59 protein-coding genes and 1 tRNA gene (2 of these 60 only partly in view) are annotated in these 54,922 nt (G+C 71.5%); 37 read left to right on the top strand and 23 right to left on the bottom strand.

What is annotated here, in order from left to right; genetic code table 11:
• From JOD51_RS15975 to JOD51_RS15900, 17 genes are all read left to right on the top strand, one after another.
• Nucleotides 1-540, top strand: the 3' end of a protein-coding gene (locus JOD51_RS15975) for a PH domain-containing protein (RefSeq protein WP_204610271.1). Its footprint begins 1,257 nt before the window's first position; only the last 540 of its 1,797 coding nucleotides appear in the window; its start codon lies beyond the left edge, outside the window; the stop codon is at nt 538-540.
• On the top strand, nt 537-1,229 hold the full coding sequence (locus JOD51_RS15970) for a Rossmann-like and DUF2520 domain-containing protein (protein WP_259558399.1): 693 nt from the start codon (nt 537-539) through the stop codon (nt 1,227-1,229). Before JOD51_RS15975 ends, JOD51_RS15970 begins: the two co-directional genes overlap by 4 nt.
• A gap of 219 nt (nt 1,230-1,448) precedes the next feature.
• Nucleotides 1,449-2,981, top strand: a complete 1,533-nt coding sequence (lysS, locus tag JOD51_RS15965) for a lysine--tRNA ligase (RefSeq protein ID WP_204610263.1) — start codon at nt 1,449-1,451, stop codon at nt 2,979-2,981.
• A gap of 29 nt (nt 2,982-3,010) precedes the next feature.
• The gene (locus tag JOD51_RS15960) at nt 3,011-3,214 is read left to right on the top strand and encodes a hypothetical protein (protein ID WP_204610255.1); all 204 of its coding nucleotides are present in this window, start codon (nt 3,011-3,013) and stop codon (nt 3,212-3,214) included.
• 177 nt (nt 3,215-3,391) lie between these two features.
• Nucleotides 3,392-4,177, top strand: a complete 786-nt coding sequence (locus JOD51_RS15955) for a BtpA/SgcQ family protein (RefSeq protein WP_204610253.1) — start codon at nt 3,392-3,394, stop codon at nt 4,175-4,177.
• Nucleotides 4,174-5,352 carry an SIS domain-containing protein gene (locus JOD51_RS15950; RefSeq protein WP_204610251.1) on the top strand — a complete coding sequence of 393 codons (1,179 nt, stop codon included), beginning with the start codon at nt 4,174-4,176 and terminating at the stop codon, nt 5,350-5,352. Before JOD51_RS15955 ends, JOD51_RS15950 begins: the two co-directional genes overlap by 4 nt.
• A complete protein-coding gene (locus JOD51_RS15945; protein ID WP_204610249.1) occupies nt 5,345-6,238 on the top strand; it encodes a carbohydrate kinase family protein in 894 nt (297 codons plus the stop codon). The genes JOD51_RS15950 and JOD51_RS15945 overlap by 8 nt, the downstream gene beginning before the upstream one ends.
• Nucleotides 6,235-6,957 carry an aspartate/glutamate racemase family protein gene (locus tag JOD51_RS15940; protein WP_204610247.1) on the top strand — a complete coding sequence of 241 codons (723 nt, stop codon included), beginning with the start codon at nt 6,235-6,237 and terminating at the stop codon, nt 6,955-6,957. Before JOD51_RS15945 ends, JOD51_RS15940 begins: the two co-directional genes overlap by 4 nt.
• Complete coding sequence (locus JOD51_RS15935; RefSeq protein WP_204610238.1) at nt 6,954-8,561, top strand: amidohydrolase family protein; 1,608 nt, start codon at nt 6,954-6,956, stop codon at nt 8,559-8,561. The genes JOD51_RS15940 and JOD51_RS15935 overlap by 4 nt, the downstream gene beginning before the upstream one ends.
• Nucleotides 8,558-9,511: a polysaccharide deacetylase family protein gene (locus JOD51_RS15930; protein ID WP_204610230.1), complete on the top strand. Its 954-nt coding sequence runs from the start codon at nt 8,558-8,560 to the stop codon at nt 9,509-9,511. Before JOD51_RS15935 ends, JOD51_RS15930 begins: the two co-directional genes overlap by 4 nt.
• The gene (locus JOD51_RS15925) at nt 9,508-11,391 is read left to right on the top strand and encodes an oligopeptide/dipeptide ABC transporter ATP-binding protein (protein WP_204610228.1); all 1,884 of its coding nucleotides are present in this window, start codon (nt 9,508-9,510) and stop codon (nt 11,389-11,391) included. The genes JOD51_RS15930 and JOD51_RS15925 overlap by 4 nt, the downstream gene beginning before the upstream one ends.
• Nucleotides 11,388-12,242 carry an ABC transporter permease gene (locus tag JOD51_RS15920; protein WP_204610226.1) on the top strand — a complete coding sequence of 285 codons (855 nt, stop codon included), beginning with the start codon at nt 11,388-11,390 and terminating at the stop codon, nt 12,240-12,242. Before JOD51_RS15925 ends, JOD51_RS15920 begins: the two co-directional genes overlap by 4 nt.
• Nucleotides 12,243-12,246: 4 nt before the next feature.
• A complete protein-coding gene (locus tag JOD51_RS17620) occupies nt 12,247-13,173 on the top strand; it encodes an ABC transporter permease (RefSeq protein WP_204610225.1) in 927 nt (308 codons plus the stop codon).
• 53 nt (nt 13,174-13,226) lie between these two features.
• The gene (locus tag JOD51_RS15910) at nt 13,227-14,816 is read left to right on the top strand and encodes an ABC transporter substrate-binding protein (protein ID WP_204610223.1); all 1,590 of its coding nucleotides are present in this window, start codon (nt 13,227-13,229) and stop codon (nt 14,814-14,816) included.
• A gap of 90 nt (nt 14,817-14,906) precedes the next feature.
• Nucleotides 14,907-15,563 (top strand): GntR family transcriptional regulator, encoded by a 657-nt coding sequence (locus JOD51_RS15905; RefSeq protein WP_204610221.1) that lies wholly within the window; start codon nt 14,907-14,909, stop codon nt 15,561-15,563.
• Between the two features lie 116 nt (nt 15,564-15,679).
• Nucleotides 15,680-15,811: a hypothetical protein gene (locus JOD51_RS17435; protein ID WP_259558415.1), complete on the top strand. Its 132-nt coding sequence runs from the start codon at nt 15,680-15,682 to the stop codon at nt 15,809-15,811.
• 357 nt (nt 15,812-16,168) lie between these two features.
• Complete coding sequence (locus tag JOD51_RS15900) at nt 16,169-17,221, top strand: sigma-70 family RNA polymerase sigma factor (protein ID WP_204610219.1); 1,053 nt, start codon at nt 16,169-16,171, stop codon at nt 17,219-17,221.
• Between the two features lie 121 nt (nt 17,222-17,342).
• On the opposite strand, the gene JOD51_RS15895 is transcribed toward JOD51_RS15900, so the two are convergent.
• Entirely contained in the window at nt 17,343-18,275 is a 933-nt protein-coding gene (locus JOD51_RS15895; RefSeq protein ID WP_204610217.1) for an NAD(+)/NADH kinase, read from the bottom strand.
• A gap of 236 nt (nt 18,276-18,511) precedes the next feature.
• Between JOD51_RS15895 and JOD51_RS15890 the strand changes: the two genes are divergently transcribed.
• Complete coding sequence (locus tag JOD51_RS15890) at nt 18,512-21,031, top strand: ATP-dependent Clp protease ATP-binding subunit (protein ID WP_204610215.1); 2,520 nt, start codon at nt 18,512-18,514, stop codon at nt 21,029-21,031.
• A 160-nt stretch (nt 21,032-21,191) separates the two neighbouring features.
• Here JOD51_RS15890 and JOD51_RS15885 read toward each other — a convergent pair whose 3' ends face one another.
• The 3 genes from JOD51_RS15885 to JOD51_RS15875 form a co-directional block, all read right to left on the bottom strand.
• On the bottom strand, nt 21,192-21,617 hold the full coding sequence (locus JOD51_RS15885; RefSeq protein WP_204610214.1) for a PIN domain-containing protein: 426 nt from the start codon (nt 21,615-21,617) through the stop codon (nt 21,192-21,194).
• 31 nt (nt 21,618-21,648) lie between these two features.
• Entirely contained in the window at nt 21,649-22,776 is a 1,128-nt protein-coding gene (locus JOD51_RS15880) for a helix-turn-helix domain-containing protein (protein ID WP_204610212.1), read from the bottom strand.
• 226 nt (nt 22,777-23,002) lie between these two features.
• A complete protein-coding gene (locus JOD51_RS15875; protein WP_204610210.1) occupies nt 23,003-23,455 on the bottom strand; it encodes an SRPBCC family protein in 453 nt (150 codons plus the stop codon).
• 126 nt (nt 23,456-23,581) lie between these two features.
• Here JOD51_RS15875 and JOD51_RS15870 point away from each other — a divergent pair, with 126 nt between their 5' ends.
• Complete coding sequence (locus tag JOD51_RS15870) at nt 23,582-24,124, top strand: amino-acid N-acetyltransferase (RefSeq protein ID WP_181421642.1); 543 nt, start codon at nt 23,582-23,584, stop codon at nt 24,122-24,124.
• Nucleotides 24,125-24,188: 64 nt separating this feature from the next.
• Nucleotides 24,189-24,875 carry a hypothetical protein gene (locus JOD51_RS15865; protein ID WP_204610208.1) on the top strand — a complete coding sequence of 229 codons (687 nt, stop codon included), beginning with the start codon at nt 24,189-24,191 and terminating at the stop codon, nt 24,873-24,875.
• 143 nt (nt 24,876-25,018) lie between these two features.
• On the opposite strand, the gene cspE is transcribed toward JOD51_RS15865, so the two are convergent.
• Together cspE and JOD51_RS15855 are read right to left on the bottom strand one after the other, a co-directional pair.
• Nucleotides 25,019-25,225, bottom strand: a complete 207-nt coding sequence (gene cspE / locus JOD51_RS15860) for a transcription antiterminator/RNA stability regulator CspE (protein WP_065963953.1) — start codon at nt 25,223-25,225, stop codon at nt 25,019-25,021.
• A 122-nt stretch (nt 25,226-25,347) separates the two neighbouring features.
• The gene (locus tag JOD51_RS15855) at nt 25,348-25,677 is read right to left on the bottom strand and encodes a fatty acid desaturase (RefSeq protein ID WP_259558421.1); all 330 of its coding nucleotides are present in this window, start codon (nt 25,675-25,677) and stop codon (nt 25,348-25,350) included.
• 293 nt (nt 25,678-25,970) lie between these two features.
• On the opposite strand from JOD51_RS15855, the gene JOD51_RS15850 reads away from it, so the two are divergent.
• Together JOD51_RS15850 and JOD51_RS15845 are read left to right on the top strand one after the other, a co-directional pair.
• Nucleotides 25,971-26,258 (top strand): hypothetical protein, encoded by a 288-nt coding sequence (locus tag JOD51_RS15850; RefSeq protein WP_111194875.1) that lies wholly within the window; start codon nt 25,971-25,973, stop codon nt 26,256-26,258.
• A gap of 72 nt (nt 26,259-26,330) precedes the next feature.
• Nucleotides 26,331-26,714 (top strand): SseB family protein, encoded by a 384-nt coding sequence (locus JOD51_RS15845; RefSeq protein WP_111075220.1) that lies wholly within the window; start codon nt 26,331-26,333, stop codon nt 26,712-26,714.
• A gap of 131 nt (nt 26,715-26,845) precedes the next feature.
• On the opposite strand, the gene radA is transcribed toward JOD51_RS15845, so the two are convergent.
• Both radA and JOD51_RS15835 read right to left on the bottom strand, forming a co-directional pair.
• Complete coding sequence (radA, locus tag JOD51_RS15840; protein ID WP_204610204.1) at nt 26,846-28,207, bottom strand: DNA repair protein RadA; 1,362 nt, start codon at nt 28,205-28,207, stop codon at nt 26,846-26,848.
• Nucleotides 28,208-28,216: 9 nt separating this feature from the next.
• Nucleotides 28,217-29,185, bottom strand: coding sequence for an SGNH/GDSL hydrolase family protein (locus JOD51_RS15835; RefSeq protein ID WP_239539898.1), 969 nt, complete (start codon nt 29,183-29,185; stop codon nt 28,217-28,219).
• A gap of 141 nt (nt 29,186-29,326) precedes the next feature.
• Here JOD51_RS15835 and JOD51_RS15830 point away from each other — a divergent pair.
• From JOD51_RS15830 to JOD51_RS15810, 5 genes are all read left to right on the top strand, one after another.
• A tRNA-Ser gene (locus tag JOD51_RS15830) sits at nt 29,327-29,416 on the top strand.
• 273 nt (nt 29,417-29,689) lie between these two features.
• On the top strand, nt 29,690-31,465 hold the full coding sequence (locus JOD51_RS17430; protein ID WP_307839499.1) for an acid phosphatase: 1,776 nt from the start codon (nt 29,690-29,692) through the stop codon (nt 31,463-31,465).
• Between the two features lie 50 nt (nt 31,466-31,515).
• Nucleotides 31,516-31,887, top strand: a complete 372-nt coding sequence (locus JOD51_RS15820; protein ID WP_259558426.1) for an ArsR/SmtB family transcription factor — start codon at nt 31,516-31,518, stop codon at nt 31,885-31,887.
• A 39-nt stretch (nt 31,888-31,926) separates the two neighbouring features.
• On the top strand, nt 31,927-32,637 hold the full coding sequence (locus tag JOD51_RS15815; RefSeq protein WP_204610192.1) for an NAD(P)H-dependent oxidoreductase: 711 nt from the start codon (nt 31,927-31,929) through the stop codon (nt 32,635-32,637).
• A 36-nt stretch (nt 32,638-32,673) separates the two neighbouring features.
• Nucleotides 32,674-34,098 carry an MFS transporter gene (locus JOD51_RS15810; RefSeq protein ID WP_204610190.1) on the top strand — a complete coding sequence of 475 codons (1,425 nt, stop codon included), beginning with the start codon at nt 32,674-32,676 and terminating at the stop codon, nt 34,096-34,098.
• A gap of 163 nt (nt 34,099-34,261) precedes the next feature.
• On the opposite strand, the gene mtnN is transcribed toward JOD51_RS15810, so the two are convergent.
• Nucleotides 34,262-34,999 (bottom strand): 5'-methylthioadenosine/S-adenosylhomocysteine nucleosidase, encoded by a 738-nt coding sequence (gene mtnN, locus JOD51_RS15805; protein WP_259558438.1) that lies wholly within the window; start codon nt 34,997-34,999, stop codon nt 34,262-34,264.
• A gap of 122 nt (nt 35,000-35,121) precedes the next feature.
• Here mtnN and JOD51_RS15800 point away from each other — a divergent pair, with 122 nt between their 5' ends.
• Entirely contained in the window at nt 35,122-35,799 is a 678-nt protein-coding gene (locus JOD51_RS15800) for an AmiS/UreI family transporter (RefSeq protein ID WP_204610174.1), read from the top strand.
• 32 nt (nt 35,800-35,831) lie between these two features.
• Complete coding sequence (locus JOD51_RS15795) at nt 35,832-37,082, top strand: acyl-CoA dehydrogenase family protein (RefSeq protein ID WP_204610173.1); 1,251 nt, start codon at nt 35,832-35,834, stop codon at nt 37,080-37,082.
• On the opposite strand, the gene JOD51_RS15790 is transcribed toward JOD51_RS15795, so the two are convergent.
• The 5 genes from JOD51_RS15790 to msrA form a co-directional block, all read right to left on the bottom strand.
• Nucleotides 37,027-37,713 carry a signal peptidase I gene (locus JOD51_RS15790; RefSeq protein WP_204610172.1) on the bottom strand — a complete coding sequence of 229 codons (687 nt, stop codon included), beginning with the start codon at nt 37,711-37,713 and terminating at the stop codon, nt 37,027-37,029. The genes JOD51_RS15795 and JOD51_RS15790 overlap by 56 nt on opposite strands.
• Nucleotides 37,710-38,999 carry a fibronectin type III domain-containing protein gene (locus JOD51_RS15785; protein ID WP_204610171.1) on the bottom strand — a complete coding sequence of 430 codons (1,290 nt, stop codon included), beginning with the start codon at nt 38,997-38,999 and terminating at the stop codon, nt 37,710-37,712. Before JOD51_RS15785 ends, JOD51_RS15790 begins: the two co-directional genes overlap by 4 nt.
• Complete coding sequence (locus JOD51_RS15780) at nt 38,996-39,565, bottom strand: hypothetical protein (protein ID WP_204610170.1); 570 nt, start codon at nt 39,563-39,565, stop codon at nt 38,996-38,998. Before JOD51_RS15780 ends, JOD51_RS15785 begins: the two co-directional genes overlap by 4 nt.
• Nucleotides 39,566-39,588: 23 nt before the next feature.
• Entirely contained in the window at nt 39,589-40,158 is a 570-nt protein-coding gene (locus JOD51_RS15775) for an alternate-type signal peptide domain-containing protein (RefSeq protein ID WP_204610169.1), read from the bottom strand.
• Nucleotides 40,159-40,523: 365 nt separating this feature from the next.
• Nucleotides 40,524-41,045: a peptide-methionine (S)-S-oxide reductase MsrA gene (gene msrA / locus JOD51_RS15770; protein WP_111075207.1), complete on the bottom strand. Its 522-nt coding sequence runs from the start codon at nt 41,043-41,045 to the stop codon at nt 40,524-40,526.
• Between the two features lie 130 nt (nt 41,046-41,175).
• Between msrA and JOD51_RS15765 the strand changes: the two genes are divergently transcribed.
• Nucleotides 41,176-41,514: a hypothetical protein gene (locus tag JOD51_RS15765; protein ID WP_204610168.1), complete on the top strand. Its 339-nt coding sequence runs from the start codon at nt 41,176-41,178 to the stop codon at nt 41,512-41,514.
• A gap of 28 nt (nt 41,515-41,542) precedes the next feature.
• On the opposite strand, the gene JOD51_RS15760 is transcribed toward JOD51_RS15765, so the two are convergent.
• Nucleotides 41,543-42,535, bottom strand: a complete 993-nt coding sequence (locus JOD51_RS15760) for a helix-turn-helix transcriptional regulator (RefSeq protein WP_204610167.1) — start codon at nt 42,533-42,535, stop codon at nt 41,543-41,545.
• A gap of 156 nt (nt 42,536-42,691) precedes the next feature.
• Here JOD51_RS15760 and JOD51_RS15755 point away from each other — a divergent pair, with 156 nt between their 5' ends.
• The 3 genes from JOD51_RS15755 to JOD51_RS15745 all read left to right on the top strand — a co-directional run bounded on the left by JOD51_RS15755 (nt 42,692) and on the right by JOD51_RS15745 (nt 45,208).
• Entirely contained in the window at nt 42,692-44,419 is a 1,728-nt protein-coding gene (locus JOD51_RS15755; RefSeq protein WP_204610166.1) for an AMP-binding protein, read from the top strand.
• Nucleotides 44,420-44,454: 35 nt separating this feature from the next.
• Nucleotides 44,455-44,622 carry a hypothetical protein gene (locus tag JOD51_RS15750; RefSeq protein ID WP_204610165.1) on the top strand — a complete coding sequence of 56 codons (168 nt, stop codon included), beginning with the start codon at nt 44,455-44,457 and terminating at the stop codon, nt 44,620-44,622.
• A 124-nt stretch (nt 44,623-44,746) separates the two neighbouring features.
• Complete coding sequence (locus JOD51_RS15745) at nt 44,747-45,208, top strand: BLUF domain-containing protein (RefSeq protein WP_204610164.1); 462 nt, start codon at nt 44,747-44,749, stop codon at nt 45,206-45,208.
• An 84-nt stretch (nt 45,209-45,292) separates the two neighbouring features.
• On the opposite strand, the gene JOD51_RS15740 is transcribed toward JOD51_RS15745, so the two are convergent.
• The 3 genes from JOD51_RS15740 to JOD51_RS15730 form a co-directional block, all read right to left on the bottom strand.
• Nucleotides 45,293-46,504, bottom strand: a complete 1,212-nt coding sequence (locus tag JOD51_RS15740) for an FAD-dependent oxidoreductase (RefSeq protein WP_204610163.1) — start codon at nt 46,502-46,504, stop codon at nt 45,293-45,295.
• Between the two features lie 175 nt (nt 46,505-46,679).
• Nucleotides 46,680-47,096, bottom strand: coding sequence for a GNAT family N-acetyltransferase (locus JOD51_RS15735; protein WP_204610162.1), 417 nt, complete (start codon nt 47,094-47,096; stop codon nt 46,680-46,682).
• A gap of 33 nt (nt 47,097-47,129) precedes the next feature.
• Nucleotides 47,130-47,429, bottom strand: coding sequence for a Dabb family protein (locus JOD51_RS15730; protein ID WP_204610161.1), 300 nt, complete (start codon nt 47,427-47,429; stop codon nt 47,130-47,132).
• A gap of 153 nt (nt 47,430-47,582) precedes the next feature.
• Between JOD51_RS15730 and JOD51_RS15725 the strand changes: the two genes are divergently transcribed.
• On the top strand, nt 47,583-47,939 hold the full coding sequence (locus JOD51_RS15725; RefSeq protein ID WP_204610160.1) for a VOC family protein: 357 nt from the start codon (nt 47,583-47,585) through the stop codon (nt 47,937-47,939).
• 115 nt (nt 47,940-48,054) lie between these two features.
• Here JOD51_RS15725 and JOD51_RS15720 read toward each other — a convergent pair whose 3' ends face one another.
• Both JOD51_RS15720 and JOD51_RS15715 read right to left on the bottom strand, forming a co-directional pair.
• Complete coding sequence (locus JOD51_RS15720; RefSeq protein ID WP_204610159.1) at nt 48,055-48,513, bottom strand: DUF4383 domain-containing protein; 459 nt, start codon at nt 48,511-48,513, stop codon at nt 48,055-48,057.
• Between the two features lie 116 nt (nt 48,514-48,629).
• Complete coding sequence (locus JOD51_RS15715) at nt 48,630-48,971, bottom strand: metal-sensitive transcriptional regulator (RefSeq protein ID WP_204610158.1); 342 nt, start codon at nt 48,969-48,971, stop codon at nt 48,630-48,632.
• Nucleotides 48,972-49,066: 95 nt separating this feature from the next.
• Here JOD51_RS15715 and JOD51_RS15710 point away from each other — a divergent pair, with 95 nt between their 5' ends.
• The 3 genes from JOD51_RS15710 to JOD51_RS15700 are packed head-to-tail and all read left to right on the top strand — an operon-like array spanning nt 49,067 to nt 52,025.
• Nucleotides 49,067-49,294, top strand: coding sequence for a heavy-metal-associated domain-containing protein (locus tag JOD51_RS15710; protein ID WP_372378252.1), 228 nt, complete (start codon nt 49,067-49,069; stop codon nt 49,292-49,294).
• Nucleotides 49,295-49,344: 50 nt separating this feature from the next.
• Complete coding sequence (locus JOD51_RS15705; RefSeq protein WP_204611333.1) at nt 49,345-51,537, top strand: heavy metal translocating P-type ATPase; 2,193 nt, start codon at nt 49,345-49,347, stop codon at nt 51,535-51,537.
• Nucleotides 51,534-52,025 (top strand): DUF4396 domain-containing protein, encoded by a 492-nt coding sequence (locus JOD51_RS15700; RefSeq protein WP_259558462.1) that lies wholly within the window; start codon nt 51,534-51,536, stop codon nt 52,023-52,025. Before JOD51_RS15705 ends, JOD51_RS15700 begins: the two co-directional genes overlap by 4 nt.
• A 102-nt stretch (nt 52,026-52,127) precedes the next feature.
• Here JOD51_RS15700 and JOD51_RS15695 read toward each other — a convergent pair whose 3' ends face one another.
• The 3 genes in view from JOD51_RS15695 to glgX are tightly spaced (at most 41 nt apart) and all read right to left on the bottom strand, a layout consistent with a single transcriptional unit that may run on beyond the window.
• The gene (locus tag JOD51_RS15695) at nt 52,128-52,313 is read right to left on the bottom strand and encodes a hypothetical protein (RefSeq protein WP_204610157.1); all 186 of its coding nucleotides are present in this window, start codon (nt 52,311-52,313) and stop codon (nt 52,128-52,130) included.
• 41 nt (nt 52,314-52,354) lie between these two features.
• Entirely contained in the window at nt 52,355-53,242 is an 888-nt protein-coding gene (locus JOD51_RS15690; RefSeq protein WP_204610156.1) for an SDR family oxidoreductase, read from the bottom strand.
• Nucleotides 53,243-53,282: 40 nt separating this feature from the next.
• Nucleotides 53,283-54,922, bottom strand: partial view of a glycogen debranching protein GlgX gene (gene glgX, locus JOD51_RS15685; RefSeq protein WP_204610155.1) — the 3' portion only. Its footprint extends 379 nt past the window's final position; only the last 1,640 of its 2,019 coding nucleotides appear in the window; its start codon lies off the right edge, out of view; its stop codon occupies nt 53,283-53,285.

Below are 54,922 nucleotides of genomic sequence, written 5' to 3'. Positions count from 1 at the left end.
GGCGACCGCGGCGGCTTCGTGCACTCGCCCCGACGGGGCCGCTGGCTGCGCCCGCTGTCGGCCTCCCGCAACGGCTACCGCTTCGTGCCCGGCGCCGTGCTGCTCCGACTCGGTGCCGTCTGGCGCTCGCTCGTCGTCGTGCCGCTGCCGCGCGTGCAGAGCGTCAAGGTCACCCAGGGGCCGCTGGAGCGGGCGCTCCGCCTGGCCTCGGTCCACGTGCACACCGTCAGCGGTCCGGTCTCCGCCCGCGTCGGCGCGCTCGACGCCGGGGACGCGCAGCGGCTCTGGTCCGGCACCACCGAGCGGGCCGTCGAGGCCGCCGCGCGGGACACGTCGCACCGCTGGCGTGACGGCCAGGAGGCCCGACCCACCGCCGGTACGCCGGGTCGCCACGCGCAGGCGCCCGCGCCGGCAGCCGGGCCGGCAGCCGGGCCGTGGCCCGGGCAGTGGACCGGTGCTGCACCCGGCGCACCGGCGTGGCTGACGCAGGACGGGCCTCCCGTCTGGACCGGTGTCCCCGGACCGGGAGCCGTGCGGTGAGGGCCGGACGACTCGGCGTCGGGATCATCGGCGCCGGACGGGTCGGCCCCGTCCTGGGCGCCGCGCTCGCGAACGCCGAGCACGCCGTCGTCGGGATCACCGCCGTCTCCGACGCCGGTCGCGACCGTGCCGAGGCGATGCTGCCGGGTGCGCCGGTCCTCGGCACGCCGGAGCTCGTCGAGCGGAGCGAACTCGTGCTCCTGGCCGTGCCGGACGACCAGCTGCCGTCGCTCGTGCAGGGGCTGTCGGACGCGGGGATCTGGCAGCCGGGGCAGCTCGTCGTGCACACCAGCCCGGACCACGGGGTCGACGTCCTGGCTCCGGCGATGCGTGCCGGGGCGATCCCGCTCGCGATCCACCCGGCGATGGCGTTCACCGGCACGAGCATCGACCTGTCGCGGCTGCGGGAGGCGTACTGCGCCGTCACCGCGCCCGGGCCGGTGCTGCCGATCGCCCAGGCCTTGGTCGTCGAGATGGGCGCCGAGCCGTTCGTCGTCGCCGAGCAGGACCGACCCGCCTACGCCGACGCGGTCCGGGCGGCCGTGAGCTTCTCGACCGCGATCGTCGACCAGTCCGCCGGCACACTGTCCGGCATCGGTGTCGAGCACCCCGGGCGGGTGCTCGGGGCGCTCGTCCGCTCGGCGGTCGACAACGCGCTGACGGCGGCCGACGGCCAGTCCGCGATCTGACCCGGGGAGCCGGGCTGCGGCGCCCGGTCCGTGGTCACCACCGACGGCCACGAGCCCGACCGGTCACGACTCCCCGCTCACGTCCGCCGAGTGGTCACCATCTGTCGCTCTGGACGGGCTGGACCGACGTTCTGTGACCGCTCGTGGGCGGGAGGCGGCGGGCGGGGCCGGACCGGTAGCATCGACGCGATCCCCCACGACCTCCGGAGCCGCACCCGCATGACCGACGAGACCGCCCCCGCCACCACCGAGACCGCGGTCGCCGACGCCGCCGCACTGGCCGAGCAGGAGACCAGCGAGCAGCGTCAGGTCCGGCTGGACAAGCGCGAGCGCCTGCTCGAGTCCGGGATCGAGGCCTACCCGGCCGAGCTCCCGATCACCACGACGATCCCCGCGGTCCGCGCGCAGTACGCGCACCTCGAGACCGGCGAGGAGACGCAGGACGTCGTCGGCGTCGCCGGCCGCATCGTGTTCTCGCGCAACACCGGCAAGCTCTGCTTCGCCTCGCTGCAGTCCGGCGACGGCGCACGCATCCAGGCGATGGTCTCCCTGGCCGAGGTCGGCGACGAGTCGCTGGCCCGCTGGAAGGAGTTCGTCGACCTCGGCGACCACGTGTTCGTGCACGGCCGGGTGATCTCCTCCCGCCGCGGCGAGCTGAGCATCATGGTCGACGACTGGGCGATCGCGGCGAAGGCGATCCTGCCGCTGCCGAACCTGCACAACGAGCTCAACGAGGAGACCCGGGTCCGCCAGCGCTACCTCGACCTCATCGTGCGCGAGGACGCCCGCAAGACCGTCCGTGCCCGTGCGGCCGTGATGAGCTCGCTCCGCGACACCTTCACGTCGCACGAGTACCTCGAGGTCGAGACCCCGATGCTGCAGACCCAGCACGGGGGCGCCTCCGCCCGACCGTTCGTCACGCACTCGAACGCGTTCGACACCGAACTGTTCCTGCGCATCGCACCCGAGCTGTTCCTCAAGCGCGCGGTCGTCGGGGGCATCGACCGGGTCTTCGAGATCAACCGCAACTTCCGCAACGAGGGCGCCGACTCGTCGCACTCGCCCGAGTTCGCGATGGTCGAGGCGTACCAGGCGTACGGCAACTACGAGCAGATGGCCGACCTGACCCAGGAGCTCGTGCAGAACGCCGCCCGCGCGGTCACCGGCGGTTCGCTCGTCGTCACCCTGCCGGACGGCAGCGACTACGACCTCGGCGGCGAGTGGGCACGACTCGACATGTACGAGTCGCTGTCCGAGGCGTCCGGCCACGAGATCACCCCGGAGACGCCGCTGTCCGAGCTGCAGGCGCTCGCCGACGCCGAGGGTGTCGAGGTCGCACACGCCACGCACGGCAAGTACGTCGAAGAGCTCTGGGAGCACTTCAACGGGGACGAGCTGTACACCCCGACGTTCGTGATGAACTTCCCGGTCGACACCTCGCCCCTGACCCGGCAGCACCGCACCCGGCCGGGCGTCGTCGAGAAGTGGGACCTCTACGTCCGCGGGTTCGAGCTCGCCACGGCGTACTCGGAGCTCGTCGACCCGGTCGTGCAGCGCGAGCGCTTCGTCGAGCAGGCCACCCTGGCTGCCGGTGGGGACCCCGAGGCGATGCGCGTCGACGAGGAGTTCCTGCGGGCCCTCGAGCACGCGATGCCGCCGTCGGGTGGCATGGGCATGGGCGTGGACCGGCTGCTCATGGCGATCACCGGCCTGGGCATCCGCGAGACGATCCTCTTCCCCCTGGTCAAGTAGGGTCCAGCGCGGCGACGTACGATGGGTCCATGCCGCATGGAATCGTCTCCGGAGTCGTCTTCGCCCTGACCCCGACGATCCTGCTCGGTGTCATCTTCTGGTTCGTCATGCGCGCGATCATCCGTGCCGACCGGACCGAGCGTGCCGCCTACACGAAGATCGAGGCCGAAGAGCGTGCGAAGTTCGAGCGCGAGCGTGGCGTGACGACGACCGCCCCGCCAACCGCCGACTGACCGTATACAGGGCGTTCTGCCCGAGCTGATCCTCCCACGACGGCCCGAAGTGTGGAACTACCCGGATCACTACTGATCAGGGGTTATCGAGACTGAACCCGACTGTGTCGATGCACTTCATCTGGCTGAAACACGCGTTCATGCGACCGAAACGCGGAACTGTATACCGTTTCGCTCGTGCCTCTCGCCCCGTTCCGCCTCGTCGGAGTCCTCCACCTCCCGCCCCTGCCCGGCGCCGTGAACTACGCCGGCGTGCCCGTCTCCGCGATCGCCGAACGGGCCGCTGAGGACGCCGCCGCGCTGGTCGCCGCGGGCTTCACGCACGTGATGGTGCAGGACGCCAGCGACATGCCCCAGGCCGTCCGCGTCGACGCCCCCACCGTCGCCGCACTCGCCGTCGTCGGCGCGGCCGTCACCCGGGCCGTGGACGTGCCGGTCGGCGTGGTCGTCGGCCACAACGACGGCCCGAGCGCGGTCGCCATCGCCCACGCGATCGGCGCGACGTTCGTGCGGGTCAAGGTCCTGACCGGCGTCTCGGTCGGCCCGACCGGCTGGATCGAGGGGTGCGCCCACGACGTCGCGACGATGCGCCGCCGACTCGGTGCCGACGTCGAGGTCTGGGCGGACGTGCACGAGGCCACGAGCCTCGCCCTGGCCGGCAGTGCCGCGTGGGCCGCCAGGGAGGCGCACGACTTCGGCCTCGCGGACGTGCTCGTCGTCACCCGGGACAGCGGGGTCGCCGACGCCCTCGACGACATCGAGCGGCTGCGCGCCGTCGCCGACGTGCCGTTCGTCGTCGGTGGCCGGGTGACGCTCGACACCATCGACGACGCCGTCCGCCGGTCCGACGGCGTGGTCCTCGGCAGTGCGATCAAGCGCTCGAGCGCCCCGGACGCCCGCATCGACCCGGAGACCGCCGCCCGCTTCGGCCGGGCCCTCGACACGACAGGACACCGCGCATGACCACGACCCCGCCGAGCCCGTTCATCGGTGCCGACAGCCCGCTCGACGCCCGGCAGCAGCAGGTCGTCGAACGCGTCTCCGCCGCCGAGCACGCCTCGATCGTCGCCCTGCCCACCGACCACCCCCTCGACCCGAAGCGGCGTGCCCGCGACGAGGCGACCCTCCCGGAACTGATCGCCCAGCCGGACCGGATCCGCGAGACCCTCGCCGCGAACGACGAGGACCTGGACGAGCTCGCGGACCTGATCGCCCGGTCCGAGGTCGACCGCGTGTTCGTGACCGGCGCCGGCGACTCGCTCGCCGTCGCCATCGCGGCCCGGCAGGTGCTCGAGCAGATGCTCCGCGTCCCCGTCGAGCCGGTGCAGAGCCTCGAGCTGGCCTACTACGGCGCCCCGCTCGTCACCGAGCGCAGCGTCGTCATCGCCCTGTCGAGCTCGGGGGAGACCACCCGCACCGTCGAGGCCGCGCTGATGGCCCAGCACGCCGGTGCCCTGGTCGTCGCCATCACGAACACGGCGGGCTCCACGCTCGACGTCGAGTCCGCACGCACCCTGCGGCTCCGGGCCACACGGGTCGGCTGGCCCACCCAGTCCTCGACGACCGCCCTCGCGCTGCTGCTCGACCTCGCCACCCGGGTCGGCGTCCGCACCGGGGTGCCGGCGGCCGAGGGGCTCCGCCGTGAGCTCGCGGCGGTCCCAGAACTGATGGAGCACGTCATCGCGACCACCGAGCCGCGCCTCCGCGCGATCGCCGAGCGGGAGCAGGGCGCGGGCACGTTCCTGTTCTCCGGCGCCGGCCCGAGCTGGGGCAGCGCGATCATCGGCGCCGCGAAGGTCAAGGAGTGCACACCCGACCACGCCGAGGCGATCCAGGTCGAGGAGTTCCACCACTACAACTCGCTGAAGCGCGGCGAACCGATCTGGGTCATCGCGCCGGCCGGGCCGTCCGTGCCCCGGGCCGTGCACACCGCCAGCGAGGCGAAGCGGTTCGGCGGCGCGGTCTACGTCGTCACGACCGAGGGCGTCGACGCCTTCGACGCGATCGCGGACGAGGTCGTCGTCGTCCCGGCGATCGCCGAACCCCTCAGCCCGCTGCTCACCGTCCTGCCCGCGCAGCTGACCGGGTACCTGCTCGCGATGGCACAGTTCACCACCGCCGAGGCCCAGCATGGCTGACTCGCTCCTCTGCATCGGGAACCTGACCATCGACGACCTCGTGGTCGACGGTGCGACGACGACGGCGCTCGGTGGCGACGCGCTCTTCGCCGCGCTGGCCGCCCGTCGCGAGCTGACGGACGTCCGCATGCTCGCACCGGTGGGGACGGACCTGCCGGCCACGCTCCTCCAGGCCGTCGTCGACCGCGGCATCCGTGTCGAGCCGAGCCGCCCGCGCACCGGCCGGACCGTCCGCAACCGCGTGACCTACGCACCCGACGGCAGCCGGACGTGGGACCTGCTCGACGGCGAGGCCGCGTTCGACGCCATGTCGGTGTACCCGGCGGACGTCGGACCCGACGCCCTGACCGCGAGCGCGGTCCTGGTGTCCGCGATGTCGCTCGGCGCGCAGCTGGCCCTGGGGCCGTGGCTCCGCGAGCGGACCGACGCCACCGTCCTGCTCGACCTGCAGGAGGACTACGTGCTCGGGCACGAGGACGAACTGCTCGCGCTGCTGGCCACCTGCGACGTGTTCCTGCCGAGCGAGGTGGAGGCCGTCCGGCTCGCCGCGACGACCGACCTGGAGGCCGCGGCCCGGCGGTTCCTCGACGCCGGCCCCGACGTCGTCGTCGTGAAGACCGCCGAGCGCGGCTGCCTGGTCGCGACCGCCGCCGGTGTGGTCACGGTGCCGACCGACGCCGTCGAGCCCGTCGACTCCACCGGAGCCGGGGACGCGTTCTGCGGGGCGTTCGCCGCCGCGACCGTCCGCGGCGCCGACCCGGTCGAGGCCGCGCGGGCCGGTGCCGCCGCAGCGCGCGTCGCGATCGGGGCACACGGGGTGGCGGGGCTGCTCGCCGACACCGAACCGACCCGCGTGGGCGCGACGACGACGGGAGCGGTCCGGTGACCGAGGTCCGCGTCCTCAACCCGAACACGAGCCAGCCGATGACGGACGCCGTCGCCGCGGCGGCGCGCGCGGTCGCCCGACCGGGCACCACCGTCACCGCCAGCTGCTCGACGACCGCTCCGGCGTCCGTCGAGACCGCCGTCGACGAGGTCTTCGGTGCCGCCGGCGTCCTCGCCCAGGTCGAGCGCGGTGAGGCGGACGGTGTCGACGGCTACGTCATCGCCTGCTTCGGCGACACCGGCATCGACGCCGCCCGCGAACGCGCCGCCGGACCCGTCGTCGGCATGACGGAGGCCGCACTGCAGTCCGCCGCGCTCGTCGCCCACCGCTTCACCGTGATCACGATGCCGCCGCGGACGATCGCGATGACCGACCGCGTCGTCCGCGCGCTCGGGCTCGGCCACCGCTGCACCGTGCGGGCCGTCGACGTCGCGGTCGCCGACATCGAGTCCGGTGCCGGCCCCGCCTACGCCGCGTTCGCCGAGGAGGCCCGCACCGCCCTGGCCACGGACGGCGCGGAGGCCGTGGTGCTCGGGTGCGCCGGCCTCACCGGACTCGTCAGCGCCCTCCGCGCCTCGCTCGGGGTGCCGGTCATCGACGGCGTGGCCGCGGCGACCGTCGCCGTCGAGGGACTCCTGGCGCAGGGCATCACGACGTCCCGTGCCGGCACCTTCGCCGAGCCCGTCGGCTCGGCCACCACCCGGGAGGTGTGGGGATGAGCGTCCTGTTCACCGACGTCCTGCTGTGGGCGCCCGACGAACCCTCGGGCATGACCGGTCCCACCGACCTGCTCGTGACCGGCACGACGATCGCCGTCATCGGGGCGACCGCGCGAGCCGCAGCGCCCGCCGACGTCCGGGTCGTCGACGGCCGCGGGCACCACATCGTGCTGCCGGGGCTCGTCAACGCGCACTTCCACTCGCCGGCGAACCACCTCAAGGGCGCGTTCCCGAGCCGGCCGCTCGAGACCTTCATGCTCTACGAGTCCCCGTCGGACCCGGCACTCACGCCGACCCCGCGGGAGGCCTACCTCCGGACCATGCTCGGCGCCCTCGAGATGCTCCGCACCGGGACGACCAGCGTGCAGGACGACGCGTTCCTCACGCCGACACCCGACCCCGAGGTCATCGACGCCGTCATGCAGGCGTACGCGGACAGCGGCATCCGGGCCTCGGTCGCGCTCGACCAGCCGGAGCTGCCCGACGTCGAGAAGCTGCCGTTCCTCGACGACCTCGGAACCGACGACCTCGGGCTCGGGCTCGGCCTCGACGAGGCGACGACCCGTGCGCTGCACGCCCCCGCACCCGCGTCGGCCGCGGACCTGCTCGACGCCTACGACCACCTGTTCCGGAACTGGCACGGAGCAGCCGACGGTCGACTCACCGCGGCCGTGTCGATCTCGGCACCGCAGCGGGTCTCGCCGGAGTACTTCGGCGCACTCGACGACCTCAGCCGCACCCACGACGTGCCGCTCTTCGCCCACGTGCTCGAGACGCGGACGCAGCGTGCCCTCTCGCACCCGTCGAGCGGCCAGCCGCGGTTCGTCGGACGGAGCCTGGTCCGCTACACGGCCGACCTCGGGCTGCTGAGCGACCGGGTGAACGTCATCCACGCGGTCTGGGTCGACGACGACGACCTCGACCTGATCGCCGCGGCGGACGCGGTCGTCGCGCACAACCCGGTGTCGAACCTGCGGCTCGGCAGCGGCGTGATGCCGTTCCGCGCGATGCGGGACCGCGGCATCCGGGTGGCGCTCGGCGTCGACGAGGCGATCTGCGACGACACCGTGAACACCTGGGGCGTCGTCAAGCAGGCCGGTCTCATCCACACCGTCACCGGCGACGACCCGGACCGCTGGCCCCGACCGGCCGAGGTGCTCGAGGCGCTCTGGGCGGGCGGGGCGGCGGCCATGCGTCGCGACGGCCGGAGCGCGCTCGGCACGGTCGGACACGTCGCGGTCGGGGCGGAGGCCGACCTCGCGCTCCTCGACCTGCACGCGTCCGCCTTCACCCCGTTCAACGACCTGCGTGGCCAGCTCGTCTACTGCGAGTCCGGCGCCAGCGTCCGAATGACGGTCGTCGCCGGGACGGTCGTCGCCGAGGGAGGCCGGGTCACCTCGGTCGACGAGGACGCCCTGCTCGCCGAGGCCCGTGAACTGCACGCCGCTCGTCGCCCCGCCCTCGAGCGCACCTGGGCCGACGCCGACCGGCTCCGACCCGCCTACGCCGCCGTCGTCCGCCGCGCCGCCGCGACCGACCTCGGCCTGCCCGACCGCGGCATCGCACCCGCACACCGGACCACCACGAACGGGATGACCGCATGAGCGCCGACGACACCCTCCGGGCCACCGCACCGGGGCACGACCTCTGGCCGTACCGTCCGATCACCGCACCCGGCGGACCGGCCTGGCCGGACGGCAAGCGCCTGGCCGTCTACGTCGCCGTCGGGCTCGAGGAGTACCGGTTCGGCGTCGGCCGGACCGAGGACATCGTGCCCGACGTCGCCGCCCCGGACCTCGTCAACACCTCGTGGCGGGACTACGGCAACCGCGTCGGGGCGTTCCGGCTGCTCGAGCGCCTGGACCGGGCGGGCATCCCGCCGACCGTGCTCCTCAACACCGCCGTCTACGACACCGCGCCGGAGCTCATCCGGGCCGCGCGGCAGGTCGGCGCCGAGTTCATCGGGCACGGCACGTCGAACTCGGACTCCCTGGTCGGCATGTCCGCCGCCGGCGAGGCCGCGTACGTCGCCGGGGTCGCCGCCCGCATCACCGCCGAGGAGGGCACCGCGCCCGGCGGGTGGTCGAGCCCCTGGCTCAGCCACACCACCTCCACGCTCGACAGCCTGGTCGGCAGCGGGTACCGGTACCTGCTCGACCTCCGGCTCGACGACCGACCCGTCACCGTCCCGACGGGCCACGGGGACCTGCTCGTCCTGCCGTACGCACTCGAGGTGAACGACAGCACGACCGTCGTTGGCCGGGGTGCCTCGGCCGCCGAGTTCGCGGACATGGTGGTCGACGAGTTCGACGAGCTGCTCGACCGCTCCGCCGACCAGCCGCTCGTGATGAGCGTCGTCCTGCACTCCTTCATCTCCGGGGCGCCGTTCCGGCTGCGGGCCCTCGACCGGGCGCTCCGGCACATGACGGCGCACCGTGACCGCGTCTGGTTCACCCAGCCGCGGGCGATCGCCGCGCACCTCGCCGCAGCCGAGACGGCAGCCGGGACGGCAGCCAGGACCGCCGCCGCACCGACCAGGGAGCCGAGCGCATGACGACCGCGACGATCCGCGACCTGCACGTCTCGCTCGAGCGGGACGGGGCACGGTCCGACGTGCTCCGCGGCATCGACCTCGACATCGCCCCCGGCGAGATCGTCGGGCTGGTCGGGGAGTCCGGCTCGGGCAAGAGCATGCTCGCGATGAGCCTGCTCGGCCTGCTGCCGGACGCCGCCCGACCAGAGGTCACCGGCGCGGTCACCGTGCAGGGCACCGACATGGTGCACGGCACCGACGCCGAACGCCGGGCCGCACGACGGTCCTCGCTCGGCGCCGTCTTCCAGGACCCGATGACCTCGCTCAACCCGACGATGCGGATCGGCCGGCAGATCACCGAGGCCGGACCCGACCGCGCCGGAGCCGTGGCGCTCCTCGACAGCATGGGCGTCCCCGACCCCGAGCTGCGGTTCATTGTCTACCCGCACGAACTCTCCGGCGGACTCCGACAGCGCGTGATGGCCGCGATCGCGATGGCCGGTCGCCCCGCCCTGATCGTCGCCGACGAGCCCACGACCGCACTCGACGTCACCGTGCAGGCGCAGCTGCTCGACCTCCTGCAGGAACTCCGCGACGACCACGGCTGCAGCGTGCTGCTCATCACCCACGACCTCGGTGTCGCCTCGCGCATCGCCGACCGGATCGCCGTCATGTACGCCGGACGTCTCGCCGAGGTCGGACCCACCGCCGCGGTCCTCGGTGCCGCGGCACACCCGTACACGGCGGGACTCCTCCGCTCGCGCCTGTCCCTCGCGCTCGACCGCGAGGCCCGGCTCCCCGCACTGCCGGCCGACACGCTCGACCCCGCCGAGCGCCTGGTCGGCTGCCCCTACCGCGCCCGCTGCCCGCTCGCCGTCGCCCGGTGCGCCACCGACATGCCCGGCCTCGACGCCTCCGTCCCGGCCGCCGACCACGCCGCCGCGTGCTGGCGGGACGCCGACACGGTCCGCGCGACCGGGGGCGGGACCGCGACCGACCCGCCGGCGGTGACCGACCCGACGGCGGCGACCGACGCGGACGACGCGGGACGGGCCTCCCGGCCGACAGCGGACACCACCACCCGGGAGGCCCGCACCACGCAGGCAGAGCGGCCCACCGCCGCCACCCCCACCGCAGGCGCCACGCCCACTGTGCCCGCCGCGGCGGACGCGGTCGTCGTCGAGGACCTGGTCTGCACCTACACGACCGGCCGCGGACGCCGCGCCCGGACCGTGGAGGCCGTCCGCGGCGTCAGCTTCCGGGTGCCGGCCGGCCGGTCCCTCGCGATCGTCGGCGAGAGCGGGTCGGGCAAGTCCACCATCCTCCGCGCCGTCGCCGGACTCGTCCCGGCCCGGTCCGGACGCATCACCGTCGCCGAGGGCGGGGCCCAGATGGTGTTCCAGGACGCCGGGTCCTCGCTCACCCCGTGGATGACGGTCGGCGAGACCCTCCGCGAACGGCTGGTCCCCGCGCGTCTCGGCCGCACGGAGACCGACCGCCGCGTCGCCGAGGCGCTCGACGCGATCGGCCTGCCCGCCACCGTCGCCCGCCTGCGGCCCGTCGACCTGTCCGGCGGCCAGCGGCAGCGGGTGGCCCTCGCCCGCGCGACCATCGTCCGGCCCGCGGTCCTGCTCTGCGACGAACCGACGAGCGCCCTCGACGCCTCGCTGGCCGCCGTGACCCTCAACACCATCCGTGACATGCGTCGGGAGCTCGCCATGACCGTCCTGTTCGTCACCCACGACCTGGCCGTCGCCCGGCTGATGGGCGACCACATCGCCGTCGTCGAACGCGGCCGGGTCATCGAGACCGGACCCGCCGACGCGGTGATCCACGACCCGCAGGAGCAGTACACCCGCACGCTCGTGGCGTCCGTGCCGGAGATCGCGGTGCCCGCATGAGCGCCGCCGTCGTCGCACCGCGCTGGACGCTCCGGCCGACCTCCGGGGTGCACGCCGGACGCCGCACGGCCCAGGTGCTCGTCGGGCTCCTCGTCGCGCTCACCGTCCTGGCCCTCGTCGCCCGGCTCATCGCGCCCGACGACCCCATCCAGCCCGTCGCCACGGCCCAGCTGCCGATCGGCACCCCGGGGCACCTGTTCGGCACCGACTCGATCGGGCGGGACGTCCTCTCCCGCACGCTCTTCGGCCTGCAGACGTCGTGGCTGTCGGCGCTCGCCGTGGTCGCCGTCGGACTCGTCGTCGGCGGGGTCGTCGGTGCCACCGCGGGGGTCGCCGGCGGCTGGGTGGACAGCGTGCTCATGCGGGTCACCGACCTGTTCCTCGCGCTGCCGTCGACCCTCGTGGCGATCGCGATCGTCGCGGCCCTCGGCCCGGGCCTGACGAACACCCTCGTCGGCATCTCGGTCGTCTGGTGGCCGTACTACGCCCGGATCATCCGGTCCGAGGTCCGCGCCACCGTCACCCGCCCGCACGTCGAGGCAGCCCGGCTCGCCGGTGTCGGTCGTGCCCGGCTCGTCCTCCGGCACGTGCTGCCCGGCGCGGTCCCCACCGCGATCGTGACGGCGAGCCTCGACATCGGCAACGTCGTGCTGCTGCTCGCCGGGCTGTCGTTCCTGGGCCTCGGGCAGCCCGCACCCGCCGCGGAGCTCGGCGCGGACACGGGCGCCAACACGCAGCTGCTGCTCAGCGCCTGGTGGGTCCCGGTCGTGCCCGGCGCCGCCGTGCTCCTCCTGAGCCTCGTGTCCAACCTCGCCGGCGACGGCGTCCGCACCCTGATCGCCCGGAGGTAGCGCCGTGGTCTCGTACGTCCTCCGCCGCATCGGCTCGCTCGTCGTCGTGCTGCTCGTCCTCAGCGTCGTGGTGTTCCTGCTCCAGCAGGTCTCGCCCGGCGACCCCGCCCGGGCCGCGCTCGGCGCCAACGCGTCCCGGTCCGCCGTCGACGCCGAACGGCAGCGGCTCGGGCTCGACGACCCGCTGCCCGTGCAGTTCCTGCGCTTCGTCGGGGGTGCCCTGCACGGGGACTTCGGGACCTCGTTCCGGACGCACCGCCCGGTCGCCACCGACCTGGCGTCCGCGGTGCCCGCCACCGTGCAGCTCGTGCTCGCGGCGTTCGCGATCGCCCTCGTGCTCGCCGGGCTGTTCGCCGCGTCGGGTGCCCTGCGCTGGCCGTTCTCCGGCGTGTACCGCGGTGTGCTGCTCGTCGGGGCGACCGCGCCGCCGTTCCTGCTCGCCCTCGGCGGGATCATCCTGTTCTACGCGCAGCTCGGGTGGCTGCCCGCCTCCGGGCAGGGCGACGGCGGAGTCGGGTCCGAGCTGTCGCACCTGGTCCTGCCGGCCACCGTGCTCGCGATCGCCCCCGCGCTGGCGATCGGCCGGATCCTGCGCTCCGGGCTCGAGACCACGCTCGTCGCCGACCACGTCCGGACCGCCCGGTCGAAGGGCCTGGGCGAGGAGGCGATCCTGGCGCGGCACGTCGTCCGGAACGCCGTCGGGCCCGCCCTGGCGATGTCCGGCCTGCAGCTCGGTTTCATGTTCGCCGGCGACGTCGTCGTCGAGCAGGTCTTCAGCTGGCCCGGCATGGGCAGCTACCTGGCGAACAGCATCCCGACGTCGGACTACCCGGCGATCGCCGCGGTGACGCTCGTGCTCGGCGCCGTCTACGTCGTGGTGAACACCGTCGCCGACGTCCTGCAGACCGCCGCCGACCCTCGTCTCACCTGACCCTCCCCCCTCACCCGCTCCACCTGTGCCCCACCGCCCTGAAGGAGATCCCCGTGCAGCTCACCACCCTCCGGCGCCGGACCCGCGCCGCCCTGGTCGCCGCGGCCGCCGTGCCGTTGCTCGTCCTCACCGCCTGCTCCGGGGCCGGTGCCGCGGCCCCGCACGCCGCCCCGACCGACGGCACGCTGACGGTCGGCCTGCTCGGCGACATCGGTCAGCCGCCGGACCCCGACATCTACTACGCGAACAACGGCCTGGCGATCGTGCTCAACGCGTACGAGGGGCTCGTGCAGTACGCGAACGACACCGACAAGGTGCAGATCGCGCCGCGGCTCGCGACCTCGTGGCAGGTCAGCGACGACAACACCGAGTACACGTTCCACCTGCGGAAGGGCGTCACGTTCCACGACGGCACCCCGTTCACCTCGGCGGCGGTGCAGACGGCGTTCGACCGCCGGATCGCCGTCAAGGGCGGCGCGGCCTACATGGTGGAGGGGGTCAAGAGCGTCGCGACCCCGGACGCGCAGACCGCGGTCGTCACCCTGAAGAGCCCGAACTCGGCGTTCCTCGACTACCTGGCGTCGCCGTTCGGACCGAAGATGGAGTCGCCGACCGCGCTCCGTGCACACGCCGGCTCCGACGACGCGCAGACCTACCTGCAGACCCATGACGTCGGCACCGGCCCCTACGAGATCAGCGCCGCCGACCCGGGCAGCTCGTGGACCATGAAGCGCTACGACGGCTACTGGGGCACCAAGTCGCCGTTCACCACCGTGAAGCTGCCGATCTACTCGGACGTGTCCGCGCTGCAGCTCGCGTTCGACCGTGGTGACGTGTCGACCATCGTCGCGGCGCTGCCGTCGTCGAGCCTGTCGAAGTACGAGGACAGCAAGCAGTTCTCGAGCGCGATGCTGCCGACGCTGCAGTCCGCGCTCGTCACGGTGAACCCGACGAAGTCGTTCTTCGCCACGAAGGAGGCCCGGATCGCCTTCCTGCAGAGCATCGACCAGAAGAAGATGGTGCGGCAGGTCCTCGGCAGCCGCTCCGAGCCGGCGACCACCCTGTACGCCAAGGGCATGCTCGCCGACGGCTCGGACGAGCAGAAGACCAGGTACGAGCCCGCCGCGATGAAGGCCTACGCCAAGGGCCTGCCGGCCGGCACCACGATGACGATCGGCTACGCCAGCGGCAACACCAACGCGCAGCAGATGGCGAACATCCAGCCGGCGGCGCTGCAGGGCCTCGGCATCAAGGCCACCGCGAAGTCGTACCCGACCTCGCAGGTGTTCGGGTGGATCAACGACCCGACGAGCGGACCGGACGCCTTCTTCGACGGCAACAACGGTCCGGACGGCGGCTCCCCGTACATGTGGGGCCACGTGTTCTGGGACAGGTCCGGCGGCATCAACTACTTCGGCTGTGACGTGCCCGCGGTCGACAAGACCCTGGACCAGGCGCTGCAGACGGGTGACGAGTCGCTCTACGGCAAGGCCGCGCAGCAGTACGCCGCGACCGGCTGCTACTACAACCTGTCCTACAACAAGGACTGGGTCGTCTCGCAGAAGTGGCTGACGGGTGTCGCGGCGGCGCACAACATCGGCGCCAACGAGCTCGACTTCAGCAAGCTCGGACTGCAGAAGTGACGGACGGGGCACCGGGGGACGACCCCGGTTCCCCGTCCGGTCCCCGCGAAGCCCGGTGGAACGCCGCCCAAGTCTGCGAAGGTTGACCCGATGACCACCACCGAGCCCGCACTGTCGCTCCCGCGGCAGATCCACGCGCGCCTCCGCGAAGCGATCATCCGCGGCGAGTACCCCCAGGGGCACAAGCTCGCCGAGACCCGCATCGCCGAGGAGCTCGCGGTCTCCCGCGTCCCGCTGCGGGAAGCCGTCCCGATGCTCGAGGTCGAGGGCTTCGTGACGAGCACACCGCGCCGCGGCGCCGTGGTGTCGACCTGGACCTCCCGGCTCATCCACGAGCTGTTCGACCTGCGCGAGGTGCTCGAGGTCGGCGCCGCCGGGCACGCCGCCCGTGCGGTCGGTCGTGGGGTCGCGACGGACGAGCTGGAGGCGGCACTCGCCTGGTCGCAGAGCGTCGTCGAGGACGGCGACCCGTACCGCATCGCCGAGGCGAGCACCCGGTTCCACGAGGCGATCGTCGCGATGACCGGCAACAGCCTGCTGCAGGCCTCGATGCGCTCCGTCTCCGGCCGGGTGCAGTGGCTGTTCTACCTGACCAGTGCCCTCGACGTGCACGACGCCTTCCACGACCACGTCGAGCTCGCCGCCGCGATCGCCCGGGGTGACGAACGGATGGCGGAGGCGCTGGCCTACTCGCACATCGAACGCGACCGCACCCCGTCGTTCGCGGTGCTGCACCCGCCGGCCTGAGGGCGCACGGCGGTCGCGCTGACGTCGCCGAGCCGCCGCCGTCGCGGGCGGGGCCGACACCGAGCCGACAGCCCGTGTTCACCCCGCCGACGCCCGACGGTGTGAGCATCGTCGGCATGTCCATCCTGCACCCCACCGCGTCCCGCAGCCTCGTCGGTGACATCGAGAGCGAGTACGACGAGTTCGACCGCGACCCGGACCTCGAGGTGTCGAAGCACCGCGACGGGTGGCTCGAACCCTCCTGGTGACAGCGGGGTCAGCACCCCCTCCCAGGTACTCCTTCGGGGTACGTCAGCCGGACCACTGAGTCCGGTGCGACGTACCCCTTTTCCGTTGTCCGGAACGCGTTGCACCCCGGGGTACACGTGTCCCCCTCGGTCCGGAGCACGAGTCACACCGGTGTGATTCCCGGCCGATCGGCGGCACTGCGCGGATCGAGAGCGTTGACGGACGGAACGAGCTGTACCCCGTCCCGATGTCCCCCGATGACGAAGCACGGAGAAGCCTGAGAATCGATCGTGGTGGTTTGTGGGGTACACCTCCGGCCCGCCAAACTCGGTCTCAGCCCACGAAGGACAACACCGTCACAGGCAGGGAGAGTCACCATGGCGATCGCAACGGCCGCACCCAGCACCACCTCGCGCCGCCCCAAGAAGGCAGCGCCCAAGACCACCTCCGCCGAGGCCACCACGCTCGACGCCGTCGCCGAGGTCGAGGCCGACGAGCAGCTCGCCGGTGTCCGCGGTGCGTCCGTCGACCAGGTCGGTGACTACCTCCGGCACATCGGTCGTCTCGCCCTGCTGACCGCCGAGGAAGAAGCCGACATCGCCCGCCGCATCGAGGTGGGGCTGTTCGCCGAGGAGAAGCTCCACACCGAGTCGGGCCTCGACAAGTCGCTCGAGCGCGAACTCCGCTGGCTGGTCCGCGACGGTGAGCGGGCCAAGGAGCGCATGATCACCTCGAACCTCCGTCTGGTCGTGAGCATCGCCAAGCGCTACTCCCAGCGCGGTCTGCCGTTCATGGACGTCATCCAGGAGGGCAACCTCGGTCTGGTCCGTGCGGTCGAGAAGTTCGACTTCACCCAGGGCTACAAGTTCTCCACCTACGCCACCTGGTGGATCCGCCAGGCGATCTCCCGTGGTCTCGCCGACAAGGCACGCACGATCCGCATCCCGGTGCACACCGTCGAGCTGATCAACAAGATCTCGCGCACCGAGCGTGACCTCACCGTCGACCTCGGCCGCGCGCCGATGCCGGAGGAAGTGGCCGCCGAGCTGAGCATGAGCGTCGAGGAACTCGTCGACCTCAAGGGCCGCTCGCACGAGCCGGTCTCGATCCACACGGTCGTGGGCGACTCCGACGACAGCGAACTCGGTGACTTCATCGAGGACGAGGACGCCGCGAGCCCCAACGAGCTCACCGAGACGACCCTGCTGCACCGCGACATCCGCTCCATCGTCGCCGAGCTGCCGAGCGACGAGGCCAACGTGATCCGCATGCGCTACGGCCTGGACGACGACAAGCCGATGACGCTGGACGAGATCTCGAAGATCGTGCACACCACGCGCCAGGCGGTCAGCCGCGTCGAGTCGCGTGCGAAGCTCCGCCTGTTCGCCAAGGCGGTCTCGCAGGACATGCAGCTGTACCTGACCGAGTAGGTCACACGTGAAGGCCCGCCCGGTGCGAACCGGGCGGGCCTTCGTCGTGTCACGCGCCTCCTGGCCGGCCGCCTCTCCTGCCAGGCCGCCTCTCCTGCCTGGCCGGGAGGCGCGGATCGCGTCAGTCCTCCGTCTCGCGGTGCAGCTTCTGCCGCAGGTCGTGCGGGATCAGCTCGATGAGCTGGTCCGGGCGGAGCGGCAGGTCCAGGAGGCCGAGCTTGAGCCGCCCGGTGCGGCCGTGCCGTTCGGCGTCGAGCCGGACCACGCTGCCGGCGTCCTTCCGGAGCCGGACCTCGAGCAGCGCACCGGTGGCGACCTCGCCGACGACGAGTCCGTCGACCTCCAGCGCCGCACTGCGGGTGCCCTCGGCGATGTCGAAGCGGTAGCGCTCCCGTGCGGCCAGCACCACGGACCGGTCGATCCCGGCCATCGGGGCGACCGGGGTCACGACCGAGCCGGAGAGCGCGGGGGAGAGGACCGGACCGCCGGCGGCGTAGTTGTACGCGGTGGAACCGGCCGGGGTCGAGGCGACGATGGCGTCGGCGCGGTAGTAGCCGTACCCGAGCCCGCCGACGCTGAGGTCCGCGGAGACCTGGCCGGCACCCGGGCGTCGGACGATCGTGATGTCGTTGAACGCCAGGTAGTCCGTTCGCGACCCACCCCACGACAGCCGGGCCTCCAGCGCGTGGTGCGGTTCGAGCTGGTACTCGCCGGCCGAGAGTCGTTCCAGGGCGGACTCGAGCTCGGGCGGCTCGATCTCGACCAGGAACCCGACGTTGCCGTAGTTCACGCCGAGCACCGGCACCGGTCGGCGGGCGACGAGCCGCATCGCGCCGAGCATCGTGCCGTCGCCGCCCAGTGCCACGACCAGGTCGACGGTGTCGGTGAACTCGTCGTCGTCCACGGCATCGATCGCGCTGCCCAGGCGTGCTGCGTCGATCCGCCGGGCGACCAGACGGCCGGCGCCGGACGCGTTCCAACGGTCCAGGACCTCGACGGACTCCTGCACGTTCTTCGACGGGTGGACGACGAGGCCGACGACGGGCTGCTCCATGCACCGGATCGTACCGGTGGCCCCTCGATGCGCGACGGATGGAGTGTCGGCGGTACCGGGTCCACGGGAGCCGGGAGGCGCCTCCAGGCCGTGGCGCGCAACGCACGCAACAGGGTCACGCCCACGGCGAACAGGGGCAGCCCTGACGGGGAGCGCTGGTTAGTCTCGGAGTACGTGACCGGACTCACACGAGTCCGGCTGTCGGCCCCGGTTCGTTCGGGGCCAAGGGAGAGCACATGTTCGAGAGATTCACCGACCGGGCCCGTCGTGTTGTCGTCCTCGCTCAAGAAGAAGCGAAGATGCTCAACCACAACTACATCGGTACGGAGCACATCCTCCTCGGCCTCATCCACGAGGGCGAGGGCGTCGCCGCCAAGGCGCTGGAGTCGCTCGGTATCTCCCTCGATGCCGTCCGCGAGCAGGTGCAGGACATCATCGGGCAGGGCCAGCAGCAGCCGACCGGGCACATCCCGTTCACGCCGCGCGCCAAGAAGGTCCTCGAGCTGTCCCTGCGCGAAGCGCTGCAGCTCGGCCACAACTACATCGGGACCGAGCACATCCTGCTCGGCCTCATCCGCGAGGGCGAGGGTGTCGCAGCCCAGGTCCTCGTGAAGCTCGGCGCCGACCTCAATCGGGTCCGCCAGCAGGTCATCCAGCTCCTGTCCGGCTACCAGGGCAAGGAAGCGGTCGCCGTCGGCGGCGAGCAGCAGCAGAACGCGCAGCAGGGTTCGCAGGTCCTCGACCAGTTCGGTCGGAACCTCACCCAGGCGGCGCGCGACGGCAAGCTCGACCCCGTCATCGGGCGCGAGAAGGAGATGGAGCGGGTCATGCAGATCCTCTCCCGCCGCTCCAAGAACAACCCCGTCCTGATCGGTGAGCCCGGCGTCGGCAAGACCGCCGTCGTCGAGGGCCTCGCCCAGGCGATCGTCAAGGGCGACGTGCCCGAGACGCTCAAGGACAAGCAGCTGTACTCCCTCGACCTCGGGTCGCTCATCGCCGGGTCCCGCTACCGCGGTGACTTCGAGGAGCGCCTGAAGAAGGTCACGAAGGAGATCCGCACCCGCGGCGACATCATCGTCTTCATCGACGAGATCCACACGCTCGTCGGTGCGGGCGCTGCCGAGGGCGCGATCGACGCGGCCTCGATCCTCAAGCCGCTCCTGGCCCGTGGTGAGCTCCAGACCATCGGTGCCACCACGCTCGACGAGTACCGCAAGCACTTCGAGAAGGACGCAGCACTCGAGCGTCGCTTCCAGTCGGTGCAGGTCAACGAGCCGTCGCTGCCCCACACCATCAACATCCTCAAGGGCCTCCGCGACAAGTACGAGGCGTTCCACAAGGTGTCCATCACCGACGGGGCGATCGTCTCCGCTGCGAACCTGGCGGACCGCTACGTGCAGGACCGCTTCCTGCCGGACAAGGCCATCGACCTGATCGACGAGGCCGGCGCGCGCCTGCGTCTGTCGATCCTGTCCGCGCCGCCGGAGCTCCGCGAGTTCGACGAGAAGATCTCGACCGTTCGCGGGTCGAAGGAAGCCGCCATCGAGGAGCAGGACTTCGAGAAGGCCGCGAGCCTGCGCGACGAGGAGAAGAAGCTCCTCGGCGAGCGACTCCGCCTCGAGAAGCAGTGGCGTGCCGGTGACGTCGCCGCGTCCGGCACCGTCGACGAGGGCATCATCGCCGAGGTCCTGGCGCAGGCGACGGGCATCCCGGTGTTCAAGCTCACCGAAGAGGAGACCTCGCGTCTCGTCTTCATGGAGAAGGCCCTGCACCAGCGCGTCATCGGTCAGGAGGAGGCCATCTCGGCCCTGTCCAAGACCATCCGTCGCACCCGTGCCGGCCTGAAGGACCCGAACCGCCCCTCGGGCTCGTTCATCTTCGCCGGCCCCACGGGCGTCGGCAAGACCGAGCTCGCCAAGGCGCTCGCGGAGTTCCTGTTCGACGACGAGGGCGCACTGATCTCCCTCGACATGTCGGAGTTCGGCGAGAAGCACACCGTCTCGCGGCTGTTCGGTGCCCCTCCCGGGTTCGTCGGGTTCGAGGAGGGCGGCCAGCTCACCGAGAAGGTGCGCCGCAAGCCGTTCTCCGTGGTCCTGTTCGACGAGATCGAGAAGGCCCACCCGGACATCTTCAACTCGCTGCTGCAGGTCCTCGAAGAGGGTCGACTGACCGATGGTCAGGGCCGCGTGGTCGACTTCAAGAACACCGTCATCATCATGACCACGAACCTCGGTTCGCAGGGCATCGCCGGTGGTCCCGTCGGCTTCCAGGTCGAGGGCAACTCGTCCGTCGGCTACGACCGCATGCGCGGCAAGGTGAACGAGGAGCTGAAGAAGCACTTCAAGCCCGAGTTCCTGAACCGCGTCGACGACACGATCGTGTTCCCGCAGCTGTCGCAGCCCGAGCTGCTGCAGATCGTGGACCTGTTCGTGAAGCGTCTGGCGGACCGTCTGCTCGACCGCGACATGACCGTCGAGCTGTCGCTGCCGGCCAAGGAGCAGCTCATCAAGGTCGGGTTCGACCCGTCCCTCGGTGCTCGACCGCTGCGCCGCGCGATGCAGCACGAGGTCGAGGACCAGCTGTCCGAGCACATCCTGCAGGGTGAGCTCACCGCGGGCGACCACGTGAAGGTCGACTTCGTGGACGGCGCGTTCACCTTCGAGACCGGGCGTCAGCCGGGCCGCGAAGAGGTCCTCGCCGGCGCTCCCTCGCTCGAGAAGGCGCCCGAGGCGCCCACCGGCGAGATCGAGGGCTAGTCAGCCAGCCACACCACAGACGGGAGGCCCGGTACCAGCTGGTACCGGGCCTCCCGTCTGTGCGTGGTCAGGCGGCGCGACACCACTGCATGTAGGTCGACTCTTCGTGTGGGGAGTCGTGCAGTGTCCGCCCACGCCGTCGTAGCTCGCAGACGGATGCCTAGGCGTCGTGCGCCGTCAACGCGCCGACACGGATGGCGAGTCGGAGCAGCTGGCACGTGGAGACCGACCGGATCCCTCGCTCCTGGGCACGGGTCCGTGCATCTGCATCGTCGGTGACGAAGAGGCTCCCGGCGTGCTCGACGGCGATCAGCGCGATGGTCTCTGCCTCTCCACGGTGTTTGTCGGCGGGGTCGAGCGGCTCACGCATCTGTTCGAGCAGTGTGAGGGCTTCCCGGACGGTACGCGGGTCGCGCATCCGCACGGGGGACCCGAAGATCGCCGCTGCACCACGGAGCTGATCGTTGTCGAGGGCGTCAGCGCTGGCGCGGCACTCCCGCTCGATCGCTGCCGTCCACGCGGCACAGCCGTTCGCGAGGTACCCGAGCAAGGCCATGCGATCGAGGAGCGCGAAGTTGATCAGCACCGTGTTGTCCGAAGAACAGCCTCGTCACGGTTCATCGACCCATCAGGCCCAAGAAGGCCTGGAGCTCGTCATCCGAGACGCCGAACGCCGTGGCCGAGCTCTCTCGTTCGATCTCGATCTCGTCGTTGCCGAGCATCCAGGCGAGCGTCTTGGCGTGGAGGACACCTCGCTCGACGAGTTCTCGATGCGCCGCGATGAGGTGCGGAGGAAACCTCCGGGCGGCCGAGTCCTGCGAACGTGCTGCAACGAGTTCGGCGCTGCTGACACCGGAGAAGATGGTCGACTGCGAGACGACCCGTTGTGTCGTCTCGGTCAGCGCTCGTTCCACGTCGGCCGACACGGGAACAGCCAGCGAGGCGAGGCGATTGGCGAGTGACTTGGTGGAGACGCCCGTGCTCCACAAGAACCTCCCGAGCACGTCACGGTCGGCGCTCCGCCAGTCGACTGACGTGACCACTTCCCGCGGGAGGAGCAGGTCGGCGGCGAACTTGTTCGCCCCGGCCTCGTGGCGCCCGACGGGACGGTGGTCGTCATCGAGCGGGCGCATCGTCCCGCTCGCGATGTGTCCGAGTTCGTGCGCCAGGGACCAGTTCTGGTAGAACCAGTTGCTCGTGTCACTCGTCACGACGACCACCCGTTCGCCGACGCGCATGGAGTAGCTGTTCGTGAGGCCGCCGACGCGGACGACGTCGATGTCGAACGAGCGCTCGATCGCATCTGCGAACCTTCGGACGAAATCCGGGCCGTTCGTGGTCACGAGGCTCGTGCGGAGTGCGCTCGCGGGAAGCTCTCCGATGTCCTTCGGAGCAGAAGTACGAGCGGAGTCAGCCGCCTGACGGTATGCCAGCGCGATGTCCTCCAACACCGGCTTCGACGAGTCCCACGCGGGGTTCGTGTAGGCCTTCGTGTCGTTGTCGAACCCGTGGCGCGCAGCGACAGCGACCTCGTGTGGGTCGCTCTGGCCGGTTGCGAGCTCGTGGACCGAGACCCTGAAGTGGCCGGCGATGGCGAACAACTCATCGATGGAGAGACCCCGCTCTCCGCTGAGTGCACGGGAGAGCGCGTCCGGCTTCATACCGACCGCCAGTGCCAAGGACTTCTGTGTGAGACCCTGCTCCGACCTGATCAGGCTGCGAATCCGATCCGCGATCTCCGACATGGCGCCAATCGTATCCGCGGGTTGTGAATATCCCAACGTGCCTCTCCTCCTGTTTCGATCTCCGAGCAAGCATGGAGCGAGAGAAGCGGCCACGTCCGGAGTGGCCGCAAGGGTGTGGATGGAACCCCGCACGGTGGCCCTGTGTGGGAAGAGTCGTCACCACGCACAGACGGGAGGCCCGGTACCAGCTGGTACCGGGCCTCCCGTCTGTGCGTGGTCAGGCGGTTCAGGCCTGGACGTCGCCGCGCCAGCCGTCGGCCGTGGGGGCCGCTTCGACGCGCTCCTTGTAGTTCTGGAGGTCCTTCTTGACGGCGTGGCCGCCGACGCCGACCACGGAGCCGAGCTTCTCGAGGAAGCCGGAGGGCTCCCAGTCGATCTGCACGGTCACACGGGTCTCCGCGTCGGCGAGCTTGTGGAAGGTGACCACACCGGCGTGCTCGGTGTCGCCGTCCTTGACGGTCCACGCGACGCGCTCGTCCGGGTGCTGCTCGGTGATGAGGGCGCGGAACGAACGCTCCTGACCGGCGACCTTCACGGTCCAGTCGGTCGTGGTGTCGTCGACCTGGACGATCTTCTCGACCTCGTCGAGGAACGTGGGGAACTCCTCGAAGCGGGTCCACTGGTCGTAGGCGGCGCGGACGGGGACGCTGACGTCGACGGTCTCGATGATCTGGGGCATGGGTGCTCCTCCTGCTCGTCGTGCTGGTGTGTCTCGGACGGTAGGCGGGTGCGCCTGTGCAGCGCCCCGGTGCACGTCCCCCGTGACGTCGTGTGACCGGGGCGGCTGCGACGTAGGCTGGTGCGGATGACTGAGCACGGACGGCACGCCTTCTCCGAACGGGACGACCACGGGATCCTGGTGCGCCCGGCACTGGCCTCCGACGTGCCGCACATCCAGCGCCTCATCGCGCCGTACGTCGACCGGCGGATCCTGCTCGGCAAGGAGAACGTCGTCCTGTACGGCTCGATCCAGCAGTTCCGGATCGCCGAGGGACCCGACGGTGTGCCGATCGGCTGCGGTGCCCTGGCCGTCTTCTGGGACGACATCGCCGAGGTCCGCACGCTGGCGCTCGACCAGGACTGGATCCACAAGCGTGTCGGGCACCGGATGCTCGAGGCGCTCGAGCACGACGCCCGCGAACTCGGTGTCGCCCGGATCTTCTGCCTGACGTTCGAGGTCGACTTCTTCGCCAAGCACGGCTACCTGGAGATCGGGGAGACCGTCGTCCCGCCCGAGGTCTACGCCGAACTCGTGCGGTCCTCGGACGAAGGGGTCGCGGAGTTCCTGGACCTCGCTCGGGTCAAGCCGAACACCCTCGGCAACACCCGCATGCTGAAGATCCTCTGACGGGTTGCCCGGCAGCCCGGCGAGGGACCTCCACCGGTCCCGCGCCGGTGTCTACCCTGTGCGCATGTCGTCGTTCCGCCATCCCGTCGGCCCCGAGCGTCCCGGGACCTACTGGCGCCGCCGAGCCCTGGTGCTCGGGGTGATCCTGCTCATCGTGGTCGTCGTCGTGCTCATCGTCGTCGGCCGGGGCAACGGGGCCCCCGCGGCCGGTCCGACGCCGGGTGCCGGGGCATCCTCGGAGGCGGCCGGCGCCGCTGCCGGCTCTGGTTCTGACTCCGGCGCGTCGAGTTCCGTCTCGGGCGCGCCGTCGAGCTCCCCGACCCCGTCGGCAGCCGCCCGCAAGGACGGCGCAGCGTGTGCCACGGACCAGATCGAGCTGACGCCCGTCGTCGACAAGAGCGTCTACGCCGCCGGCGAGGACCCCAAGATCGCGATGTCGATCAAGAACACCGGCACGAACTCGTGCCACACGGACCTCGGGTCCGCGCAACAGGTGCTCACCATCACGTCCGGCAAGGAGCAGTACTGGTCGTCGAAGGACTGCCAGACCGGCGGCACCGACCAGGACGTCACGCTGAAGGCCGGTCAGGAGCTCACCACGCCCGCCATCGCCTGGGACCGCACCCGGTCCTCCGCGACGACGTGCGACGCCGCACGCGCCTCGGTGACGGGCGGGGGCGCGAGTTACCACCTGTCGGTCGCGGTGGGGGAGATCACGTCGGCGGAGTCGGTGCAGTTCGTCCTGAACTGAAGGCACGCGGCGCGTCCTGAACTGAAGGCACGCGGCGCTGCCGTCGGGTGCGCTGCCCTCGGTGGTGGCTGTCACGCGGCGGGAACGACGAAGCGCCGGGTCCGAGGATTGCTCCTCAGACCCGGCGCTCGCGAAGACCGGTGTTAGCCGATGACGGTGATGTTCTCCGCCTGCGGGCCCTTGCGGCCCTCGGTGATCTCGAATTCGACCTTCTGGTTCTCCTCGAGCGACTTGTAGCCGTTGCCACCGATCGCGGAGAAGTGGGCGAAGACGTCAGCGCTGCCGTCGTCCGGCGCAATGAAGCCGAAGCCCTTTTCGTTGTTGAACCACTTGACAGTCCCAGTTGCCATTTCGGCGTTCCTTACTTTCTTACGTGCGCGGCGAGAGAATTCCACCACCGCGGGTTTCGACGGCATGGCCATCGAGCTTTGTGCGGCACCCGGCATCGTGCGGGGCGACGGAGATCAGAGGTTCAGTGCAATCGAAGTGCACTGACCATCGGGCAGGTGAACAGGTCGCACGCGGCGAGATCGGCCCGGTTGTGACACCAGGCGATGATCCCGAAGGTGCGGAAGATTGGAGTCTTCGTGTACGGGACCTCGTGCTGTTCGCAGTGCTCGAGCACGAGGGCCTTCGCGCAACGCAGGATTGGCCACGCCGTGCTCGGCGCCAGGTGGTGTTCTGCCTGGTGGTCGAGACCGCCCAGCAGGTGGTCCACCCACACGCCACCAGTCATGCTACGCGAAGATCGGACCTGACGCGAGGGCGAATCCGTGTCGACCCCCTCGGCGACACCCGACACGCCCGCGTTCCCGGGCGTGGATCGGCCTCACCACATGCCTTCCGACCTGCTTCCGGCGTTCGTGATCTGGACCGTGCGGAACACGGAACGGCCGTCCCGACGGCATGGCGAACACGGCGAACCAGCCCGGGCAGGCCCTCGACACCGCCCCGATCACCCACGTGCTTGCCCCTGGCGACGTTGTCTGGGACATCGCTCGGAGGTGCGGTCGCGAAGTGCGTCTACAGGACGACCCGTGCCTCGGGCACGGCGACCGCGGCGTAGCGTCACGCACATCGACGGAAGGCTGGGCCATGAAGTACCTCATCTACGGGGTCGCCTCGGTCATGACGAGCGACGAGGCGGCGTACGCCGTGCTCGACTACGCCACGGCGCTGGCACAGTCCGGACTCGCTGATCGCGTCGACGTCCCCTCGGTCGACGACTACGGCATGGCGGCGACGTCGAGCTTCATCCTCGCCCCCGCGATCGGCGTGCTGGTGCAGTCCGCGCCGGACGACGAGCTCGGTCCGGAGACCGCGCAGTTCGCCGCCGACCTGCGCATCCGCACCCACGCTGTCCAGGCCGGCCGGGTCCACTGACCCGGCCCCGTTCCTCCCGTCTCGTCCCCTGACCGGACCCGTGCGCACGCGCGTGCTGCTTGACTAGGTGCGATGGCAGACAAGGAACAGCGCTTCCGGAGCGAACAGCTCGAGGAAGCCCTCGCGAAGCAGGACGTCGCTGCGGTGGCCTATGCGCTGCGCAACGACATCGTGATCGTCCCGCGGCTCGTCACCGGGAAGAAGGACATGCAGGTCCGGGTGTTCGGCCGTGAGGGCTCGGACAAGCGCATCCTGCTGCTGTTCTCGTCGGCGGACGCGTACACCGCGATGGTGCCGGGCGAGAAGCTCCGGCAGGTGATGGTGTACGACGCCGCGCGGCTGGAGGAGTTCCTGGCCGCGCACCTGGACTCGCTCGAGGGCGTGTTCTTCGACATCGCCGGGCCGCACACCATGCAGTCGGAGCCGGCGGACCTGTTGGCCGCGCTGCGCGCCTGACCGACCTGATCGGCTCTGACCGACCTGACCGGCGCTGACCGACCTGGCCGGCGCTGACCGGCCTGGCCGTCACCGGCCGGCACGACCGGCCTGGAGGCTGTGTCCGGTTCTCCGGGACACCGGTGCCGCCGTCAGAAGGCCGCGTCGAGCTCGCGCTCTCGTGGTGACCGCGTCATCGAGAACGCGACCCGCAGCGCCTCGCGCAGGTGCTCGGCGTCGGCGCCGAGGACGGTCGTGAACCCCAGACGTCCGGCTTCGTTGGCGCGCTGCTTCGCTCCGGTCGCCGCACGGATCTCGCCCGCCAGGCTGATCTCCCCGATCGCGGCGAGGGTGTGCGGGTACGGGCGGTCCCGTGCGGCACTGGCGAGGGCGAGCACGATCGCCAGGTCGGCGCCCGGTTCGGTGAGCTTCATGCCGCCGACCGTCGACACGTAGACGTCGGCGTCCGACAGCTTGATGCCGGCGCGGCGTTCCAGCACCGCGAGGAGCATCGCCACCCGCGACGCGTCGACCCCGTTCACCACCCGACGCGGTTGCGGCGCCGAGCTCGGGACGACCAGGGCCTGGATCTCCACCGGCAGGGCCCGACGCCCTTCCATCGCCACGGTGATGCACGTGCCCGACACCGGAGCACCGTTGCGGGACATGAACAGGCCGCTCGGGTCCGGGACCTCGTGGATGCCGTCGCCGGCCATGTCGAAGCAGCCGACCTCGTCCGTGGGGCCGAAGCGGTTCTTCAACGCCCGGACGAAGCGGAGCGCGGTCTGCCGGTCACCCTCGAAGTGGCAGACGACGTCGACCAGGTGCTCGAGCAGTCGAGGGCCGGCGATCGTGCCGTCCTTCGTGACGTGTCCGACGATGAGGACCGGCAGTGCCGCCTGCTTGGCGACCCGGATCAGCGTCGAGGCGACCTCGCGCACCTGGGACGTGCCGCCCGCGATGCCGTCGACCGAGGCCGAGGAGATGGTCTGCACGGAGTCCGCGATGAGCAGGTCCGGCTGCACCTGCTCGATCTGCCCGAGGATCACGCCGAGGTCGACCTCGCTCGCCAGGTACAGGTCGTCGTGCATCGCCCCGGTGCGCTCGGCGCGGAGCCGGACCTGGTCGACCGATTCTTCGGCGCTGACGTAGAGGACCCGTTTGCCCATCGCGGCTGCACGCGAGGCGACCTCGAGCAACAGGGTGGACTTGCCGACCCCGGGCTCACCGCTCAGCAGGACGGCCGCGCCCGGGACGATGCCGCCGCCGAGGACGCGATCGAACTCGCCGATGCCGGTCTGCCAGCGCTGGAACGAACCACTGCGGGCTTCGGTGATCGGACGGGCGATGCGGTTGCCGGTGACGGCGATCGACGCGGTGCCACGGGTGCTCGCCGTCGCAGCGGAGGCGTCCTCCACCGTTCCCCACGACTGGCACTCACCGCAGCGGCCGACCCACTTGATGCTGGTCCAACCGCACTCGGAGCAGCGGTAGGACGACTGGGGGCGGGCCATGGGACGAGGTTAGGCCGCTCCGCCGACATCGGTCGGCTCGCCGTCGTCGGTCCGGCCGGGCAACGGGAGTGAGCCGGTGACGCGCTGGCGCAGGCGGTCGAGCGAGCTCGGGCGGTTCGCCGTGTCGATCGCTGCGGCGCCCTCGGTGTCCTGCTCGGCCCGGGCGTGGGCGACGTCGCCGGCCTGACGACCGAGCTCCTCGGCTTCGCGCGCCGACAGGTACCGCCGGATCGCGGCGACGGTGTCGACGCGGTTGTCGACCGCCGGCTCGAACGCGCTCGCCCAGATCTCGTACCCGCGGTCGTTCGGGTGGAACAGGTCGCCGTACGTGTTGAAGAAGGTCCGGCGGATCCCGACGCGCTTCGTGATCTCGTGCAGCGGAGCCACGGTCAGCCCGAGTTCGCCGGCGACCCGGTGCACGATCTCGTTCGCGACGGCGACCTTGCGCTCGCGGTCGGGCACGAACATGCACGGCAGTTCGGCGACGACGGCGTGCGACGGCACCGCGCCGTAGATCGCCCGGATGTTCCGCTCGAACTTGTCCGGGTGGAAGTCGGCGATGTCGTTCGCCCCGATCGACACCGTGCAGATGTCGGGCGTGAAGTGCTGCAGCTTCGGCAGCTGGTCCTTCTTCGCACCCCACGTCGTGGATCCGGAGACGCTGAGGTTCACGACCCGCACGGTCATCCGGGAGCGGTGCCGGATCCGACGAGCGAGCAGCCCCACGTACCCGCGCCCAGGAGCGGTCGCGCCGACGCCCTGCGCCGCCGAGTCGCCGATCGCCACGTACGTCAGCTGGCCCTCGTGGTGCAGCCGCTCGCGCCACCAGTCGGCGTGCACCGGGAGCATGTCGACCACACGCTGCGACGCGGCCCGCTGGCCCCGGATCCCTGCCCGCGCGCCGAAGCCCGCTGCTCCGCTGACGACGGCGGCGCCGGCGAGGGAGGACAGCAGGGCGACGAGGGTGCGCGTTCTCATGCCGGAGACGGTACGCGCGGACCCTCGGATCGAGATCACCCTCGTGGCGTTCTGGGGACGAGGCGCCGGACGTGCGCGCCTGTGGAGGGGAGGCGTGCTGGGTGTCGCCGCGGGCCTCCCGGATCGTGTAAACTCTTTCCCGGTACCGTGTCCGAGCGGCCGAAGGATCATGTCTCGAAAACATGTGTGGGGGCAACTCCACCGTGGGTTCAAATCCCACCGGTACCGCCAGGACGAAGAGCCCCAGATGCCCGTGAGAACGGGCGTCTGGGGCTCTTCCGCTTCCCGGGGCGGGTCTCGGCTGAGAGACCCGGAGTAGGGCGTACGGCTGCGGTTCACGTGTGTGCCACCCCGGGTTCACGAGCCTCCGCAACCGTTCCTCTCTGTGTCACCGGTCCGGGTGACCACGCTCCGAGCGGAGAGGTACCCATGCGCCCGTTCCTGATCGCTGTCCCGAGACGTCGAGCCCGTACGGTGCTGGGCGTCCTGGCCGTGGCGTGCACCGTGTCCTTGATCGCTCCCGCGGGAGCGTCGGCGGCACCATCCCGAACCGCGCCGCAGCCCGGCGCCTACGGGTACTTCGTTGACACCTACAAGACGAACACCCCGGCTGCCACCACACCGGAGGGGAACGCCGCGATCGGGGTGCTGTCGCAGTTCGGGAACCTGTGGCGCCCGGGATCCTCGTGGGACAACGGGGTCGCCGTCGACGCCGCAGCCCAGCGGATCCTGGACTCGAACATCGCACAGGCAGCGAAGACCACGCGAACCCGCACGGAGGCGCAGGGGCACGAGGCGTACCTGATCGACCGACGGAACCAGAGCTACTCGGCCATCGCGGGGTTCGGTGACCTGTCCGATGCGGTGAAGACCGCGACGAACGCCGGCACCACGATCCCAGACGAGATCCCGGCGGACGCCACGACGAAGCAGTACGTCGACCAGGGCAACGCGAACGGCGCGTGGGCGGACACCGATTCGGACCTCGGCGACGTCGTGCAGCTGGTGAACACGCTGCGCGGCGACTACTCGTCGGCGAGCAACGCGAAGAAGTACTACCAGTACGCGCGGCCGTACCGGCAGAGCCGAGATGTGCAGGTCCTCCCGCAGCTCGTCCCCGAAGAGTCGCCGACACCGGCGACCGACGGCGGGTTCCCCAGCGGGCACACCAACGCCGGCTACCTGTCGTCCCTGGCCTTCGCGTACGCGTACCCGCAGAAGTACACCGAGCTCCTCACCGAGGGGTCGGAGATCGGCAACAGCCGGATCGTCGCGGGGATGCACTCGCCCCTCGACGTCATGGGAGGGCGGGTCCTCGCGACCGCGCTGGCGGCAGCGGTCCTGAACGACCCGGCCAACACGCAGCTCGAGCAGCAGGCCCACCAGCAGGCGGAGAAGGTGCTCGCCGCCGCCAGCACCCCGACCGCGGTCGCTGCGGACGCCGACTACGCGGCGGACAAGGCGGAGTACCGCAAGCGGTTGACGTACGGGTTCACCCGGTCCGGCGGGAAGGCGATCCCCGCCGCCGTGCCGAAGGGCGCCGAAGCGCTCCTCCGTACCCGCCTGCCGTACCTCAGTGACGACCAGATCCGGGAGGTGCTCCGGACGACCGCACTGCCGTCGGGCTACCCGCTCCTGGACGACGCGGAAGGGTGGGGGCGACTCGACCTCTTCTCGGCAGCCTCGGGCTACGGAGCGTTCGACAGCCCGGTGACGGTCTCGATGGACGCCGCCGAGAAGGGCCTGGATGCTGCAGACACCTGGCGCAACGACATCGGCGGAACCGGGTCGTTGACCAAGCGGGGCACCGGCGCCCTCGCACTCGCCGGCACGAACCGCTACACCGGTGGCACCACCGTCCGCGGGGGAACGCTGACCGCGGACTCCGCTGCCGCCCTCGGCAAGGGATCGGTGACGACCGCGTCCGGGACGCTCGCCGACGCGAGCACGAGGACGGTCCGCATCGGCGGCGACCTGACGCAGCGCTCGCACGCCACGTTGTCGCTGAGCGTCGAGGGTCGGCAGCAAGCCCTGCGCGTCGCCGGCACCGCGTCGTTCGGCGGGACGCTGCAGGTGCACGTCGCCAAGGGCGCGGCGCTGGCGAACGACGTCGTCCTGATCAGGGCCGACCGCATCGCCACGGGGACGAGCTTCCGCACGGTCCGCGTCGACGGGCTGCCCGCCGGGTACAAGCCCGTGCTGCAGCGCCACGGCAACGAACTGCACCTGGTCAACGCCGACGCGGCGGGACGCGGGCACCACCGGGGTCACGGCGCCTGAGCCGAGAGCGTCGTGGCCGCACCGTCCCAGACAGATCGACATACAGTGGTGTGACGGTACTGAAGGGTCGTGACGCGGTGAACGGTGAAGCCGACATGTCCCGGGCCGAGCTCGTCGATGCGTTGAAGGCGTTGGCAAACCCGACCCGGTTGCAGATCATGGAGTGGCTCCGCGACCCCGAGGGTCAGTTCGCCGACTACGACCCGATCGCCGACCGCGTCGAGGTCGGCATCTGCGCGAGTCACATCCAGGACCGCACCGGGCTGTCGCAGTCGACCATCTCCTCGTACATGGGCACGCTCGAACGGGCCGGCTTGGTCACCTCGACGCGCATCGGGAAGTGGACGCACTACCGGCGCAACGAAGCCCTGCTGCGTCGTGTCGCCGAGGCCGTTTCACCGTCGGATCTCGCGCGAGCCTGAACGTATCGACAAAACGCGATTCATCAATATGATGGGTGCGTGAGCACGCATCAGGGACCGCGCCGTACGGCACTCGTCGTCCACGCCCACCCGGAACCGTCGTCGTTCTCCGCGGCACAGGCACGAGCTGCGGTGACCGTGCTCGAAGCGACCGGGTACGACGTCGAGTACCTCGACCTGTACGCGGCACGGTGGGCGCCGGTGCTCGACCGTGACGAGTTCGGCCCCGTCGACGGTCCGTTCAAGCCGCAGCGAGAACAGTGGGACGCGTTCCGCGCCGGCACCCTCGCGGAGGACGTCCGGGAGAGCCTCGCCGCGGTGTTCCGCGCTGATCTGCTCGTGCTCTCCTTCCCGCTGTGGTGGTTCTCCGTCCCGGCGATCCTGAAGGGTTGGCTCGACCGGGTCTTCGCGATGGGGGCGGTGAGCGGCGGTGACGCCGGCGTGTTCGAGACCGCGGCGCTCCGCGGTCGCCGTGCGGTCCTCCTGACGACGACCGGTGGCCCCGCTGCCGCCTTCACGTCCGAGGGTGCGTTCGGCGGTGTCGACGAGTTCCTCTTCCCGATCAATCGCGGGGTCCTCGAGTTCGTCGGCTACGACGCGCTCGAACCGATCGTGACCTTCGGCCCGGCCCACCTCGATGACGCAGCCCGACGTGCCGCGCTCGACGCCGTCCGCACCGCTGTGGCGGCACTCGACGCCCGGCCGCTGGCGTCGACGAACCGGTCTCGGCGCAGCGCCGACACACACTGACCGACCCGGCACCGCCATCAGAACAGGACTGCATCCATGACTGCCGATGAACGCATCGATGCCCCACCGGCGCCGGTCCGCACGAACCCTCGACAGCGATTCGCCGTCGCCGTCCTCCTCACCGCCAACTTCACACTCGCCGTGGACTTCTCGGTCCTCAACGTCGCCCTGCCGCACATCGGCCGCGATCTCGGGTTCGCAACCGCGGACCTCCAGTGGATCATCACGGCGTTCTCGCTCTGCGCGGCGGGCTCCACCCTGTTCTTCGGACGAGTCGCTGACCTGTTCGGACGGAAGCGCCTCTTCCTCATCGGGATCGTGGTCCTCGGCGTGGCATCCCTCGTCGCCGGTGTCGCCGGGACCCCAGCCGTGCTCATCGGTGCACGGATCGGACAGGGCATCGCCACCGCGATGGTCACCCCGGCAGCCCTGGCCTTGCTGACCACGATGTTCGCCGAAGGTCCTGGCCGGGCGCGCGTCCTCGGACTCAGCGGTGCGCTCATGGCAGCGGGGTTCACCACCGGTGCCGCGCTCGGCGGAGTCCTGACCGGACTCGTGAGCTGGCGCTGGGCGTTCTTCATCAACGTCATCGTCGCCGTGTTCGTCCTCGTCGTCGCACCCTTCGTCCTCACGGACCGAGCCGTCACCCGCCGTCCCACGCTGGACCTCCCGGGTGCCGTCGTCGTCACCGTCGCGCTCGTCGCGCTCGTCTTCGGCATCACGACCGCCGGGCAGTCCGGATGGTTCACCCCGACTGCGTGGGGGCCGATCGTCGCCGCTGTCGTCCTCTTCGCCGTGTTCATCGTCATCGAGTCCCGCGTGGCGGAGCCCTTGGTCTCGCCCGCACTGCTGCGACGGAGCAACGTCGCCTGGGGGAACGTCGCCGGCCTCCTGGCGTTCGCCACCGAGACCGCACTGGTCTTCCCACTGACCCTGTACCTGCAGGAGATCCTCGGGTTCACCGCGGTCATCGCCGGCCTGGTCTTCGCCTTCCTCGGAGTCGGCACCGTGCTGGGCGGCTTCCTCGGCCCTCGGGTCATCGGGCGTGTGGACGCGAAGCGCGCGATCGTGATCGGGTTCGTCGTCCAGGGGGCCGCGACGCTGCCGTTGGCGTTCGTCAGCGACAGCTCCGTGTGGGTGATCCCGCTGCTCGTCGTGACGTTCATCGGCGGCGCGGCCAACCTCGTCGCCATCGTCGGGTACACCGTCACCTCCACGGCCGGTGTCCCCCTCGCCGAACAGGGACTCGCGACGGGACTGATCACGATGAGCCAGCAGGTCGGCATCACACTCGGCACTCCGGTGCTCTCCGCGATCGTGACCGCATCCGCCGGCGCGACGCTGCTCCCGGGCATCCAGGCGTCCATCGGGGTCGACGCCGCGCTCTGCATCGCCGGTGCGATCGTCGTGGGTCTGCTGGTGCGCCTCCCGACTGTGCCCGCCGCTCCCCGCGCGGGGTGACGGCGCCCACGACCCCGCTGACCGCGCGGAGCAGAACGCGGAGGAGCGGCGTGCGTGGTCCTGGCCCTGGCACACGAGCCCCGGCTCCGACGGGAACGGGTCCGGCGGTGGGCCCGCCCGTCCTGACACCGCGCCCGTGCCCAGCTGCAGCGGCCGTCGCCACTCACGCAGCCGGCAGCGAACCAGACCTCGTCGCCAACCCCACGACGAGCCCGTGCACGACCCGGGCAGCACGAGCGGCAGCGTCGTCGAGGTGCTGCCGGAACTCGTCCCCGTCCGGCGCGCACAGGTCGCTGATGCCCCGGACCGACACGAACGGCATCGCGTGCACGTGCGCGAACTGGGCGATCGCCGCCGACTCCATGTCGACCGCCGCGACGGTCGGGAAGGCCTGACGGAGGTCGCGGGCACGGCCCTCGGTCACGAAGACCTCACTCGAGCCGATCGGCTCGAGCCGGACCACGTCGGGGGTCGGGACGGCCTGGGCGAGGCGGACCAGGTCGGCGTCCCCGGTGAACCCGGCGGGCATGCCCGGCACCTGACCGAGCGCGTAGCCGAAGGCCGTGGCGTCGGCGTTGAGGTTGACGTACCAGTCGCCGATGACGACGTCGCCGAGCTGGATGTGCCGGGCGAGTCCGCCGGCGGTCCCGACGCTGATGACGGGGATGCCGGACCCGAAGTCGTGGAAGGCGTGGGCGACGGCAGCGGTGGCGTTCGTGAAGCCGATGCCGCTCCGGCGGACGGCGACCGTGGAGCCACCGACGTCGAGCAGGTGGTGCTCGTCGTGGCCGCCGGTCGGCCCGTCCAGGACCGGCTCGCCACCGAGCAGGTCGGTGAACGCCGCGACCTCTTCGCTCATGGCGGCGATGACGACGGCTACGGGTCGTCGGGGGGCATGCACCGGACGATCTTCGCACAGCGCCGTGCACGTCCCGGCGTCGGGCGGTTCGTCACGGAGCGCAGCAATCCGTAAGGCGCGGTCATCTTCCCCACCGCGTCGACGCTGCGTGGCACCGTCTCGGCATGGCCTCCATCTGCTTGATCCTCTCCGCGGCCGCGCTGCTCCTCAACGGCCTCACCCTGCTCGGACGCGTCCCCGGACGTGACAGCGGGGTCGCCGACGTCCTCATCGGCGGACTGCAGCTGCTGCTCTGCACCGCCGTCGCGATCTCGGCCGACGGGTCCCTCCCGGCGCTGTTCGCGATCACCGGGACGTTCCTGTTCGGCCTGACGTACCTGTACGTCGGGGTGGATGCGCTCGCGGGGCTGGGATCGGCGGGGCTCGGCTGGTTCTGCGGCCTGGTCGCCGTCGCCGCGGTGGTGTTCGCCGGGGTGCACGTCGCGGACGACCCGGTGCTCGCGGTGCTGTGGGTGGGCTGGGCCGTGCTCTGGTCGCTGTTCTTCGTCCTCCTGGCCCTCGGCTGGTCGTCGATCACCACGTACACCGGCTGGGCGCTCGTGCTGGCGAGTCCGCTGACCGCCCTCGTGCCGGCGCTGCTCGCCCTCACCGGCCACTGGCCGACCGGACCGGCCGGGGCCGGCATCGCGGCCCTGGGCGAGGTGGTCGTGTTCGGCGGCGCAGCCGCCCTGACCCGCCGCAGCCCCCGGAACGCAGCCACCTCGCCCACCGCCGCTCCCGCGCCCGCCGCAACCACCTCGCCCACCGCCGCTCCCGCGCCGGCCGCGACCACAGCCTCCTGACCGACCGCCCGCCACACGAGATCGGACGCACCATGACCAGCACCAGCACCAGCACCACCAGCACGCCGCCCACCACCACGCACACCGCCCCGGACGACGAGACCCTCGCCGCCCGCTTCCGGCCGATCTTCGACCGGATCGCCGCCGGCGCCTCCGAACGCGAGCGCACCCACACCCTGCCGACCGCCGAGATCCGCGAACTCGCGGCCGCCGGCTTCGGCGCCCTGCGGGTGCCCGTCGAGCACGGCGGCGCCGGCGCGACGCTGCCGCAGCTGTTCCGACTGCTGACCGAGCTCGCCGCCGCCGACAGCAACATCCCGCAGGCCCTCCGCGGTCACTTCGCCCTGGTCGAGGACCGCCTGGTCGGCCGGTCGGGGGAGCGGGCGCGCTGGCTCGACCGCTTCGGCCGCGGTGAGATCGCCGGCAACTCGTGGACCGAGGTCGGCGCCGTGCAGGTCGGCGACGTCATCACGAAGGTCACCCCGCAGCCCGACGGCACGTTCCGGATCAGCGGGCAGAAGTACTACTCCACGGGCAGCATCTTCGCGGACTGGATCGACACCTACGCCGAGCGCACCGACACCGGCGAGCGGGTGATCGCGATCGTCGACGCCCACCAGGACGGCGTCACGCACGGTGACGACTGGGACGGCTTCGGCCAGCAGACCACCGGCTCCGGCACGAGCACCTTCGTCGACGCGCGCGTCGAGGCGGACGCGGTGACCCTCTTCGACGACCGGTTCAAGTACCAGACCGCGTTCTACCAGGGGGTGCTGCTGGCGGTCCTGGCCGGCTCGGTCCTGGCCGCCGAACGGGAGGTCGCGCTCGCCGTCCGCACCCGCAACCGCGTCTTCTCGCACGGCAACGCCGACACCTTCGCCGCCGATCCGCAGATCCTGCAGGTCGTCGGCGAGGTGTCCGCCGCCGGCTTCGCCGCCACCGCGATCGTCGACCGGGCAGCCGAGGCGCTGCAGGCCGCGTACGAGGGGGCCGCCCTCGACGAGGCCGAGGACGAACGCCGCAACGACCGGGCCGAACTCGCGACCGCGCAGGCGCAGGTCGCGCTGACCTCACTGGCGACGCAGGCGACCTCGCACCTGTTCGACGCGCTCGCCGCCTCCGGCGTCAGCACGACGAAGAACCTGGACCGGCACTGGCGGAACGCCCGGACCGCGGGCAGTCACAACCCGTGGGTGTTCAAGGCGCGGATCGTCGGGGACCACGCCGTCAACGGCGCGCAGCCGCCACGTGTGTGGGCGATCGGGGCGACGCGGGCGCGGTAGACGCGACCGGTGACGGACGGGAGGCGCGGTGCCGGCTGGTGCCGTGCCTCCCGTCCGTCGCGCGCGCACGTCGCGCGCCGACGAGCGCACGCACCACGAGGACCAGGGCGTACCCGATCATGGCGAAGCCCAGCGTCGGCACGAGCCAGGCCTTCGCGTGCCCTGCGACCGAGGTGTTGACGAAGCCCAACCCGGGGATCGAGTACCAGACGCGCCCCATGATCTGGGCCGCGACCACGCGGTCCGGGTCGGCGTCGGTGTTGTTGTCGCCCTTGAAGGTGAAGAGGCGTCGGCCGTCGGCGCCGACCGCGATCGCGGTGACGCGGTGCGAGATCACGCCCGGCCGGTCGACGCGGATCTGGTAGGTGACGATGTCGCCGACGCCGATGTCGTTGGGGTCGACCGGGCGGACGACCGCCAGGGTGCCGGGCGGCATGCCGGGTTCCATCGAGCTGGTGAGCACGGTGAGCGGGACGGACCCGGTGAGCCTCGGGACGACGATCGCCAGCGCGGCGACGGCGATCACGGCGAGCAGCACCAGGACGGCGGCGGTCTGCCCCAGCAGGCGGGCGACCGCCGAGACGCGCGTCGGTGCCGCTGCCGGCGTCGCGGCCGTGCTCGCGCCCGTCACGAGGACGCCCGGAGGGTGAACAGCTGCAGCGTGGACGAGCCGCAGTCGGCCACGGTCATCGCGGTGCTCGCGGACGCGGACGACGACGCTGCCGCCGTCAGGCACAGGTCGTTCTTGTTGTGCAGTCGGAACAGACCGGAGCCGGCGCCGACGGCCTCGACCGACCACTTCTGCGCGCTGATGTCGTTGAGCGTCCGCAGCACCGCGGAGCGGTCGCTCGGCGCGTCCCAGTACAGCTGCGGGGCCGACGGCGACGTCACGCGCAGCCAGTCGCCGTCGACGCTGAACTGCCAGGTCTGCGTGGTGCTCGTCGTGCACCCGGCGGTGCTGATCGGGCTGCCGGAGGTGGTGCCGCCAGCCGTCACGCACGTCCCGGTCGCGGGGTTCCGGAGCACGTAGCGGCCGGTGGTCGTGAACCAGCCGGTGGCGTGCTGGATGCGCGTCGAGACGGGGGAGGAGTGCCCGGCGGGGCCGGTGGGCACGGCGCGGACGTCGTAGGCGTAGTAGGTGGAGACCTGCAGGCCGGTGTCGGTGTACGAGCGGGTCGACGCCGGCAGGGTGGCGATCGGGACGCCGTCGCGGGCGAGCACGTAGGACCCGACGCCGCTGGTGTCCGCGGGGGCGCTCCAGGTGAGCGCGATGCTGCTGTCGGTCTCGCTGGTCTTCGTGGGCATGCCGGGCGTCACCGTGGCGGCGACGACCTGGCTCGCGCGTGCGTGCGCGGTGCCGGTCCACGAGCCCTGGCGTGCGGTGACGACGGCATCGAGGGTCGTGGCGCCACCGGACAGGTCGAAGCGCTGCCCCTGGGTGACGGACGTCCGCACGCAGGAGGTCGTGCTCGCGCCGGCGGCCAGGCTCGCGGTGACGTCGGGGATCGTCGAGCCGGAGCCCGAGCGGGCCGTGCTGGAGGGGGAGCCGGTGCAGGGGTTGCCGGCCGTCGGCTGCCAGACGTCGACGCGCTGCGCGGTGGACAGCGCTGCGCCGACCGAGGCGGTCAGGGCGAGGCGGACGTCGGCGGGGACCGTCCCGGAGTTCACGATCGTCACCGTCGCGGCGTGGCCCAGGGCGCTGGACGTGTAGGTGCTGGCCAGGTCCTCGACGCCGCTGACGGTGACGGCGACCGAGCCGGTCGACGCGTGCGCACCGACGGTCTGGGCGGGTGCGGTCCACGTCGCCCGGGCGGTGCCGGCGGTGCCGATCCCGAGGGCGAGGAGCGCGACGGCGGTCGAGCCGAGGAGCACCAGGCGTCGTCGGTCGACGGGTGCGCGGTGCCGGCGGGCGGTCATGAGCTCGCCTGCGTCCCGGTGATCGTCGCCGTGAAGTCGGTGCCGAGGCCCTGCTGGGACGCGGGAGCGCTCGACGGCATGGTGAGTCCGACGCAGAGGACGACCGCGGCGCCGGGGCGGACCGAGATGCCGGCCGTCGTCGCCGTGCTCGAGTCGAGCGTGCCGGTCCACGTGGTGTGCATGACGCCGGACCGGCAGGCGGCCACCGAGGTGGACGCCCCGATCGCGACCCGCAGGTCGGCCACGGCGGTCGTCGTGCCGGTCGTGCCGGTCGTGCTCGCCGGCGCGCTGCCGCGGGCGGTCGCGATGCTCAGGTCGAGCGGCACGTCCCCGGTGTTGCGCGCGGTCAGCACCCCGAACTCGGTGTCACCGGGCCAGAGTGCCGTGGTCGGCAGCGTGAGGCTGCTCAGGGACAGGTCGGCCGACCCGGCGGTGATGGTCACCGGGTCGGTCGAGGCCTGGGCGCTGAGGAGTGCGAACGTCCCACCGTCGGTGGCGACCGCGACCAGGGCCGCGACCCCGACCACGCCGGCGGCGAGCAGGGTCGCCGCCGGCCAGCCGGTCATCGCGGACCCTCTGCGCCCGCGCTTCACGCCTGGGTCAGGGTGACGGCGATGGCGTCGAGGTCGACGGAACCGTTCTGGGTACCGTCCTCGACCCCGGCGGTGTCGCTCTTCGGGAAGGTGATGGTGACGCCGACGCGGACGTCCTGCTCGTGGCCGGTCTGCCCGGTCACCGTGAAGGGCGCGGACGACCCGGAGATGCCGTCACCGGTCGCCGTGAGCACGGCGTTCGTCGACAGGTACTTCGCCAGGGCGACGTCCGCGGGGTCGCTCGTGGAGGTCGCCTCGACGGAGGCCGGGTCGACGGCGAGCTTCGCGGTCAGCCCCTTGCCGTTCGCCGACACGACCATGTCCTGCGTGTAGGTGACGACGTCGCCCGGGACGATCGGGTACCCGTCGAGCGTCGACAGCGGGGAGCCGCCGTTGACGGTCCACGATGCCGCCTGGGTCGTCGGCTTGATGGCGAGTGCACCGGCGACGATCGTGCCGCCGGCGGTCTCGGCGCTGGAGTTCCAGAGCGCGAAGGTGCCCGCGCCGCCCAGCAGGAGTGCGACGCCGGCTGCGCCGATGACGGTGGCGGTGATGATCTTCTTCATGGGTGTGCCCTCTGCGACGTCGAACGTCGATCTGCGTCGACCGCGTCCTGGTCGGACAGCTCGAGGAGCTGCTGGCAGCCTGGTCCCGTGGTTGCGGGACCGGCGCGTGACCGGGGGACGTGGTGCTCGACCTGCTGGGAGTCGCAGGTGCAGGAGACGAATCCCTGCGAGCAGTGACCGGCCGGACGGCTGGTCGTGCTGCTGTGCTGATTATGACATGAGAACTGACTGTGTGCGGACGCCGTCAGTTTCCCAGGCGTACTGCCAGCTTCGCCGCCCCCGCGTCCCGCGGGAGGCACGACGGACGGGAGGCCCGGTACCAGCTGGTACCGGGCCTCCCGTCTCGTCCCTGCTCGCGCCGGGCGTCAGGCTGTGGCGGCCGTCTCGCTGCGCTTCGGGAGCACCCAGTTCGGGCGCACGAAGTGGCACGTGTACCCGTACGGGTCCTTCTCGAGGTAGTCCTGGTGCTCCTCCTCGGCCTCCCAGAACGGGCCGACGGGGGCGACCTCGGTGACGACCTTGCCCGGCCAGATGCCGGAGGCGTCGACGTCCGCGATGGTGTCGAGGGCGACGTCACGCTGCTCGTCCGAGGCGAAGAAGATCGCCGAACGGTAGCTGACCCCGACGTCGTTGCCCTGTCGGTCCTTGGTGGACGGGTCGTGGATCTGGAAGAAGAACTCCAGCAGCTCGCGGTACGAGATCACCGAGGGGTCGAAGACGATCTCGACGGCCTCGGCGTGCGTGCCGTGGTTGCGGTAGGTGGCGTTGGGGACGTCACCGCCGGAGTAGCCGACGCGTGTGCTGATGACGCCCGGGCGTCGACGGAGCAGCTGCTGCGCTCCCCAGAAACATCCGCCGGCGAGGATCGCGGTCTCGGTGGTGGTCATCGGTACCTCCGTGGTTCGTGACGCTGGCTGCGACAGTACCGGGTGCAACACCGAGGAGCCCCTGCGTGTTCCACGACGGGTCAGCCCGAGTCTGGGACCGACCGCATCCGGTCCTGCGTTCACTGGGCCGGTGAAGGACATCCACTACGCCGGCCGGGCGATCCGGACCACCGACGGTGCTGCCGACGCCGTCATCCGGTACGCCGCCGTGCTCGGGGGGAACGGGAAGACCGACACCATCGACGTGCCGACCTTCGACGACGAGGGCCGACCCGCCGTCGAGACGCTGCTGCTCGGTCCCGCCAGCCTGATCACCGTGAGCAGCGCGGTCGACGACCTGCGCGCTCCGGCGATCGACGACGCGGGGTTCGTCGAGCACGTTCGACGACTGGCGGTGCTGGCCGGTCCCGTGCGGCCGGTGCACGAGGATCCTGAAGTGCAGGCCGAGGGGCTCGGCGGCTTCGACTGAGGCCGAGCCGCCGACCGCGACGACGCCGTCAGCGCCGCAGGGTCTCCCGCGGGTACTCGCCGAAGGCGTTCCGGTAGGCGGCGGAGAACCGTCCGAGGTGCGCGAACCCCCACACCCGGGCGACCGCCTGCACGGACCCGGTCGTCGCATCGGTCTGCAGCAGCTCGTGGCGGACGCGTTCGAGGCGCACGTGCTGCACGTAGCGGAGCGGGGGCATGCCGAGGTGACGCTGGAACGCCTCCTGGGTGGCGCGGACGCTCAGCCCGGCGGCCCGTGCGACGTCCGAGACGGTGAGCGGTTCGGCGACGTGCTCGTGCACGTACTCCACCGCGGCACGCAGTCGCGCCCGACGGGGCAGGAGCACGGCGGGCGGCAGCGGGACGACGGTCGGCGGGTACATCCGGAGGAACGCCGCCGCGGTCCCACGGGTGAGCGTGTGCCACAGGAGGCCCTCCACACCGCCGACCCGGAGTGCACGGGAGAGCAGCGCCAGGCTGCCCCGCCAGTGCGTGACCGTGGCCGGGTCGAGGGTGCGCAGGTGGTCGAGGCCGAGATCGGCGACCTCGCCGGTGTGGAACAGCTCGTCGGCGACCGCGTGCACGAGCCGGCGGGACATGTGCACCAGGCGTTGGTCGTGGTCCTGGTAGTCGAACACGAACTCGCGGGCGGTCGGGAAGAGCATCGGGACGTCCCGGACCATCGGCACGCGGTCGTGGACGACGTCGGGGATCCCGTGGCCGGCCGTCAGCCACTGCACGATGTACTCGTCGGACGCCGGGACCAGGCCGCGGATCGAGCCGGCGATCTGCGACCGGCGGAGTGTCACGTCCGCGTCACCGACGGCGGTGTAGCGGTACGAGAAGGGCCGGCCGGAGGTGCGCGCCGACCAGTGTCGGCCCGCGTAGAAGCCGCTGAGGTCCACGACGGCCGCGTCGGGGGACCCGCCGAACGCCTCGAGGCGGACGGTGCTCCGGTCCTCGGCCGCGGCACGGTCGGACGCGGTGTCGTCGATCGTGGTCATCCGTGTCCTCTCCGTCCGGGCGCGCAGGCAGGACGCACCATCGGAGACCGTACGGATGACGTCGGTCTGTCCGCGAGGGGTTGACTCACGAGGTCTCGATGCGCTATCAACTGTGTCCTGCTGTGCATCCCGGGCTGGATGGGGCAAGGTCAGAGGATGCGCACCGAACCCGCCTCCGCCTTCCGCGCCGCCCGAGACGTCCTGCTGCACGCCCGCTCCGACAGTGCCGCCGCGCGCCGGGACTTCCGCTGGCCCGAGGTCGGCGAGACGTTCAACTGGGCGATCGACTGGTTCGACGTCATCGCGCAGGGCAACGACCGTGAGGCGCTCGTGATCGTCGAGGAGGACGGCCGCGAGTCGCACACCACCTACGCCGAGATGTCCGCGCGGTCGGACCGGCTGGCAGCTCGCCTGCACGACCTGGGCGTCGGCACGGGCGACCACGTCCTGCTCATGCTCGACAACCAGCTCGAGCTCTGGGAGTCGATGCTCGCGGTGATGAAGGTCGGCGCCGTGATCCTGCCGACCTCGACCATGCTCGGCGCCGCGGACCTGCAGGACCGGGTCGACCGCGGACGGGTGGCCCACGTGGTCACGACGCTCCGCGAGACCCCGAAGTACGCCGACGTCACGGGGGACTTCACGCGCATCGTCGTCGGCGGCAGCGCGGACGGGTGGACGACCTACCCGGACGACCTCGGCGAGCCGGCACCCGCGGACGAGTGGCGCCCGGAGGTCGTGACCGCCGCCGACGACCCCTGCCTGGTGTACTTCACCTCGGGGACGACCGACAAGCCGAAGATGGTCGTGCACACGCAGACCTCGTACCCGGTCGGGCACCTGACGACGATGTACTGGATCGGCCTGCAGCCCGGCGACGTGCACCTGGCGATCAGCTCGCCCGGCTGGGGCAAGCACGCGTGGAGCTGCTTCTTCGCCCCGTGGATCGCCGAGGCCACCGTCTTCGTGCACAACCAGGAGCGCTTCGACCCGGCCGCCCTGCTGCACCAGCTCGAGCGGGCCGAGGTCACCTCGTTCTGCGCCCCGCCGACCGTGTGGCGCCTGCTCATCCAGGCCGACCTCGGCGCCCGCCCCCGTGCGCTCCGCGAGGTCGTCTCCGCCGGCGAGCCCCTCAACCCCGAGGTCATCCGCCTGGTCGAGGAGGCCTGGGGCACGACCATCCGCGACGGCTACGGCCAGACCGAGACCACCGCGATCGTCGGCAACGCCCCGGGCGACACCGTCCGCCCGGGTGCGATGGGCCACGGTCTGCCCGGCATCGCGATCGAGCTCCTCGACCCGGTCACCGGCGAGGCCGGTGTCACCGAGGGTGAGGTCTGCCTCGACCTGACCACCCGTCCGGTCAACCTGATGGCCGGCTACCTCGACGCCCCGCAGCGGACCGACGACGCACTGCGCGGCGGGTACTTCCACACCGGCGACGTCGCCACCCGGCACGAGGACGGCTCGCTGACCTTCGTCGGCCGGACCGACGACGTCTTCAAGTCCTCCGACTACAAGGTGTCGCCGTTCGAGGTGGAGAGCGCCCTGCTCCAGCACCCCGCGGTCGCCGAGTCCGCGGTCGTCCCGGCACCGCACGAGTCGCGGCTCAACGTGGTCAAGGCGTACGTCACCCTCGCCGCCGGGTGGGAGCCGAGTGCCGAGACCGCGCGGAGCATCCTGGCCCATGCCCGCACCGCGATGCCGGCCTGGCAGCGCGTCCGTCGGCTCGAGTTCGGTGCGCTGCCGAAGACCGTGTCGGGCAAGATCCGCCGCGTCGAGCTCCGCGCACGCGAACAGGAGGCCGCGGGCGGGCCGCCCGTCGTGGGGGAGTGGCGCGACGACCAGTTCGACGGTCTGCGCACCGGCCGCCGCGAGGACTGACCGGACACCCACCGGATCGGCGTAGCGTCCCCGACATGAGTGATGCACTGAGTGGAACCGGTCCGGACGGCGTGAGCGACGACGACGCACGACGCACCGAGGAGCTCCCTGACGGGTCCGCCTCGGGCAACGCCACCCAGGACCCGGAGCAGGACAGCGACGTGGACTCCGGCGGCGAGCCGGCGGATCCCGAGCAGGACTGACCCACCGCCGCTCAGCGGACAGCGGCGCCCCGTTCCCAGCCGCGCCGGAGTTCGCTGGCATCCGGTTCCTCATCCGTCCTCCGCGGGTGTGTCGGGCCTCCCCGACCGGAAAGCGGTGCCCCTGATGCTGTCGCTGATCTACTCGAGCGTCGCCACGGACTCGTTCGACGACGCCGCACTCGCCGGCCTGCTCTCGCAGAGCCGCACCGCCAACGAGCGGAACGACGTGACCGGCATGCTGCTGTTCCGGAACGGGTACTTCCTGCAGCTGCTCGAGGGCCCGGACGCCGCGGTGCGCGCCAAGATGGCCACGATCAAGACCGACCCGCGGCACACGAAGGTGACGATGCTGCTCGAGGACGTCATCGAGGAGCGGCAGTTCCCCCGGTGGACGATGGCGTTCGCGCCGACCTCCGAGACCGACCTGGAGGACGTGCCCGGCTACCGCTCCACGTTCGACGACGTCGAGTCGATCTCCGCCGAGACCCCCGCCCCGGACGCGGTGCCCTCGAACGCCTCACCGGCGCTCCGCGAGCTGATCCGCTGGTTCCAGACGCGACCGGACCGGTTCCGCACCGCCGGCTGACCCGGCCACGGCCGGACCGGAGGCCCGTGGCGGCGCCGCCACGGGCCTCCCGTCCGTCGTCCGCCCCGCGGTGCGCGTGCCGGGTCAGGTCGACGGATCGAACCGGTACATCCACGCCGCCGGTCCCACGCGCCGTCGGCGTGCCGTGAGCGCAGCGCCGGGCAGGACCAGCCGATCGCGGAGGGCCGACCCCACCACGCCGAGCGTCTTGCTCCGGTCCAGCAGCTCCCCCTGCCGTGTGATGGCGTCGACGCGCCGACTCCGCAGCTCCTGCATCCGGACCGCGAGGGTCGGCGCCGGCGCTCCACCGGCGACCAGCGCGCCGAGGACGACGGCGTCCTCGAGCGCCAGGGAAGCGCCTTGCCCGGCGGTCGGCGGGATCGCGTGCGCCGCGTCCCCGATGAGGACCACCCGCCCGCGCCCCCACCGAACCGGACGCGGGGTGGTCCGGGAGGCCCACACGTCGACGGTCCGCGAGCCCGCCACCAGTGCCGCGAGCGGGAGGACGTCCCGCCCGACGAGACGCGGGAGCTCCGCGACCCACTCCGGGCCGCTCATGCCCACGGCGACGCCCACGCCGCCGGCCACCGTGCTGAGGCGTGGGTTGGCGAACCACGTGACGGTCGACGCGTCGACCCGCATCGTGCTGACGAAGCACTCCCTGCCGAACCGGAACTGCAGCGTTCCGGTGGTTCCGGTCTCGGCGTCGGTGAGTCCGCTGCCGGAGTACCTGCCGCCGATGCTGACGACCGGGGCCAGGACGTCCCGCGACGTCGCGGCGTCCGGCCCGGGGCCGTGGCCTCCGAAGGTGCGTCGGAAGGCAGAGCCGACACCGTCCGCACCGATGACGACGTCTGCCGTGAAGCGCTCGGACGTCTCGGTGAGCACGCTCGCCCGGTTCCCCTCGTCGACGGCGCTCAGCACACGTGCTCCGGTGACGATCGTGATGCCCAGTCGTTGCACCTCCGTGCGGAGCAGCCGGTAGAGATCGGCTCGGTCCAGCGAGCGCGTCGTCGCTCCGGCGTCCTGCAGCCCGAGCGGGAGGTCCGCGGTCAGACGCCCTCGCGGGTCGAACGTCTGCAGTCGCGGCGTCGGGACCCCGATCGCCGACACGGCCGCTCCGAGACCGAGTTCGCGCAACGCTGCGACTCCGTTGCTGGCGACCTGCAGCCACGATCCGACATCGTCCGCGAACCCGGCGGTGCGCTCCAGGACGATCGGGTCGGCCCCCGCTCGGTGCAGGGCGACGGCGGCGGCGAAGCCGGCGATCCCGCCCCCGACGATGACTGCCTGCATGCGGTGAACCCGTTCGTGTCGGTGGGGGACCAGCCGCCTCGATCAGCGGCGATCGCGTCGTCTCACTGCGGCGGCCCGCACCACGACCTGCCCGATGCGTGACGCGGACGTCTCGGCAAGACGATCGTACGGCGACGCGGCGCCAGCTGCCCTGAGAAGCCGGGCAGTCGGCCGGCTACCGGACGCGTGCCATCATCTTCGACGGATCGTCGAGGGGCGCGAAGCCGAACTGGGCGTAGAGGCCGTGCGCATCGCCGGTCGAGAGCAGCGTGCGCGTGAGTCCGAGTGGTTCGAGGTCGTCGACCACTGCGGCGAGGAGCAACTTGCCGACTCCGCGCCCGCGGACCTGCGGGGCGACGAACACGTCGCAGAGCCACGCGAAGGTCACGCCGTCGGTCACCACTCGCGCGCAGGCGACCTGCTCGCCGGTCACGTCGTCGTGGACGCCGTAGTTGCGGGATGCGTCGATCGCAGCGTCCTGTGTCGCTCGCGATCGTCCCCGTGCCCAGTACGACTGCTCACTCAGCCATGCGTGCACCTGCGCCCGGTCGACCCGATCCGTCCCCGTCGAGGTGCTGTACCGCTCCGCCATGGACTTCACCGTACCGGCGAGTCCACGAGGCGATCAGCCCGCGACGTCGAAGACGACCACCCGCGCGCTCCGCGCCCCGATGTGGTCCGCCACCGGCTGGTGTGCCGGGTGGGGCAGGTACCCGTCGCGGGCGGCGGCGTCGCGGAACCGGACGACGAGCGCCCAGTCGAAGCCGCCCTCGAGTCCCTCGGGGCTGACGCTCGGCCCGGAGGTGACGGACACGACGCCGTCGATGGTCGGCAGGTGTTCCGCGACGAGGGCGCTCGCGCGTTCCGGCGCCGTGCCGTCCTCGCCGTCCCAGTCCACGAGCACCACGTGCACGATCTCGGTCATGGTCGTCCTCCCGTCGGGGTCGCGCACCGTCGGCGGGCGATCACCCCGAGCCTCCGCCGCCGTGCTGGACGTACCCCGAACCGTCCGGGGCTGGGTCGTCGCGGACTCCCGGCGGCCTAGCGTCCAGGGCACACCACGACGAGAGGAAACACCATGGCAAGTGGAGTCGCAGCAGTCTGGGTCCCGGTCAGCGACATGGAGCGCGCCGTCGCGTTCTACCGCGACACGCTCGGTCTCACGGTGCAGGACCAGTCCGACGACTGGAGCGAGATCGACGCCGGCGGTCTGATGATCGGCCTGAACGGACGCGAGTCCGCCAGCCAGTCGAGCGACGGCGGCGCGGTCATCTCGTTCCAGCCGGACGGCAGCATCGAGGACGAGGTCGCCTCGCTCAAGGAGCGCGGCGCGGACATCCAGGGCGAGATCAGCGAGCACCCGTGGGGCAAGATCATCCCCTTCAAGGACACCGAGGGCAACGACCTGCAGCTGTACTCGCCGCCGCAGGGCTGAGGACGCGTCGGCCGTGCGACGTCGCACGGCTGGACCGCACGAACGGGAGGCCCGTGACCAGCTGGTCACGGGCCTCCCGTTCGTCGTCAGCGCGGTGCGCGGACCGTCACTGCTCTCAGCGGGCGGTGCGTGCCCCGGCGCGCGGCAGGACGATGCCGAGCAGGATCATCGCGACGGCGAGCACCAGGTGCAGCACGTTGTCGGCGATGTTCAGCGGCACGAAGTTCGCCGCGGTGGGCATGCCGGCGGTGAACAGGCCGTAGATGAAGAGCACGGCGTAGACGATGCCGCCGATGAGCAGGTACTGGCGGGCGAAGCCGTGCGAGCGGGCGGCGAGCAGGCCGACGATGCCGAACAGCAGGTGGACGATGTTGTGCAGGACGGACACCTGGAAGATGCCGAGCAGCTTGGCCATCGAGTCGTTGCCGCCGACCGACATGGTGCCCATGTCCATCGTCAGGCCGGGGATGAAGCCGGCGATGCCGACGATGATGAAGACGACGCCGAAGAGCAGCGCACCCTTCTGGGTGAGCGTGGTGCCGTAGCCGGATCGTGCCGTTGCGTTCGTGGTCATGAGGGAACCTCTCGTCAGGTGTCGACGCGGTCGGTTGCCATGCGCCTCGCAGGACATTCGGAGTGGACCAGCAGTCGGTTTGGTGGGAGAACCCAGCAGTACACGAGCTGGACCTGTCAGGACCGAACCAAGCGCTTGATGGCCAGAGTGGCTTCCTGGATCTTCGCTTCGGCCTCGTCACCACCGCGGGCGACCGCATCCGTGACGCAGTGGCGCAGGTGGTCCTCGAGCAGTTCCATCGAGACCGCCTGCAGTGCCTTCGTCATCGCGGACACCTGGGTGAGGATGTCGATGCAGTACTCCTCGTCCTCCACCATCCGCTGCAGCCCGCGGGCCTGACCCTCGATCCGGCGCAGGCGCTTGCGGTAGTCGTCCTTGGCGGAGATGTAGCCGTGGTGGTGGGCGGACTCGGGCTGTGCGGCCTCGGGGTGTGCGGTCTCCGCTGGTTCGTCGCTCATCGGGAACAGATCCTCGTCGTCGGGGTTACGGTAGGGGTACCCCCCATGGGTATGCGACATCGTACCCGCACACCGGGTGTCACGAGGAGGACCGGATGACCGACCTGCAGACCGAGACCTACGCGATCGACGGCATGACCTGCGAGCACTGCGTCATGAGCATCGACGAGGCGTTCCGCGAACTGCCGGGCGTCACCGACGTCCAGGTCGACCTGGTCGCCGGCGGCCGCTCCACCGCGACCGTGACGAGCACCGCGCCGCTGGACGACACCGCCGTCGACGCCGCGGTCGAGGACGCCGGCTACACCCTGGCGGAGCGCTGACACCGGTGACGACGACCCCGCCGGCCCCGGTCGAGCTCGCGATCGAGGGCATGACGTGCGCCTCGTGCGCGAACCGCATCGAGCGCAAGCTCAACAGGATGCCCGGGGTCTCGGCGACCGTGAACTACGCCACCGAGACCGCGACGGTCGCGCTGCCCGACGGCACCGCGGTGGACGACGCCATCGCCACCGTCGAGCAGGCCGGGTACGGCGCACGCCGTCCCGAGCCCGAGCAGCCCGACGTGGACGCGCTCGCCCCGCTCCGGCGTCGCCTGGTCGTCTCCACCGTCCTGGCGGTGCCGGTCGTCGCGCTGTCGATGGTGCCGGCCCTCCAGTTCCCGTGGTGGCAGTGGGTCGCACTCGTGCTCGCCGCCCCGGTGGCGACGTGGGGTGCCTGGCCGTTCCACCGTGCCGCCGCCCTGAACGCCCGGCACGGCAGCGCGACGATGGACACCCTGGTCAGCCTGGGCGTCGCGGCCGCCTTCGTGTGGTCGCTCTGGGCGCTCGTGTTCGGCGGCGCCGGCGGTCCCGACGTGCACATGTCCTTCGCGCTGACCGCTCCGCGCGGCGCCGCCCCGGAGCCGTACCTCGAGGTCGCGGCCGCCGTGACCGTGTTCCTGCTCGCCGGGCGGTACGCCGAGGGCCGCGCGAAGACCCGGTCGAGCGCCGCCCTCCGTGCCCTGCTCGCCCTGGGCGCCAGCACCGCCCGGGTGCTCCGTGACGGGACCGAGGTCGAGGTCCCGGCCGCGTCCCTCCGCGTCGGCGACCGGTTCGTCGTCCGCCCCGGTGAGCGCATCGCCACCGACGGCACGGTCGTCGACGGCACCAGCGCGGTCGACAGCAGCGTCATGACCGGGGAGAGCGTCCCCGTCGAGGTCGGCCCCGGCACCGCGGTGACCGGCGCGACCGTCAACGTCGGCGGCCTGCTCACGGTCGAGGCCGTCCGGGTCGGCGCGGACACCGAGCTCGCCCGGATCGGCACGCTCGTGACCCAGGCGCAGACCGGCAAGGCCGACGTGCAGCGCCTGGCCGACCGGGTCTCCGGCGTGTTCGTCCCCGTCGTGCTCGGGCTCGCCGCCCTGACCCTGGTCGGGTGGCTCGTCCTCACCGGGGACGTCGAGGCCGCCCTGACCGCCGCCGTCGCCACGCTCGTCATCGCCTGCCCCTGCGCGCTCGGGCTCGCCACACCGACCGCACTGCTGGTCGGCACCGGTCGGGGGTCGCAGCTCGGCATCCTCATCCGCGGCCCGCAGGTCCTCGAGGCCACCCGCCGCATCGACACCGTCCTGCTCGACAAGACCGGCACGGTCACCACCGGCACCATGCGGGTCACCGCGGTCCTGCCCGCCGAGGGCGAGGACGCCGACGCCGTCCTCCGAGCCGCGGCCGTCGCCGAGTCCGGGTCCGAGCACCCGATCGCCCGCGCGGTCGTCGCCGCCGGTGCTGTGGACTCCGCCGGCACCGACCCCGCCAACCGCCCCGAGTCGTTCGCATCAACCGCCGGACTCGGCGTCCAGGCGCTCGTCGACGGCGTGCTGGTCCTGGTCGGGCGGCCGGTCTGGCTCCGCGACGCCTGGTCCGTCACCGTGCCCGAGTCCCTCAGCACCGCGGCGACCGAGGCCGAGACCGCCGGCCGCACCACCGTCGCCGTCGCCTGGGACGGCCGGGTCCGCGGGCTCGTCGTCGTGGCCGACACCGTCGCACCCGGGGCCGCCGAGGCCGTCCGCCGACTGCAGGAGCTCGGGCTGGACACCGTGCTCCTCACCGGGGACGCCGCCGGGGTCGCGCAGCGTGTCGCCGCCGAGGTGGGCATCACCCAGGTGACCGCCGGCGTCCGACCCGAGGACAAGTACCGGATCGTCACCGAGCTGCAGGCCGCGGGTCGGACCGTCGCGATGGTCGGCGACGGCGTGAACGACGCCGCCGCGCTCGCCGCCTCGGACCTGGGCATCGCGATGGGCACCGGCACCGACGCCGCCGTCGAGGCCGCGGACATCACCCTGGTGCGGGCCGACCTCCGGGCCGCGGTGGACGCCGTCCGGCTGTCACGCCGGACGCTCCGCACCATCCGGGCGAACCTGTTCTGGGCCTTCGCGTACAACGTCGCCGCGATCCCACTCGCGATGGCCGGGCTCATGAACCCTGTCATCGCCGGGGCCGCGATGGCGCTGTCGTCGGTGTTCGTGCTGACGAACAGCCTGCGCCTGCGCCGCTTCCGCTCCGTCGACGGGAGCGCCCGGTGAGCGGGCACAGCGGCGACATGAGCGGCCACGGCGACATGAACGGCCACGGCCCCGCGACCACGTGGTCGGCGGCTGCCCAGGCGACGCTGCACTGCCTGACCGGGTGCGCGATCGGCGAGGTCCTCGGCATGGTCATCGGCACGGCCACCGGGCTGCACAACGCCGGGACGGTGGTGCTGTCGATCGTGCTGGCGTTCGTGTTCGGCTACGCCCTGACCACGCGCGGGGTGCTCCGCTCCGGCCTGTCGCTCGGCGCGGCACTCCGGGTCGCGCTCGCCGCGGACACCGTGTCGATCGCGGTGATGGAGGTCATCGACAACACCGTCGTGGTCGCGATCCCGGGCGCCCTCGACGCTCAGCTCGACCAGTGGTTGTTCTGGGGGTCGCTGGCGCTGTCCCTCGCCCTGGCCTTCGTCGTCACCACGCCGGTCAACCGGGCGCTGATGCGCCGTGGGCTCGGCCACGCGAAGGTGCACGCGCACCACTGAGCGCACCACCTCGCGCACGACTGCGCATGCGCACGACGGGAGGCCCGGTACCAGCTGGTACCGGGCCTCCCGTCGTGTGGTCAGCGCGTCCGCGCCGTCCGGTCAGGCGTCTGCGTCGCCCTCGTCGGAGCCGTCGACGACGGCGTCCTCCTCCGCGTTGAAGTGCGAGTCGTCACCGGTGAACCCGGCGGCGACACCGCCGGGCTCGTTGGGGACGGTCCCGTCGTCGCCGAGCCCGTCCGGCTTCGGCGTGCCCTCGGGGTCGTGCGCCGTGGTGTCGTTGCTCATGGTGTGCTCCTTCGCAAGTGCTGACCGGACTCGGATCGTGCTCAGAAGGCGGGCGTGCCGCCGGCGACCGTGATCGTGGAACCGGACTGGTAGCTCGATTCTGGACTCACCAGGTGGACGTACGCCGCAGCCAGCTCGGCCGGCTGCCCCGGACGGCCGTACGGCGCCTGCTGGCCGAAGGTCGACACCGTCTCGGCGTCGTCCGAACCCGGCTGGAGCGGCGTCCACACCGGACCCGGGGCGACCGAGTTGACGCGGATGCCCTTCGGCGCGAGCTGCTGCGCGACCGCCTCGGTGAAGAGCTTGATGGCGCCCTTCGAGACGGCGTAGTCGATCTTGTCCGGCGACGGGGTGGACGCCTGGATCGAGCCCGTCGTGACGATCGTCGAGCCGGGCTCCAGGTGCGGGACCGCGGCCTTCGTCAGCCAGAACAGCGAGTAGATGTTCGTCTTGAAGGTCGAGTCGAACATCGACGTGTCGAGGGTCAGGATGTCGTCGTTGCTGTCCATCCGGCCGGCGACCATGACCAGCGTGTCCAGGCCGCCGAGCTCGTCGACGCCCTTCTGCACCAGGTCGGAGCAGTACTGCTCGTCGGAGATGTCCCCCGGGAACAGCACGGCCTTCCGGCCCTCGCCCTCGAGCAGGTCGCGGACCTCCTCCGCGTCCTCCTGCTCGTCGGGCAGGTAGGAGAGCACCAGGTCGGCGCCCTCCCGCGAGAGGGCGATCGCGGCGGCCCGGCCGATGCCGGAGTCGGCACCCGTGACGATGCCACGGAAGCCCTCCAGCCGGCCCGTGCCGACGTAGCTCTCCTCGCCGTGGTCCGGCTTCGGGTCCATCTTCCACGCGGCTCCGGGCAACGACTGCTCCTGCTTCGGGAACGGCGGTACCGGGTAGAGGGTGGTCGGGTCCTGCTTCTCGTACTGGCTCATCGTTCCACTGTCCTCCCGGGTGGGCTGGAGGCCTCTCGGGCTAGTGCAGGGCCGTGAAGGAGGCGTCGCGGACGAGCAGCGTGGTGGCGTCGCCGTCGAGCTGCTGCTCCGGGTCGCTCGAGAGCCCGAGCGTCCAGCTGCCGCCGCCCGGCTTCTCCGGCAGGGTGAACTCGACCGTGGTCTCGGAGGCGTTCAGCAGCACGGCGACCGAGTCGTCGCCCTGCTCGAGCACGAGCATCACGGAGCGGTTGCCGCCGTCGGCCCAGTCGCCGTCCTCGAAGCCGGCGTCGTCGGCGCGCAGCACCGACACCGTGGAGTCGGAGTGGCCCGGGGCGGTTCGGTACCACTCGGGGCGGAGCGCCTCGTGCTGCTTGCGGAACGCGATCGCCGCGGTCGTGAAGGCGAGCAGGTCCGCGTCGGCCGCGGCCCAGTCGAACCACGAGATCTCGTCGTCCTGGCAGTAGGCGTTGTTGTTGCCGCCCTGCGAGCGGGCGATCTCGTCGCCGCCGAGCATCATCGGCACACCGGCGGAGAGCATCAGGGTGCCGAGGAAGTTGCGGCGCTGACGGTCGCGGTAGTCGTTCACCGCACCGTCGTCGGTCGGGCCCTCGACGCCGCCGTTGAACGAGGTGTTGTTGCTCTCGCCGTCGTTGTTGTCCTCGCCGTTCGCCTCGTTGTGCTTCTCGGCGTACATCGTGAGGTCGGCCAGTGTGAAGCCGTCGTGCGCGGTGACGAAGTCGACCGAGCAGAGCGGGGAGCGGCGCGAACCCTCGTAGACGTCGGGGGAGCCGAGGACGCGCTGCACGGCGTCGCCGAGCGCACCCTCGTCGCCGCGCCAGAACGCGCGGAGGTCGTCGCGGTACTTGCCGTTCCACTCCGACCAGTCGGCCGGGAAGCCGCCCACCTGGTAGCCGGCGGTGTCCCACGGCTCGGCGATCATCTTCACGTCGCGGAGCACCGGGTCCTGGTGGATGATGTCGAGGAACGCGGAGTGCTTCTCGGCCTCGCCGTCCTGCCGGGTCAGCGTCGTGGCCAGGTCGAAGCGGAAGCCGTCGACGTGCATCTCCTCGACCCAGTAGCGGAGCGAGTCCGTGATCAGCCCGAGCGCGTTCGGGTGCGACACGTTCAGGCTGTTGCCCGTGCCGGTGGTGTCGAAGTAGTTCGCCTCGTCGCCCTCGACCAGGCGGTAGTACGACTGGTTGTCGAGACCCTTGAAGGACAGCGTCGGGCCCATGTGGTTGCCCTCGGCGGTGTGGTTGTAGACGACGTCCATGATGACCTCGAGCCCCGCGGCGTGCAGGGCCTTGACCATCTCCTTGAACTCCGCGACCTGCTCGCCGGCGGTGCCCGAGGCGGCGTACTCGTCGTGGGGGGCGAAGAAGCCGATGCTGTTGTAGCCCCAGTAGTTCCGGAGGCCCTTGTCCTCGAGCGTGGAGTCCTGCACGAACTGGTGCACGGGCAGCAGCTCGACGGCCGTGATGCCGAGGTCGGTGAGGTGCTTGATCGCGGCCGGGTGCGCCAGGCCGGCGTAGGTGCCGCGGATCTCCTCGGGCACGTCGGGGTGCTGCTTCGTGAAGCCCTTCACGTGGACCTCGTAGACGACGGTGTCGGCGAGCGGGGTCTCGAGCCGGGTGTCGCCCTGCCAGTCGAACGAGCGGTCGGCGACGATCGAGCGCGGCA

Origin of the sequence: Curtobacterium herbarum, from assembly GCF_016907335.1 — a bacterium.
In the GTDB taxonomy this organism is placed as follows: Bacteria; Actinomycetota; Actinomycetes; order Actinomycetales; family Microbacteriaceae; genus Curtobacterium; species Curtobacterium herbarum.
The sequence above is the reverse complement of the archived record's forward strand: the minus strand, read 5'-3'. Positions and strand labels throughout refer to the sequence as shown.

Excerpts from the sequence above, each read along its gene's own strand:
- lysS (WP_204610263.1), top strand. The coding sequence starts at position 1,449 with ATGACCGACGAGACCGCCCCCGCCACCACCGAGACCGCGGTCGCCGAC.
- JOD51_RS15960 (WP_204610255.1), top strand. The coding sequence starts at position 3,011 with ATGCCGCATGGAATCGTCTCCGGAGTCGTCTTCGCCCTGACCCCGACG.
- JOD51_RS15950 (WP_204610251.1), top strand. The coding sequence starts at position 4,174 with ATGACCACGACCCCGCCGAGCCCGTTCATCGGTGCCGACAGCCCGCTC.
- JOD51_RS15945 (WP_204610249.1), top strand. The coding sequence starts at position 5,345 with ATGGCTGACTCGCTCCTCTGCATCGGGAACCTGACCATCGACGACCTC.
- JOD51_RS15935 (WP_204610238.1), top strand. The coding sequence starts at position 6,954 with ATGAGCGTCCTGTTCACCGACGTCCTGCTGTGGGCGCCCGACGAACCC.
- JOD51_RS15930 (WP_204610230.1), top strand. The coding sequence starts at position 8,558 with ATGAGCGCCGACGACACCCTCCGGGCCACCGCACCGGGGCACGACCTC.
- JOD51_RS15925 (WP_204610228.1), top strand. The coding sequence starts at position 9,508 with ATGACGACCGCGACGATCCGCGACCTGCACGTCTCGCTCGAGCGGGAC.
- JOD51_RS15920 (WP_204610226.1), top strand. The coding sequence starts at position 11,388 with ATGAGCGCCGCCGTCGTCGCACCGCGCTGGACGCTCCGGCCGACCTCC.
- JOD51_RS15905 (WP_204610221.1), top strand. The coding sequence starts at position 14,907 with ATGACCACCACCGAGCCCGCACTGTCGCTCCCGCGGCAGATCCACGCG.
- JOD51_RS17435 (WP_259558415.1), top strand. The coding sequence starts at position 15,680 with ATGTCCATCCTGCACCCCACCGCGTCCCGCAGCCTCGTCGGTGACATC.
- JOD51_RS15900 (WP_204610219.1), top strand. The coding sequence starts at position 16,169 with ATGGCGATCGCAACGGCCGCACCCAGCACCACCTCGCGCCGCCCCAAG.
- JOD51_RS15895 (WP_204610217.1), bottom strand. The coding sequence starts at position 18,275 with ATGGAGCAGCCCGTCGTCGGCCTCGTCGTCCACCCGTCGAAGAACGTG.
- JOD51_RS15890 (WP_204610215.1), top strand. The coding sequence starts at position 18,512 with ATGTTCGAGAGATTCACCGACCGGGCCCGTCGTGTTGTCGTCCTCGCT.
- JOD51_RS15880 (WP_204610212.1), bottom strand. The coding sequence starts at position 22,776 with ATGTCGGAGATCGCGGATCGGATTCGCAGCCTGATCAGGTCGGAGCAG.
- JOD51_RS15875 (WP_204610210.1), bottom strand. The coding sequence starts at position 23,455 with ATGCCCCAGATCATCGAGACCGTCGACGTCAGCGTCCCCGTCCGCGCC.
- JOD51_RS15870 (WP_181421642.1), top strand. The coding sequence starts at position 23,582 with ATGACTGAGCACGGACGGCACGCCTTCTCCGAACGGGACGACCACGGG.
- JOD51_RS15865 (WP_204610208.1), top strand. The coding sequence starts at position 24,189 with ATGTCGTCGTTCCGCCATCCCGTCGGCCCCGAGCGTCCCGGGACCTAC.
- cspE (WP_065963953.1), bottom strand. The coding sequence starts at position 25,225 with ATGGCAACTGGGACTGTCAAGTGGTTCAACAACGAAAAGGGCTTCGGC.
- JOD51_RS15850 (WP_111194875.1), top strand. The coding sequence starts at position 25,971 with ATGAAGTACCTCATCTACGGGGTCGCCTCGGTCATGACGAGCGACGAG.
- JOD51_RS15845 (WP_111075220.1), top strand. The coding sequence starts at position 26,331 with ATGGCAGACAAGGAACAGCGCTTCCGGAGCGAACAGCTCGAGGAAGCC.
- radA (WP_204610204.1), bottom strand. The coding sequence starts at position 28,207 with ATGGCCCGCCCCCAGTCGTCCTACCGCTGCTCCGAGTGCGGTTGGACC.
- JOD51_RS15835 (WP_239539898.1), bottom strand. The coding sequence starts at position 29,185 with ATGAGAACGCGCACCCTCGTCGCCCTGCTGTCCTCCCTCGCCGGCGCC.
- JOD51_RS15810 (WP_204610190.1), top strand. The coding sequence starts at position 32,674 with ATGACTGCCGATGAACGCATCGATGCCCCACCGGCGCCGGTCCGCACG.
- JOD51_RS15800 (WP_204610174.1), top strand. The coding sequence starts at position 35,122 with ATGGCCTCCATCTGCTTGATCCTCTCCGCGGCCGCGCTGCTCCTCAAC.
- JOD51_RS15795 (WP_204610173.1), top strand. The coding sequence starts at position 35,832 with ATGACCAGCACCAGCACCAGCACCACCAGCACGCCGCCCACCACCACG.
- JOD51_RS15785 (WP_204610171.1), bottom strand. The coding sequence starts at position 38,999 with ATGACCGCCCGCCGGCACCGCGCACCCGTCGACCGACGACGCCTGGTG.
- JOD51_RS15780 (WP_204610170.1), bottom strand. The coding sequence starts at position 39,565 with ATGACCGGCTGGCCGGCGGCGACCCTGCTCGCCGCCGGCGTGGTCGGG.
- JOD51_RS15775 (WP_204610169.1), bottom strand. The coding sequence starts at position 40,158 with ATGAAGAAGATCATCACCGCCACCGTCATCGGCGCAGCCGGCGTCGCA.
- msrA (WP_111075207.1), bottom strand. The coding sequence starts at position 41,045 with ATGACCACCACCGAGACCGCGATCCTCGCCGGCGGATGTTTCTGGGGA.
- JOD51_RS15760 (WP_204610167.1), bottom strand. The coding sequence starts at position 42,535 with ATGACCACGATCGACGACACCGCGTCCGACCGTGCCGCGGCCGAGGAC.
- JOD51_RS15755 (WP_204610166.1), top strand. The coding sequence starts at position 42,692 with ATGCGCACCGAACCCGCCTCCGCCTTCCGCGCCGCCCGAGACGTCCTG.
- JOD51_RS15750 (WP_204610165.1), top strand. The coding sequence starts at position 44,455 with ATGAGTGATGCACTGAGTGGAACCGGTCCGGACGGCGTGAGCGACGAC.
- JOD51_RS15745 (WP_204610164.1), top strand. The coding sequence starts at position 44,747 with ATGCTGTCGCTGATCTACTCGAGCGTCGCCACGGACTCGTTCGACGAC.
- JOD51_RS15740 (WP_204610163.1), bottom strand. The coding sequence starts at position 46,504 with ATGCAGGCAGTCATCGTCGGGGGCGGGATCGCCGGCTTCGCCGCCGCC.
- JOD51_RS15735 (WP_204610162.1), bottom strand. The coding sequence starts at position 47,096 with ATGGCGGAGCGGTACAGCACCTCGACGGGGACGGATCGGGTCGACCGG.
- JOD51_RS15730 (WP_204610161.1), bottom strand. The coding sequence starts at position 47,429 with ATGACCGAGATCGTGCACGTGGTGCTCGTGGACTGGGACGGCGAGGAC.
- JOD51_RS15725 (WP_204610160.1), top strand. The coding sequence starts at position 47,583 with ATGGCAAGTGGAGTCGCAGCAGTCTGGGTCCCGGTCAGCGACATGGAG.
- JOD51_RS15720 (WP_204610159.1), bottom strand. The coding sequence starts at position 48,513 with ATGACCACGAACGCAACGGCACGATCCGGCTACGGCACCACGCTCACC.
- JOD51_RS15715 (WP_204610158.1), bottom strand. The coding sequence starts at position 48,971 with ATGAGCGACGAACCAGCGGAGACCGCACACCCCGAGGCCGCACAGCCC.
- JOD51_RS15710 (WP_372378252.1), top strand. The coding sequence starts at position 49,067 with ATGACCGACCTGCAGACCGAGACCTACGCGATCGACGGCATGACCTGC.
- JOD51_RS15705 (WP_204611333.1), top strand. The coding sequence starts at position 49,345 with ATGACGTGCGCCTCGTGCGCGAACCGCATCGAGCGCAAGCTCAACAGG.
- JOD51_RS15695 (WP_204610157.1), bottom strand. The coding sequence starts at position 52,313 with ATGAGCAACGACACCACGGCGCACGACCCCGAGGGCACGCCGAAGCCG.
- JOD51_RS15690 (WP_204610156.1), bottom strand. The coding sequence starts at position 53,242 with ATGAGCCAGTACGAGAAGCAGGACCCGACCACCCTCTACCCGGTACCG.